This window comes from Mesorhizobium sp. INR15, from assembly GCF_015500075.1.
In the GTDB taxonomy this organism is placed as follows: Bacteria; Pseudomonadota; Alphaproteobacteria; order Rhizobiales; family Rhizobiaceae; genus Mesorhizobium.
In genome coordinates this window covers 173015-229586 of sequence record NZ_CP045497.1, presented here as the reverse complement: position 1 = coordinate 229586, position 56572 = coordinate 173015, and the positions used below count along the sequence as shown (strand labels likewise).

Annotated in this window: 52 protein-coding genes and 12 pseudogenes (2 of these 64 cut by a window edge); 32 read left to right on the top strand and 32 right to left on the bottom strand. The window is 59.4% G+C overall.

Annotated elements, in window-relative coordinates; all coding sequences use genetic code 11:
- From GA829_RS33445 to GA829_RS33435, 4 genes and pseudogenes are all read right to left on the bottom strand, one after another.
- Positions 1 to 263: the beginning of a helix-turn-helix domain-containing protein gene (locus GA829_RS33445; RefSeq protein WP_195180086.1), read on the bottom strand. Its footprint begins 622 nt before the window's first position; the window shows 263 of its 885 coding nt (coding positions 1-263); it begins with the start codon at positions 261 to 263; the stop codon falls past the left edge of the window.
- 317 nt (positions 264 to 580) lie between these two features.
- Positions 581 to 700, bottom strand: a pseudogene (locus GA829_RS33440) (IS5-like element ISNeu3 family transposase); the annotation flags it as partial.
- A pseudogene (locus GA829_RS37030) lies at positions 685 to 1003 on the bottom strand (hypothetical protein); the annotation flags it as partial. The pseudogenes GA829_RS37030 and GA829_RS33440, both read right to left, overlap by 16 nt.
- A gap of 76 nt (positions 1004 to 1079) precedes the next feature.
- Positions 1080 to 2114, bottom strand: coding sequence for a LacI family DNA-binding transcriptional regulator (locus tag GA829_RS33435; protein WP_195180085.1), 1035 nt, complete (start codon positions 2112 to 2114; stop codon positions 1080 to 1082).
- Between the two features lie 171 nt (positions 2115 to 2285).
- On the opposite strand from GA829_RS33435, the gene GA829_RS33430 reads away from it, so the two are divergent.
- The 5 genes and pseudogenes from GA829_RS33430 to GA829_RS33410 all read left to right on the top strand — a co-directional run.
- Positions 2286 to 3227 (top strand): sugar ABC transporter substrate-binding protein, encoded by a 942-nt coding sequence (locus tag GA829_RS33430; protein WP_195180084.1) that lies wholly within the window; start codon positions 2286 to 2288, stop codon positions 3225 to 3227.
- Between the two features lie 49 nt (positions 3228 to 3276).
- Complete coding sequence (locus tag GA829_RS33425) at positions 3277 to 4821, top strand: sugar ABC transporter ATP-binding protein (protein ID WP_195180083.1); 1545 nt, start codon at positions 3277 to 3279, stop codon at positions 4819 to 4821.
- Positions 4818 to 5813: an ABC transporter permease gene (locus GA829_RS33420; protein WP_195180082.1), complete on the top strand. Its 996-nt coding sequence runs from the start codon at positions 4818 to 4820 to the stop codon at positions 5811 to 5813. The genes GA829_RS33425 and GA829_RS33420 overlap by 4 nt, the downstream gene beginning before the upstream one ends.
- Positions 5814 to 5823: 10 nt before the next feature.
- Positions 5824 to 6660, top strand: coding sequence for an N-acyl homoserine lactonase family protein (locus tag GA829_RS33415; RefSeq protein ID WP_195180081.1), 837 nt, complete (start codon positions 5824 to 5826; stop codon positions 6658 to 6660).
- Positions 6661 to 6871: 211 nt separating this feature from the next.
- Positions 6872 to 7446, top strand: a pseudogene (locus tag GA829_RS33410) (transposase); the annotation flags it as partial.
- Positions 7447 to 7473: 27 nt separating this feature from the next.
- Here GA829_RS33410 and GA829_RS33405 read toward each other — a convergent pair.
- Both GA829_RS33405 and GA829_RS33400 read right to left on the bottom strand, forming a co-directional pair.
- Positions 7474 to 7773 carry a hypothetical protein gene (locus GA829_RS33405; protein ID WP_195180080.1) on the bottom strand — a complete coding sequence of 100 codons (300 nt, stop codon included), beginning with the start codon at positions 7771 to 7773 and terminating at the stop codon, positions 7474 to 7476.
- A 130-nt stretch (positions 7774 to 7903) separates the two neighbouring features.
- Positions 7904 to 8065 (bottom strand): hypothetical protein, encoded by a 162-nt coding sequence (locus GA829_RS33400; RefSeq protein ID WP_195180079.1) that lies wholly within the window; start codon positions 8063 to 8065, stop codon positions 7904 to 7906.
- Between the two features lie 114 nt (positions 8066 to 8179).
- Here GA829_RS33400 and GA829_RS33395 point away from each other — a divergent pair, with 114 nt between their 5' ends.
- Positions 8180 to 9175, top strand: a complete 996-nt coding sequence (locus GA829_RS33395; RefSeq protein WP_195180078.1) for an IS5 family transposase — start codon at positions 8180 to 8182, stop codon at positions 9173 to 9175.
- 175 nt (positions 9176 to 9350) lie between these two features.
- On the opposite strand, the gene GA829_RS33390 is transcribed toward GA829_RS33395, so the two are convergent.
- Positions 9351 to 10319, bottom strand: coding sequence for a hydroxyacid dehydrogenase (locus tag GA829_RS33390; protein ID WP_195180077.1), 969 nt, complete (start codon positions 10317 to 10319; stop codon positions 9351 to 9353).
- 99 nt (positions 10320 to 10418) lie between these two features.
- Here GA829_RS33390 and GA829_RS37690 point away from each other — a divergent pair.
- Positions 10419 to 10562, top strand: a pseudogene (locus tag GA829_RS37690) (M24 family metallopeptidase); the annotation flags it as partial.
- A 68-nt stretch (positions 10563 to 10630) separates the two neighbouring features.
- Here GA829_RS37690 and GA829_RS33380 read toward each other — a convergent pair.
- The 4 genes from GA829_RS33380 to GA829_RS33365 form a co-directional block, all read right to left on the bottom strand.
- Positions 10631 to 11665, bottom strand: a complete 1035-nt coding sequence (locus GA829_RS33380) for a substrate-binding domain-containing protein (protein WP_195180076.1) — start codon at positions 11663 to 11665, stop codon at positions 10631 to 10633.
- 85 nt (positions 11666 to 11750) lie between these two features.
- Positions 11751 to 12740 (bottom strand): ABC transporter permease, encoded by a 990-nt coding sequence (locus GA829_RS33375; protein WP_195180075.1) that lies wholly within the window; start codon positions 12738 to 12740, stop codon positions 11751 to 11753.
- Complete coding sequence (locus GA829_RS33370) at positions 12737 to 13693, bottom strand: ABC transporter permease (RefSeq protein WP_195180074.1); 957 nt, start codon at positions 13691 to 13693, stop codon at positions 12737 to 12739. The genes GA829_RS33375 and GA829_RS33370 overlap by 4 nt, the downstream gene beginning before the upstream one ends.
- The gene (locus GA829_RS33365) at positions 13690 to 15279 is read right to left on the bottom strand and encodes a sugar ABC transporter ATP-binding protein (protein ID WP_195180073.1); all 1590 of its coding nucleotides are present in this window, start codon (positions 15277 to 15279) and stop codon (positions 13690 to 13692) included. Before GA829_RS33365 ends, GA829_RS33370 begins: the two co-directional genes overlap by 4 nt.
- 133 nt (positions 15280 to 15412) lie before the next feature.
- On the opposite strand from GA829_RS33365, the gene GA829_RS33360 reads away from it, so the two are divergent.
- The 5 genes from GA829_RS33360 (at position 15413) to otnC (ending at position 20585) form a co-directional block, all read left to right on the top strand.
- Positions 15413 to 16174: an HpcH/HpaI aldolase family protein gene (locus tag GA829_RS33360; RefSeq protein WP_195180072.1), complete on the top strand. Its 762-nt coding sequence runs from the start codon at positions 15413 to 15415 to the stop codon at positions 16172 to 16174.
- Entirely contained in the window at positions 16171 to 16866 is a 696-nt protein-coding gene (locus tag GA829_RS33355; protein WP_195180071.1) for a GntR family transcriptional regulator, read from the top strand. The genes GA829_RS33360 and GA829_RS33355 overlap by 4 nt, the downstream gene beginning before the upstream one ends.
- Before the next feature lie 48 nt (positions 16867 to 16914).
- On the top strand, positions 16915 to 18150 hold the full coding sequence (locus GA829_RS33350; protein WP_195180070.1) for an LVIVD repeat-containing protein: 1236 nt from the start codon (positions 16915 to 16917) through the stop codon (positions 18148 to 18150).
- 507 nt (positions 18151 to 18657) lie between these two features.
- Complete coding sequence (gene otnK, locus GA829_RS33345; protein ID WP_195180069.1) at positions 18658 to 19929, top strand: 3-oxo-tetronate kinase; 1272 nt, start codon at positions 18658 to 18660, stop codon at positions 19927 to 19929.
- Complete coding sequence (gene otnC / locus GA829_RS33340; RefSeq protein WP_195180068.1) at positions 19926 to 20585, top strand: 3-oxo-tetronate 4-phosphate decarboxylase; 660 nt, start codon at positions 19926 to 19928, stop codon at positions 20583 to 20585. The genes otnK and otnC overlap by 4 nt, the downstream gene beginning before the upstream one ends.
- 17 nt (positions 20586 to 20602) lie before the next feature.
- On the opposite strand, the pseudogene GA829_RS33335 reads toward otnC, so the two are convergent.
- Both GA829_RS33335 and GA829_RS33330 read right to left on the bottom strand, forming a co-directional pair.
- A pseudogene (locus tag GA829_RS33335) lies at positions 20603 to 21205 on the bottom strand (IS630 family transposase); the annotation flags it as partial.
- A gap of 16 nt (positions 21206 to 21221) precedes the next feature.
- Entirely contained in the window at positions 21222 to 22301 is a 1080-nt protein-coding gene (locus GA829_RS33330; protein ID WP_195180066.1) for an IS630 family transposase, read from the bottom strand.
- Positions 22302 to 22876: 575 nt separating this feature from the next.
- Here GA829_RS33330 and ltrA point away from each other — a divergent pair.
- The 3 genes and pseudogenes from ltrA to GA829_RS33320 all read left to right on the top strand — a co-directional run.
- Positions 22877 to 24034, top strand: coding sequence for a group II intron reverse transcriptase/maturase (gene ltrA, locus GA829_RS33325; RefSeq protein WP_258052429.1), 1158 nt, complete (start codon positions 22877 to 22879; stop codon positions 24032 to 24034).
- Positions 23997 to 24179 (top strand): hypothetical protein, encoded by a 183-nt coding sequence (locus GA829_RS37025; RefSeq protein WP_258052411.1) that lies wholly within the window; start codon positions 23997 to 23999, stop codon positions 24177 to 24179. Before ltrA ends, GA829_RS37025 begins: the two co-directional genes overlap by 38 nt.
- A 207-nt stretch (positions 24180 to 24386) precedes the next feature.
- Positions 24387 to 25007, top strand: a pseudogene (locus GA829_RS33320) (transposase); the annotation flags it as partial.
- A 25-nt stretch (positions 25008 to 25032) separates the two neighbouring features.
- On the opposite strand, the pseudogene GA829_RS33315 reads toward GA829_RS33320, so the two are convergent.
- From GA829_RS33315 to GA829_RS33305, 3 pseudogenes are all read right to left on the bottom strand, one after another.
- Positions 25033 to 25503: pseudogene (locus tag GA829_RS33315) on the bottom strand (IS5 family transposase); the annotation flags it as partial.
- A 288-nt stretch (positions 25504 to 25791) separates the two neighbouring features.
- Positions 25792 to 26831 (bottom strand): annotated as a pseudogene (locus GA829_RS33310) (IS110 family RNA-guided transposase).
- Positions 26832 to 26945: 114 nt separating this feature from the next.
- Positions 26946 to 27236 (bottom strand): annotated as a pseudogene (locus tag GA829_RS33305) (transposase); the annotation flags it as partial.
- 285 nt (positions 27237 to 27521) lie between these two features.
- Here GA829_RS33305 and GA829_RS37685 point away from each other — a divergent pair.
- The 5 genes and pseudogenes from GA829_RS37685 to GA829_RS33290 all read left to right on the top strand — a co-directional run.
- Positions 27522 to 27722 (top strand): annotated as a pseudogene (locus tag GA829_RS37685) (helix-turn-helix domain-containing protein); the annotation flags it as partial.
- On the top strand, positions 27723 to 27863 hold the full coding sequence (locus tag GA829_RS37680; RefSeq protein ID WP_374940445.1) for a hypothetical protein: 141 nt from the start codon (positions 27723 to 27725) through the stop codon (positions 27861 to 27863).
- Positions 27864 to 28209: 346 nt separating this feature from the next.
- Positions 28210 to 28341: a hypothetical protein gene (locus tag GA829_RS37020; protein ID WP_258052410.1), complete on the top strand. Its 132-nt coding sequence runs from the start codon at positions 28210 to 28212 to the stop codon at positions 28339 to 28341.
- A 338-nt stretch (positions 28342 to 28679) separates the two neighbouring features.
- Entirely contained in the window at positions 28680 to 29123 is a 444-nt protein-coding gene (locus tag GA829_RS33295; RefSeq protein ID WP_195180065.1) for a Ros/MucR family transcriptional regulator, read from the top strand.
- 605 nt (positions 29124 to 29728) lie between these two features.
- Positions 29729 to 30865: a flavin-containing monooxygenase gene (locus GA829_RS33290; protein ID WP_195180064.1), complete on the top strand. Its 1137-nt coding sequence runs from the start codon at positions 29729 to 29731 to the stop codon at positions 30863 to 30865.
- Between the two features lie 520 nt (positions 30866 to 31385).
- On the opposite strand, the gene GA829_RS33285 is transcribed toward GA829_RS33290, so the two are convergent.
- The 12 genes from GA829_RS33285 to GA829_RS33235 form a co-directional block, all read right to left on the bottom strand.
- Positions 31386 to 31811, bottom strand: coding sequence for an RraA family protein (locus tag GA829_RS33285; protein ID WP_195180063.1), 426 nt, complete (start codon positions 31809 to 31811; stop codon positions 31386 to 31388).
- On the bottom strand, positions 31811 to 32503 hold the full coding sequence (locus GA829_RS33280) for an alpha/beta fold hydrolase (protein ID WP_195180062.1): 693 nt from the start codon (positions 32501 to 32503) through the stop codon (positions 31811 to 31813). The genes GA829_RS33285 and GA829_RS33280 overlap by 1 nt, the downstream gene beginning before the upstream one ends.
- Before the next feature lie 121 nt (positions 32504 to 32624).
- Positions 32625 to 33590 carry a cupin domain-containing protein gene (locus GA829_RS33275; protein WP_195180061.1) on the bottom strand — a complete coding sequence of 322 codons (966 nt, stop codon included), beginning with the start codon at positions 33588 to 33590 and terminating at the stop codon, positions 32625 to 32627.
- Positions 33590 to 33724 (bottom strand): hypothetical protein, encoded by a 135-nt coding sequence (locus GA829_RS37015; RefSeq protein WP_258052409.1) that lies wholly within the window; start codon positions 33722 to 33724, stop codon positions 33590 to 33592. The genes GA829_RS33275 and GA829_RS37015 overlap by 1 nt, the downstream gene beginning before the upstream one ends.
- Positions 33725 to 33965: 241 nt before the next feature.
- Complete coding sequence (locus GA829_RS33270; protein ID WP_195180178.1) at positions 33966 to 34988, bottom strand: LacI family DNA-binding transcriptional regulator; 1023 nt, start codon at positions 34986 to 34988, stop codon at positions 33966 to 33968.
- Entirely contained in the window at positions 34988 to 35755 is a 768-nt protein-coding gene (locus GA829_RS33265) for an SDR family NAD(P)-dependent oxidoreductase (protein WP_195180060.1), read from the bottom strand. The genes GA829_RS33270 and GA829_RS33265 overlap by 1 nt, the downstream gene beginning before the upstream one ends.
- The gene (locus GA829_RS33260) at positions 35752 to 35982 is read right to left on the bottom strand and encodes a hypothetical protein (RefSeq protein ID WP_195180183.1); all 231 of its coding nucleotides are present in this window, start codon (positions 35980 to 35982) and stop codon (positions 35752 to 35754) included. Before GA829_RS33260 ends, GA829_RS33265 begins: the two co-directional genes overlap by 4 nt.
- Before the next feature lie 19 nt (positions 35983 to 36001).
- Positions 36002 to 37312 (bottom strand): histidinol dehydrogenase, encoded by a 1311-nt coding sequence (hisD, locus tag GA829_RS33255; RefSeq protein WP_195180177.1) that lies wholly within the window; start codon positions 37310 to 37312, stop codon positions 36002 to 36004.
- 1 nt (position 37313) lies between these two features.
- Positions 37314 to 37853, bottom strand: coding sequence for an ester cyclase (locus GA829_RS33250; protein ID WP_195180059.1), 540 nt, complete (start codon positions 37851 to 37853; stop codon positions 37314 to 37316).
- 259 nt (positions 37854 to 38112) lie between these two features.
- Positions 38113 to 39162: an ABC transporter ATP-binding protein gene (locus GA829_RS33245; RefSeq protein ID WP_195180176.1), complete on the bottom strand. Its 1050-nt coding sequence runs from the start codon at positions 39160 to 39162 to the stop codon at positions 38113 to 38115.
- A 512-nt stretch (positions 39163 to 39674) separates the two neighbouring features.
- The gene (locus GA829_RS33240) at positions 39675 to 41192 is read right to left on the bottom strand and encodes a GMC family oxidoreductase (protein ID WP_195180058.1); all 1518 of its coding nucleotides are present in this window, start codon (positions 41190 to 41192) and stop codon (positions 39675 to 39677) included.
- Between the two features lie 53 nt (positions 41193 to 41245).
- Positions 41246 to 42271, bottom strand: a complete 1026-nt coding sequence (locus GA829_RS33235; protein WP_195180057.1) for a nuclear transport factor 2 family protein — start codon at positions 42269 to 42271, stop codon at positions 41246 to 41248.
- Between the two features lie 176 nt (positions 42272 to 42447).
- Between GA829_RS33235 and GA829_RS33230 the strand changes: the two genes are divergently transcribed.
- From GA829_RS33230 to GA829_RS33210, 5 genes are all read left to right on the top strand, one after another.
- The gene (locus tag GA829_RS33230) at positions 42448 to 43683 is read left to right on the top strand and encodes an ABC transporter substrate-binding protein (RefSeq protein WP_195180056.1); all 1236 of its coding nucleotides are present in this window, start codon (positions 42448 to 42450) and stop codon (positions 43681 to 43683) included.
- 64 nt (positions 43684 to 43747) lie between these two features.
- On the top strand, positions 43748 to 44779 hold the full coding sequence (locus GA829_RS33225) for a carbohydrate ABC transporter permease (protein ID WP_195180055.1): 1032 nt from the start codon (positions 43748 to 43750) through the stop codon (positions 44777 to 44779).
- A 3-nt stretch (positions 44780 to 44782) separates the two neighbouring features.
- Entirely contained in the window at positions 44783 to 45664 is an 882-nt protein-coding gene (locus GA829_RS33220) for a carbohydrate ABC transporter permease (RefSeq protein ID WP_195180054.1), read from the top strand.
- Positions 45665 to 45699: 35 nt separating this feature from the next.
- Positions 45700 to 46197 (top strand): ester cyclase, encoded by a 498-nt coding sequence (locus GA829_RS33215; protein WP_195180053.1) that lies wholly within the window; start codon positions 45700 to 45702, stop codon positions 46195 to 46197.
- A gap of 8 nt (positions 46198 to 46205) precedes the next feature.
- Positions 46206 to 47180 (top strand): nuclear transport factor 2 family protein, encoded by a 975-nt coding sequence (locus tag GA829_RS33210; protein ID WP_195180052.1) that lies wholly within the window; start codon positions 46206 to 46208, stop codon positions 47178 to 47180.
- 506 nt (positions 47181 to 47686) lie between these two features.
- Here GA829_RS33210 and GA829_RS33205 read toward each other — a convergent pair.
- From GA829_RS33205 to GA829_RS33195, 3 genes are all read right to left on the bottom strand, one after another.
- Positions 47687 to 48361: an amino acid ABC transporter permease gene (locus GA829_RS33205; RefSeq protein WP_195180051.1), complete on the bottom strand. Its 675-nt coding sequence runs from the start codon at positions 48359 to 48361 to the stop codon at positions 47687 to 47689.
- A 62-nt stretch (positions 48362 to 48423) separates the two neighbouring features.
- Entirely contained in the window at positions 48424 to 49206 is a 783-nt protein-coding gene (locus GA829_RS33200) for an ABC transporter substrate-binding protein (RefSeq protein WP_258052408.1), read from the bottom strand.
- A gap of 30 nt (positions 49207 to 49236) precedes the next feature.
- Entirely contained in the window at positions 49237 to 49998 is a 762-nt protein-coding gene (locus GA829_RS33195) for a GntR family transcriptional regulator (protein WP_258052428.1), read from the bottom strand.
- A gap of 122 nt (positions 49999 to 50120) precedes the next feature.
- Here GA829_RS33195 and kynU point away from each other — a divergent pair, with 122 nt between their 5' ends.
- Together kynU and GA829_RS33185 are read left to right on the top strand one after the other, a co-directional pair.
- A complete protein-coding gene (gene kynU / locus GA829_RS33190; protein WP_258052427.1) occupies positions 50121 to 51329 on the top strand; it encodes a kynureninase in 1209 nt (402 codons plus the stop codon).
- Positions 51326 to 52087: an SDR family NAD(P)-dependent oxidoreductase gene (locus GA829_RS33185; protein WP_258052407.1), complete on the top strand. Its 762-nt coding sequence runs from the start codon at positions 51326 to 51328 to the stop codon at positions 52085 to 52087. Before kynU ends, GA829_RS33185 begins: the two co-directional genes overlap by 4 nt.
- A 13-nt stretch (positions 52088 to 52100) precedes the next feature.
- On the opposite strand, the gene GA829_RS33180 is transcribed toward GA829_RS33185, so the two are convergent.
- Complete coding sequence (locus tag GA829_RS33180; protein ID WP_258052406.1) at positions 52101 to 52859, bottom strand: N-acyl homoserine lactonase family protein; 759 nt, start codon at positions 52857 to 52859, stop codon at positions 52101 to 52103.
- Positions 52860 to 52904: 45 nt separating this feature from the next.
- On the opposite strand from GA829_RS33180, the gene GA829_RS33175 reads away from it, so the two are divergent.
- The 5 genes and pseudogenes from GA829_RS33175 to tnpC all read left to right on the top strand — a co-directional run.
- Positions 52905 to 54044, top strand: coding sequence for a pyridoxal phosphate-dependent aminotransferase (locus GA829_RS33175; protein WP_195180048.1), 1140 nt, complete (start codon positions 52905 to 52907; stop codon positions 54042 to 54044).
- Positions 54045 to 54210: 166 nt separating this feature from the next.
- Positions 54211 to 54518, top strand: a pseudogene (locus tag GA829_RS37675) (IS5/IS1182 family transposase); the annotation flags it as partial.
- A gap of 97 nt (positions 54519 to 54615) precedes the next feature.
- Complete coding sequence (gene tnpA / locus GA829_RS33165) at positions 54616 to 55035, top strand: IS66-like element accessory protein TnpA (RefSeq protein ID WP_195180047.1); 420 nt, start codon at positions 54616 to 54618, stop codon at positions 55033 to 55035.
- Complete coding sequence (gene tnpB / locus GA829_RS33160; protein ID WP_195180046.1) at positions 55032 to 55376, top strand: IS66 family insertion sequence element accessory protein TnpB; 345 nt, start codon at positions 55032 to 55034, stop codon at positions 55374 to 55376. The genes tnpA and tnpB overlap by 4 nt, the downstream gene beginning before the upstream one ends.
- A 70-nt stretch (positions 55377 to 55446) precedes the next feature.
- Positions 55447 to 56572: pseudogene (gene tnpC / locus GA829_RS33155) on the top strand (IS66 family transposase) (it continues 472 nt past the right edge of the window).

Sequence of the window (56572 nt, the reverse complement as noted above, 5' to 3'; positions counted from 1 at the left end):
CGGCCGCGCAGCGGCACGCAAACGCCGGCCGGCACGTCGCTCACCCAATTGTGCGGCAAATTGGGGCCGGTGAGCACGAGGTTGCCCGGCTCGAATTCGCCGATGAAGTCGCCGACGAAATAGCGGCCCGTGGTGGCAACGACGTGGTGGATTTCGTACTCGGGATGGAAGTGCCAGCGCACGGTGTGGAAGGGGTAGCCGTGGGCCCAGGCCTTGAACGACTCCCCGCGTCTGATCTGGACGACTTCCAAGTCCGGATTCATCTTCGTTCCTCCCGGCGCCGGTCCGGTCTTGCGACCAGTTGCAGTGCCTTGTCCCGCAGGCCGCGTATTCCCGCTTGCCTGCTGTTATTGAAGCTTAGGCGGGAATTGAGGCAGCCGCTACCACAGCTTGTCCATCTGATTGATACTTTTTTAACATTTTAGCGCGCGCGGCACGCCGTCTCATCGGTCAGGACAGCTTCCTCGGCGATCTACACCCGATATCCGCATCCCGAGCGCCGCCGATGACAGCTTACAGCGTGACAGTTTGAACATCGAAGTCAGTTTTTCGAACCCAGGTGTCTAGGACGAATCCACATTCATCGTAACCACAAGCAGATTGCGGCTATGTGGACGAAGGCGAGGAAGTAGTCTGCGCGTCGATCGTAACGGGTTGCGAAGCGGCGGAAGTGCTTGAGTTTGTTGAAGCAGCGTTCGATGCGGTGACCATCGATCCGCTGCGCGGACGCCAGGGTGAGCGGGTGTGCCGCTCGTGTTGCTCGGCGGCTTGGTCGCGCATCAGCTCGAAGGCGTTGCGTCGTTCGATCATTGTCTGGCCATCACCCGTCAGCCGTTCTAGCTCGTTCGCCTTTACCCTCGGAGCCATCCTGTTCGCGTTGCCCACGGCGCTGTGCCTGCTCGTTGTCGTCCAGCTCGCGTTCGATCCGATCGGTGGGCTCTCGGTGGAAGACGTTGACGGTCGACCAGAGAAGATCATCAAGGTCGGCCTCGAGGCGGGTGTCTTCCTTGAGGAAAGTCGGGCGTTTACGCCAAAACCGCAAACCCCCAGGCAATCTGTTCCAATCTGCATTCTTTGCATCAGCGCGGTTCGCTACCTTCGAGCGAATATGATCTGAGTGGCGAACAACTTTCTCCAACCACGAGCGCGGGCTGGAAAACCACGTTGCGGGCAGGCAGGGTGACCTTGCCTTCGATCCGGTCGACCAGCATGCGCAATGCCTCATTTGTCATGTCGGTAACCGGATGCTCGGTACGGGTGAGGCGGGGCTTTAAGCCGCCTGCTCCAGCGACCGTGTCGGTCGATGCGATCGATATGTCCTCGGGGCAGCGCAGTCCAAGATCAGCAACGGCGCGCATGACGCCGATGGCCATGACGCCATTGGCCACGTAGAGGGCGGTTGGTCGATCCGGCTGTCCCAGGAGGTCGCGCGCGACCGAATAGGCGGTGTCTTCGCGGAACTCTCCGGAACGGACATGCCCGGCCTTCGGGGTTAGCCCGCGCGCTGCCATCGCATCGAGCATGCCTTGCAGGCGCCCACTGCCTGTCGTCAATTGCATGGGCCCGGTGATGGAGCCGATATGACGGTGGCCAAGATCCAGGAGGTAGTTGGTCGCCTGCCTGCCGGCCGACAGATTGTCGATGGTCACTGTGTCCACGCCGGCGTCGCCGATCGAACGGCCGAGCAGAACCACCGGCATTCCACCCTCGAAGTCCCGGCGTTGATAATGGCTCTCCGGACCCACCGGAACGACCACCGAACCGTCGCATCCGAGCGTTCGAATGCGTGAGAGGATGCGCTTTTCAATGTCGGGCTTTTCGTCACTGTTGAACAGCACAAGCGAGTAGCCCCAGGCGGCGACCGCCGACTCGGCCGCCGTGACGATGCGTGCATAAAACGGGTTTGCCAGATCGGCCACCGCAAGCGCGATCAACTGGCTGCGGCCGCTGCGCAGGTTGCGTGCCACCAGGGACGGCGCATAGCGAAGGTCGCGCACGGCGGCGAGCACGCGACTACGCAAGTCAGGACTTACATAAGAAGTATCGTTGACAACCGCAGACACCGTCGCCGTCGACACACCGGCGGCCTTTGCGACGTCTTTTATGGTGGCCATATGCTCTCTTAGCTAATCGTTTAGCTGAACCTATCGCGATTTTGTGGCCCATTTTTTGCCATTTTGCACGAATTTTCTTGCGGAGCTGCCTCAGATGGGAAAATCTGCCGAAACGGTTAGCCGCTCACAGGGTTGGAATTGCGCGTCTAACCTCACAAGGGAGAGAGAACCATGAAAAATCTGACGTTCGGCGTTGTCGCCGCAGCCCTGGCGTTCTCGGGCGCGCAGGCAAGCGCCGCCGACAAGCCGCTGCTCGGCATCGTGTCGATCAGCGCCACGGAAGCCAACAATGTCCGCTACATCCAGGGCGCGACCAAAGCCGCCGATGAACTCGGCTGGAAAGTAACTGTCGTCGACGCGGCGGGCAATGCAGACCAGGCCAACGCGGCCATCCAGAATTTCGCCCAGCTGGGCGCGCACGCCATTGTCGATATGGTATTCCCGTTCTCGTCGATCGGCGCCGGGCTCGATGCTGCAGGCTCCGCCGGGATCCCTGTCGTCACATGGGGCGGCGGGCTGGGCGGCACCGTTGCTGCCACCAATGGCTCGGGTGGCCCGATGGCCATCCCGGTGGTGGAGCTGATGCTCAAGAACATGAACGGCAAGGGGTCCATCCTCGCCCTCACCTATCACACGGGCGAAGTTTGCCGGAACCGCGAGCAGGTCATGGATGAAATGGCGGCCAAATATCCGGACATCAAGGTGACCAAAAATGAAGTGCGCATTCCCGGCTACTTTGAGGATGGCGCCCAATACGCCAATGCCTGGCTTGCTTCGCACCCGGCTGGCGGCGAGAACCTGGCGATCTGGGGCTGCTGGGATGATCCGGCGATCGGCGCCATCGGGTCGCTGCGTGCCCAGAACCGCACCGATGTGATGGTGTACGGCATTAACGGGAATGCCCAGGCCCTCGAAAACATCAAAAACGGCTTCATGACCGCGACGGCTTGGCAAGACAGCTTCACCGAAGGCTATAACATGGCAAAGATCATTGAGGAGATCACCGCGGCCGGGAAGAGCTGGGCACCCAAGGCCGCCGAAGTTCCGGCAGTCATGGTGACCAAGGATACGGTGGCTGATTTCCTGACCAAACATCCCGAGGTGATCAAGTAGGCGCAGTCAGCTTTTGACCGACAGAATAGCAGGAGATGCGACAATCGAGATGGAGACGTCAGCGGCTCCTCCATTTCTCGCCGCGCGCAACATCAGCAAGGCCTTCGGTGGCGCTCAGGCGCTAAAAAATGCCTCCTTGGATATCGTAGCAGGGGAGGTTCACGGTCTGGTCGGCGCCAATGGCGCCGGCAAGTCGACGATGATCAGGATTCTTGCTGGCCTCAACCATCCGGATGGGGGCTCGATCGAGGTCGATGGGCAGACCGTCGGCATCGAGTCAGCGCATCGTGCGACGGAATTCGGGATGAGCTTCATTCACCAGGAACTGGCTTTCATTCCCGGGATGAACGTCCTCCAGAACATCATGCTGGGCGTGCCCAAGCGATCGCGCTTCGGCTTGACCGACTGGGCGGGCATCGCCCGCGACGTCGAGCCCATTGCAAGACGTGTCGGCATCACCGCGTCCCTCAACGCCAATGTGAAAGGACTGTCGACCGCAGAAAATTGGTTGATCAATATTTGCCGTGCGCTGGTCCGCAAGTCGCGACTTATCGTGATGGACGAGCCGACCGCCTCGCTCTCCGCCATCGAGAGCGAGAAGCTGTTCGCCATCATCAGGGATCTCTCTGCGTCCGGTGTCGCGGTGCTTTATGTTTCGCATCGCCTAGATGAGATCCTGAACCTTTGCGACCGGGTATCGGTGTTGCGTGACGGCAATTCCGTCGCCGAATTCACCCGCGCCGGACTGACGAAAAAGACGCTGGTGGAAGCGATCGTCGGCGCTGCCCAGGTCGGAAGCGACAGCCGACCCGAGTTTGCGCCGCAGAACCATGAGATCGTTCTCAGCGTTCAGAACCTTACGCGCCTGCCCAAGGTGCGTGGCATAAGTTTCGAACTCCGCCACGGCGAGGTCCTGGGCATCGGTGGGCTGGTCGGTGCCGGACGCAGCGAACTGGCGCGGCTGATCTATGGTGCCGATCGCGCCGATGGGGGCAGGATGACGCTCCGAGGCAAGCCTTACGCGCCGAAATCGCCTGCGGGCGCAGTTGCCGCCGGGCTTGGCCTGGTGCCCGAGGAACGGCGTACCGAAGGGCTTTTCCTGTCGAAGAGCGTCGCCTTTAATCTCGGTCTTGCCAATTTGAGCAAGCTTGTGCTCAGTCGCAGGCTACCGTTGCTCAGCCGAAAATCGCAGTCGTCGCTCGCCCGCGAGACAATGGCCCTGCTATCGATCAAGGCGGGAAGCATCGACACTCCTGTTGGTCGGCTGAGCGGCGGCAACCAGCAGAAGGTGGTCATCGGCCGCTGGTTGCAGCGCGCGCCGCATATCCTCATTCTCGATGAGCCGACCCGCGGGGTCGATGTCGGCGCTCGCGCGGAGATCCACCGCCAGATCCGTGGCCTGGCAAGCGCTGGCATGGGGGTTCTCGTCATCTCGTCCGAACCCGATGAACTACCAGACCTTTGCGATCGCGTGCTGGTGATGGCGGAAGGCCATGTCGTTCGCGAATTAAGCGGCCCATCCATGTCGCGCTCCGCTATCGTCGAGGCAAGCTATGGTGAGCAGCAGCCATTGACCAAGGGAATGACCACATGAGCAATGTTTCGATGGCCAACAGGCGCCTCACCCCGCGCGCCAAGGCCGCGCTTGGGATTTTCGCGCGCTACGCGACCATCCTTGGATTGCTGGCAATGATCGTGGCCTTTTCTATCCTGTCGCCAAAGGCGTTCTCGACGCTCGGCAATTTTACCAACGTTCTCAACCAGGCGTCGCTTGCCATGATAATTGCCGGTGGCCTGACACTGGCAGTCGTTGTCGGCGAGCTCGACCTGTCGATTGGTTTTGCCGCCAGCCTGCACGGCATTCTGGTCACCGGCTTCATCGTGCATGACAAGCTGCCGATTCCCTTGGCCATTGTCATCGTGATCGCCCTTGGCGCGCTGATCGGTCTCGTCAACGGGTTCATCGTAACAAAGATGAAGGTCAATTCGGTGATCGCGACACTCGGCGTCGGGACCATCATCACGGGCCTTGCCTTCGCCTACTCCGCCGGTGTGCCCATAGTTGCCGGCGTACCCGAGACCTTTCTGCAGCTTTCGCTTGGCCGCTGGCTCTTCGGTATCCCCAACAACATCGTCGTCATGGTCTTTGTGCTGGGCATCCTGTGGGTGCTGGTCGAGCGCACTTCCATCGGCCAGGAGATACAGGCGGTCGGCGGCAATCCCGCGGCGGCGCGCTTGGCCGGTATCAACGTCGATCGCATCAAGACGCTTGGCTTCGTGATTTCCGGCATGTGCGCCGCCCTCACCGGCATTCTCCTTGCGTCGCGCCTGGGTAGCGGCACGACAAGTGCTGCCGATTCCTATCTTCTGACGGCGTTCGCGGCTGTATTCCTCGGCTCGGCAACGTTACGTGATGGCGAATTCCATGTCGTAGGCACATTGGTCGGCGCCCTGATCATCGCCTTCGGTTTCAACGGCCTCAATATTTTCGGCGCCCCGACCTTTTCCCAATATGTATTTCAGGGCGCCATCCTGATTATCGCGGTAGGCCTTTCGAGCCTTGGCCGCTCGCTGGCAGAAAGCTGAGGAGGATCACATGGCACAGACTGAGAACTGGGAAATCTATGTCATCGAGTTCGCACGATCGAAGAACCAGCCATGGGTCGATCTTGTCAACGGGATGTACGATGACGGCCCTACGGACCTGCCTTTTTCATTCATTCTGGCGCGGCGCGGCAACCGGAACGTCCTCGTGGACACCGGCTTCATGAAGGACGAAACCGGCCCGAACTTCTCTGACAAGTTCGGCATACCGTGGTGGATTTCGCCCGTTCGCATGCTCGGCGAACTGGGGCTTGCGCCAGACGACATCACCGACATCATCATCAGTCACGCGCATTTCGACCACATGGGCTCGATCGATCAGTTTCCGAAAGCCCGCCTCTATCTTCAAAAGCAGGAGCTGTTGTCCTGGCACGAGGCGATGGCGCTGCCGCCGCAATACGGCTTCCTCACCGCAATCATCGATCCCGACGATCTGCGCGCCGCCTTCGACGCCTCGGTCGAACACCGGCTGACCCTGGTCGATGGTGACCGCGACGATCTTCTGCCGGGCATCCATGTGAGGCTGGGGCAGGGTCACACCATGGGCCAGCAATTCGTCATCGTAGAGACGTCGCGCGGCCGCATCGTGCTTTCGGGTGATTGCGTCTACTCGTCGCGCCAGCTCACCGGCCATAATCATGACGGCGTCTACCAGCCGCTCAACAATGCCGTCGGCAGCGTATGGGACCAGCTAAAGACCATCGACCGCATCAATACCGAGATCGCAGGCAACCTCGACCAACTGATTATCCTGCACGACTCTGAACGTTGGAAGGGCCTCCCGGTGCTCAAGGAGGTCGAGGGATTCCGCATCGTCAAGGCAGCATGACGATCGTCTGTTCGAAGCTCAGAGACCTAACCGGAAGCGCGTCCAACTGTGCCATAGATGCAGCTAGACTAGTTTCCGTTCACAAACGTCAAGCTGTTGATTTTATTTGCCTAAATCGTGACTTTGCACAGGCAAGGCCCGGCGGGTTCAGGTACACTTTGGTTTCATGCCACTGATTCCAATGCACAATCTGCAACCGCCGGAGCCGACAATGCGCCAAGAACGCACCGTCCAAGCCAGCTTATTCGATCTTTTCGCCACACACGAGATCGGCCACGAACGGAAGGCGATGTCGCAGTGGCTGGACGAGCACCGCGATCTGCTTGGTTTGGTGGCGCGAGATTTGGTTCGGTGCAGCGTCAGGGCCACCGGACGGCAAGGCCTACCTGCCGAGGCGGTGTTGCGCTGCGCGCTTCTCAAGCAATACCGGCAGTTGACCTATCAGGAGCTGGCCTTCCATCTCGAGGATTCAGCCTCGTTTCGCGCCTTTGCCCGGCTGCCGTGGTCCAGAAGTCGGTGGTGCAAAAGACGATCAGCGCGAACCGGCCCGAGACTTGGGAGCAGATCAATCGGGTGCTGCTGTCGAATGCCCGACAGGCAAAACTGGAAGATGGCGGTGTCGTGCGGCTGGACAGCACTGTGACCTCAGCACTCATGCACGAGCCGAGCGACAGCAGTCTGGTGTGGGAGGCTGTGCGGGTAATGGTACGCCTGTTGAAGCAGGCTGATGCCTTGGCCAGCGGCGCCGGCTTGGAATGGCACGATCACTGCCGCGCGGCCACAAGATACAGTTGACGCCGGACGAGGCCTACTTCAATGCGCTGTCATCAATCCCGATGGCAGCCTAACCAAGGCAGAAATCCACTCAACGACAGCCCTGAAACTGTTCAGACAAACCAAGCCACCTCTAACCACGCGCAACAGGCCTTGGTGCCCCCTGATCTTGCGCGCTCGCTTTTCCAGACCAAGCTCGACCCGACTTGCCGCCAGCCTGGCAACAGTGAAGAGTGCCAGGATGATCACGAGTTGATACAGCGACCAAAGTTGCGCGAGTTCGGCAAGCTGAACCTGGAGCCAAGCCAGAATTTCGAAAACCAAACCTTTGATGTCCATGCGTTCAGTTTAGACGGGATCGCACGGCCGGCAAGCATTTGGGAATCATCTTGAGTGGAAGGGCTCGACCTCGATCGCACGAAACTCTTTTCGCTAGGTCGAGAACATTTTGTCCGCTGCGAGAAGCCCATCATGGGCCGCTTCTAGTGACAATGCCTCCACCATCGGCCGGAATCGCCGCATGATCCTGCACAAAGAGACGGTGCGCGGCGAAGAATCTTAGCTGAACCGCCAATCCCAGCCACGCCAGCTCCGGTTTTTCGTTCACAAAATCAATGTCGGAAAAGCTCATCGCCCAATCAGATCTCCACCCGAAAGACCAAGACCCATAGCGTTGGTGCACGAATAAGATTTCAACGATTTTTGCTTATTCGGCTGAGATCCCCACCAGCGTGAATGAATCAGCATGCCACACAAACATAACGCCGACCGCCGTCATCGCATCGGTAAAATGAAGTTCAAAGTGACGAACTGCGCGGAATATGAGGCCGGCCTTTGCCGCCGTGGCAGTTTGACCGTTTGGCTCACGCCGGAAGCTCTTATCGGTTGGGCCGCCCCGCGTCGCAAGACGCGTGGTGGCCAGCCGCGCTACTCTGATCTGGCTATCGAAACTACTTTGATGCTGGGCATGGTGTTTGGGCTGCGGCTGCGCCAAAGCGAAGGACTTTTGCGTTCGGTGCTTGATATGATGGGATTGGATCTGTCTGTGCCCGATCACACCACGTTGAGCCGGAGGGCCAGAACCTGGAAGCCATCTGGCAGAAGCAACCACCGACAGCATGTGGCGGGCAGCTCCATTCATGTTCTGGTAGACAGCACCGGGCTGAAGATCTATGGCGCCGGCCAATGGCTGGAAGAACAGCATGGGGCAAAGTCCCGGCGTGGCTGGCGAAAACTGCACTTGGCGGTTGATGCCGACAGTGGCGAGGTCATTGCACATAGTCTGACTGATCAGGAGACAGGCGATGCCTCGCAGTTGGAACCGTTGCTGGACCAGATCAACGAAGAGATCGGCCAGTTCACTGCGGATGGAGCCTATGATGGCTATCCAAACTACGACGCTGTGCTGCGTCATAGTGCGGGTGCTCAGGTCGTCATTCCACCATCGAACTCGGTTGAGCGGCCCAGCGCCCAGTCGTGCTGCCAGAGAGACGACCACATTGCATCCATGCAGATAGATGGCCGGCTGAAATGGCAGACATCTACCGGCTATGGCAAACGAGCTTTGGCTGAAACCGCGATGGGCCGATACAAGGGCTTCATTGGGCCGCGTTTGCGTGCCCGCTCATTCCTTTCTCAACAGACAGAGGCTGCGATCGGCGTCAGCATTTTGAACCGAATGCTTGCCTGTGGACGCCCGAAATCCGTGCGTTGCGAGGTATCGGCGGAGGGAACGAAATAGGCGACATCTCAAAGAGCGAATGCTGACCTTCTGCTGATCCGCGCACCAACGCCCAGCAAGAACTTTCGACGCACTTTGCGAGGCTCTCGGCGACATCTGTTATCTGTCCGAGCCAACCGAATGCAGAAACTCCTTTAAAGCGGCCGGCTATAAGGCCAGTCAATCGCGACACGCTTTAGACTAGCGAAGAACGGTTGACTACCAAAGCTGTGTCGAGCGATCCGTCGAACGCGGCCAGCACGTTGCGAACCGTCGCCTTGCCCATTTCGACCAGACACTCCGATGTAAGCGCAGCGCAGTGCGGGCTAAACACGATGTCCTCACGGGCCAGTAACGGATCGCCGGCGGGCAGCGGTTCGCGCGCGAACACATCCAGTCCGGCCCCGTGCAGATGGCCGGCGTCCAGTGCGGCGATCAACGAAGGCTCGTGAACGATACCACCCCGCGCAGCATTGAGGAGAATCGAACCTGGCTTCATTTGGGTCAGCGCATCCGCATCGATTAGGTTGCGGGTCTTTTCGCCTAACGGCACATGCAGCGAGACTACGTCTGCCTTTGAAAGCGCCTCCTGCAGACTATCGAAGAAGAGTACGTCGGGGAAGCGGTCCCTTTCCACGAAAGGATCGTAAGCCGTGATCGACATACCGAACGGGCGAGCACGCGTTGCGAATTCCTGACCGATGCGGCCATATCCAACGAGAAGAAGCGCCTTGCCCCGAAGTTCGACCGTCGCGAGTCGAGTGCGGATACCGAAGTCGCCTGCCCGGACGGCACGGTCGAAGCGGGCTCCATTCTTGGCGACAGCCAGCATCAGGAACAACGTATGCTCGGCGACCGAAACGGCGTTGACGTCGCCGATGATCGTCACGGGGATCCCGCGCTCCGAACAGAAGGCGACCGGGATATTGTCATAACCGACGCCGTGGCGCGAGATTACCTTAAGGTTGCGGGCCCCCGCGAGGGCTGTGGCGGGCAGCGGCGCATCCCGGATGGTGATGGCATCTACGTCGCCGACCCGCGCCGCGATGGCGTCCGCGCTGGTGTCGGTAAGCACCTCAAATGTGACGTCATCACGTGCCGAGAAGAGGTCTAAGGCCGGCTGGGCGATTTGCTGGATGACGAGAACTTTTTTGGGATTTTTCATTGGGTTTATCCGGGTTTGAAAGGGTATCAACTTGCCCTCAGCCAGTGCCGTCGAGTATCGGGGCGACATCGATCCCTCTAGTTGACGGCACGCTCGGCGGTTCCATACGAGGCTTACCATGCCGATCGACCGCTTGAGGCAGGAATGGTCCTTTCGATTGAGGCCACTTTGCTGCATCGAGTCCGCAGCTTCATCAAGCTGGAGGATACGGTGGCCGTTACCGACGAAGGCCACGGCGGCTAAGCCCCAACGGCCGCCCGGTGAACGGGCGGCCCCCGAAGGCCACTTGCAAAGGGCCGTTTGTCGAGCCATCAGAAATTGTAGTTTCCGATGTTGTCTTTATTGAAGACCAGCGGCGACCCGAGCAGGATCTCATCGTTGGCGGTGAACTTGAGGTCGCCGAGGCGCCCGGCCTTGACGATGCCTTTGCTCGGATCCAGCGTTCCGTCCAGCTGCGCTTTCGTGATGTAGATGGCCGCATAGCCAATATCGACCGGGCTCCATAGCACCGCGTCCTTGATCGTGCCGTCCTTGATATAGGGGCGGATCGCATTGGGCACGCCAATTCCGGAGATCGTGATCTTCCCAGCCATGCCAAGCTGCTGCACCGCCTCGGCGACGCTGATCTCGGCGATGCCGTCCACTGTAAACACACCCTTGGTATCGGGATTGGCTCGCAGGTAATTGAGGGTGATGTTCTTGCCCTTCTCGATGTCCTGCTCGCCGAGCAGCGTCGTCTTGATGTGCATGTCGGGGTATTTCTTGGCAACGGTGTCATTGATGGCCTTCATCCACGCCAGCATATTCGAAGCCGTCAGCGATCCCGTCACCATCAAGAAGTCGCCGGACGTTCCGGCACCCTTCGCCATGATGTCAGCGATGGTCTCGCCGATCGCTGCATAGGATGCCTGGTTGAGGAACACCTGACGGGACTCGGGTTTCACGTCCGCATCCCATGTGTTGACCTTGATGCCCTTTTGCTGTGCGCGCATGAGAGACGGAGCGAGGGCCGTCGGATCGAGCGCGCAGATCGAGATTGCGTCGACACGGCTGCGCACCAGGCGGTCAACAATGTCCACCTGGCCAGCCACGTTGGCATCCACAGGCCCGTTATATTCCACGATCAGACCAAGCTCTTTGCCGGCTTCCTGAGCGCCCTGATTGGCCGAAACGAAGTAGGGATCGCTCGTAAACTTCGGTACGAAGGCGACCTTCTGGCCAGCTGCAAATGCAGGGGCGGCAAGCAGACCGGACGCGCCGGCCAATAGGCCTGCCCCCAAGCCAAGCAATGCCTGTCGACGTGTGGCGTAGACCGGTCTGGACTGGTGTTTTTTGTCGTGTGTCATGGCATTTCCTCCAAAGCATTGTTGTCCGGTCCACCTGCCGGAACAGGACCCGCCATCCGGCGGGATCTCATGACGACGCGCTGTCTCAGCGAGGCGCGCGGCGGAAAAACTCGTTCGCCAACACTCCGACAATCAGGAAGCTGCCGACGATTACGAGCCCCCAGTCGTTACGGACGCCCGCCGAGGCGAGGCCGTCCTGCAGATAGGCGAGCACAAGGACACCCAGCATCGTCCCGCCAATGGTGCCAGCACCGCCCGTGATCTTGGTGCCTCCCAGTACCACCATTGCGATGACCGGCAGTTCCAGCCCGATCGAGGCGTTAGCCCGGGCAGTCGAGACCCGGGCGGTTTGAACGATGGCTGCAACCGAGACGAGACCACCCATCAGTCCGTAGATGGCGAGCTTCACGCGCTCCACGGGAACGCCGGAGAAACGGGTCGCGAGCTCGTTCGCGCCAATGCCGTAGACACGGCGCCCGAAGCTCGTTCGATCAAGCAGCAACCAGCAACTCAAAGCGGCAATGATCAGGACTGGCAATTGGATCGGAACGTATCCACCCCCGAAATAGGACTGGCCAATGTTCGTGAACCAGGGCGGAAAATCCGAGACGGCCGCCGCGTTGGAAATGGCATAGGCTGCACCGCGGTAGATGGCCATTGTGGCGAGCGTTACAACGAACGGATGCAGACCGAGATAGGCGATGGCGGCACCGTTGATGAGGCCTCCACCTACCCCCGTCGCCACCCCGAGCAGCATGGAGACCGGAAGCGGCAGCCCGGCCTGATAGGATAGGCCGAGCACGACCGAGACAAGTGCCAGAAGGGAGGCCACGGATAGATCGATGCCCCCCGAGACAATCACGAAGGTCATGCCGAGTGCCAGAATTCCGGTCTCGATGAAGGTTCGGGACGTGTCGAGCAGGCTGCCTGGATCGAGGTATCCAGGGACCAGCACACCCAGCCCGGCGAGTTCGACAAACAGCAGAAGTAACAGGCCATGTGTCCGCGTGAAAGCGAAGCTGCGTCGTGGCGGCACCCCTGCGGGAGACGTCGGCCGCGAGGATGACTGGCTCATGAAAGCCTCCTGGATGCACGGAAACGCAGGGCGTCGACCGAGATCGCCAGAAGGATCAGCAGGCCGAGGACCAGTTGCTCGAACGTCCCGGGGACGTTGTTGAGTGTGAGGGCGTTTAAGATCACGCCGACAAGCAGCGCCCCAATCACGGGGGCAAAGGTAGAGCCTCGCCCGCCCGTGATGCTGGTGCCACCCAGAACGACAGCGGCAATGCATTGTAGCTCGAATCCGGTCGCTGCGGTCGCCTGGATTTCGCCGCTCTGGCCCGCGAAGATTGCACTCGCGAGGCCGCAGCCCAGACCGGTCGCGAGAAAGCACCTAAACTTCACGAAGCCCGCGCGCAGCCCGACCACGTCCGCCGCCCTGCCATTGCTGCCGACAGCGAGTATGTCGCGCCCCCATTCGGTGTTGCGATTGATGAAATCGAACAGAATGAATGCTAGAATCAGGATCAAGATGGGCACGCGCAGGCCTGCGATGCTGCCGAGCCCGAAAATGCGCGCCCCGCCCGGTACCAACAGAACGCCATTGGCGCCTATCAGCAGAACCACTCCGCGCAGTGCCAGAAGCATCCCGAGAGTGGCGATGATCGACGGAACGCGACCGACCGTGACGATCACGCCATTGAGCGCACCGATCGCAAGACCCACCACAAGTGCTGCGAGCAGTGGCAGGAGCGGACTTGAGGTAAGATGAGCGACGTTTGCATAGGAAAAAGCACACGCCGCCAGCAGAGATCCGATGGAGACGTCGATTTCGCCGGAAAGGATCACCTGATTGAGCGCAAGCGACACGATACCGACGACCGCAACCTGACTAACAATGCTGAGGAGGTTTGCGCTTGACCAAAACCCCGGAGTCGTGAGGCCCAAGAGAAGCGAAATGATCGCAAGGAATGCCAATGGGGCGGCCTCGGGCTTCTTGATCGCGCGATCGAACCAGGGCGCGCTCATTGCACGGATCCCGGATGGAGAGCGGGGTCTTCTGTTGCTTCGGCCACCACTCCCGCCGCAGCGGCGCCGATCGCGTCTGCCGAGAAGTCCGGCCCTTGAAAGTTCCCGTTCAGCCGGCCCTGATGCATCACGAGGATACGATCCGCCATGGACAGTAACTCGTTCATTTCCGACGACACAATCAGCACGGCTTTTCCAGCAGCCGCGAGATCGTCGATGATCCGGTAGATCTCGGCTTTGGCGCCGACATCGACCCCGCGGGTCGGTTCGTCGAGCAGGATGATCTCGGGTTCAACGGCCAGGGCCTTAGCAAGCAATACCTTCTGCTGATTGCCACCGGACAGTGACAGGACCGGAGCCTTCAGGCTGCTGCTTCGTATGGTGAAGAGTGAGCGGAAACGCTCCGCGATTTCCCGTTCCCGTCGAAGCGAGACGAACCCGGAACGAGAGATGCGATCAAGGCCGCTGAACGATATGTTCCAGTCGATCGGGTAGTCCAGAACGAGGCCCTGCGAGCGCCTCTCTTCGGGGACATAGATGATGCCGTGACCGATGGCAGCACTTGCATTGGAAATGATGATCGGCCGCCCCGCGATGAGGATGCTGCCCTCGGTTGCAGGCGCGATGCCGAAGATGGCTTGCGCCACTTCCGACCGTCCCGCGCCGATCAGCCCCGACATGCCGACGATTTCCCCCCGCCTCAGCGTGAACGAGATGTCTTTGAAAACGCCGGTGCGTCCCAGACCCTGCACTTCCAGCAGCGCCTCACCGGTCGGATGCGGCGTGCGGTGGAAGAGTTTGCTGAGAGGACGGCCGACCATCATCTGGATCAGTTGTGCCATATCGAGTTCACTGGTCCGGCCCGTGTGGATCCGCTCACCGTCCCGCATCACCGTGATCCGGTCGGTGATCTGAAACACCTCATCGAGCCGGTGAGAGATGTAGATTATGGCGACCCCGCGGCGGGTCAACTCGCCTACGATACCGAACAGGCGCTGCGCTTCGCGTTCTGTGAGGGCCGACGTGGGCTCGTCGAGGATGACGATCTTGGCCTCATGCATCAGAGCCCGCGCAATCTCCACCATCTGAGCGTTGGCACCCGACAGCGATCGCACAGTCGCGTCGATGTCGAACGTCGCATTAAGCCGCTGGAATGCCGCCGCCGCCTGTCGGCGCATTGCATCCCAGTCGAACGTGCCGAAGCGCGTGCGTGGACGGACCCGCCCGACGAAAAGGTTCTCCACAACGGATAGGTCGGGAAAGAGATCGAGCTCCTGTGGCACCATGGCGATGCCTGCAGCTTCAGCAGCCCGCGGAGATGTCAGGGAGACGACGCGGCCGGCGACTTCGACCTGCCCCTCGTCCGGGACATAGACACCGTGCAACATCTTCATGAGGGTGCTTTTGCCAGCGCCATTTTCACCCATAACGGCATGAACCTCGCCTGGTCGGATCGCCAAATCGACACTCCGGCAGGCCCAGATTCCACCGAACCGCTTGCCTACACCAACAAGGCGGCACACCGGCGCGAGGCTCTCTGCTGGCGGAGGCGCGGCTCCAAGGTTCTGATGGGCTTCCGGCGACATAGTGATTTCCTAGGCGGGATTATCGATCTGGGGCCACAGGGTCACTAGAGAGAATGTCGAGCATATTGTCAAACAATATTATTTGACAATATTGCGGCACAATCCTATTGCTGTCGGATGAGAGGAAATGCCGATGCATACCGATACACTTAAAACGCTGAGCGGCCCGAGCAGCCGGGGAATCCGGACAACGTGGCTGCACAGCGCGTCGACCCTGTCGGGCGAGATGATTGCTCGTGTCGGATGGGACTGCCTCGTCGCCGACATGCAGCATTCCATGACCGGCTTCGACGAAATGGTTCGGTTGCTCCAGGTGACGACCAACCTTGGCACCACTGTCCTGGTGCGTCCGCCTGCGCTGGATCCCGCACTCATTGGGCGCTTGCTCGACGCCGGGGCCAGCGGCATCATCTGCCCGATGGTGAGTTCGGTAGCTGAGGCCGAGCTGCTCGTATCGGCGTGCCGTTATCCTCCGCTTGGCAATCGGAGCATCGGTCCGATCCGGGCGCGTCTGGTGTTTGGCGACGATTACGTAGCGAAGGCCAATGATGGAGTGCTCGCCATTGCCATGATCGAGACGCTGGGCGGGCTGGAGCAGCTCGGCGCCATCGCCCAGGTGCCGGGGATCGACGGACTGTTTGCAGGGCCGAGCGACATTGCCTCGAGTCTCGGCTGCGCACCACGTATGGACACGGACGACCCAGTCGTGGTCGAGGCTCTGGGTCGCATCGCCAAAAGCGCAGTCGAATCTGGTATTATGGCCGGTGTTGCCTGCGAAGGCGCTCCCTATGCACAGCGGATGCACGAGGTAGGCTTCCGCCTGTTTGTCACCGGTTCTGACGTGCGGCTCATGACAGCGGCGTCCAAAGCCTTGCTAGCAGGATTTAATCCGTGAAACCAAATTCGGGTCTTTCCTTGTCAGGTTCTGGTCAGGAAATCTTCGACGCCCTCCGCAATGACATCGTGTTCGGACGGCTCAACCCGCGCGAGCGGCTCATCGAAACTGAACTGGTGCAACGGTTCCACTTGCACCGGGCTGCCGTGCGTGAGGCTTTGGTTGCGCTGGAACAGGCCGGGCTGGTAGATCGGCAGCGCAACAAAGGCGCTTCGGTTCTCGACCTGAAGCCCGAGCATGTCGAGCAACTTTACGCGGTGCGCCTGCTTCTGGAGACCACTGCGGTAGGATCCATTCCATTGCCCCTCAATACGGCTGCGATGGAGACGCTTGTCGCCATTCAAGAGGACCACCAGCAAGCCGTGACCGACAACGACCTGCAGCGCGTATTCGAGCATAACAACCGGTTTCACAGACATCTTTATATGCAATCGGGTAACGCTGTGTTGGTTGAGCTGATCGACCAATGCGCCACTCGTGCCTTGACCGTGCGATTCCACCCCTACATGGACCGCTCATTTCTAGAACGGGTCTGCGAGGACCATTGGGCTATGATCGACGCCTGCCGGACCAGCGACCGGACCAAGCTCATAGCATTGGTCCGGGAACATCTGCCGTTGGCCAAAAGCCGCTACCTCGACACCTACGGAGAATTCAAGGAAAAGGGCGGCGTTCTCGCCCCGCAATCCTGACCGCGCCTTGAACTCTCGAACAGATAGCACATGAGCAGGAAATCCCCCATGAGCAAGCTCTATGACGCCGCCAAGAATATCGAATTCGTCGGTCGAACCAACCAGGCGGGCCGCGCCGACGGGATTCAATGCATGATCCACAAGGGTCACGCTTTTGTCAGCCACGTATTCAGCGGTGGCGTCAGCGTCATCGACGTGCGCGACCCCCGCAATCCAGTACCTGTCAACTTCCTGCCAACGCACAAACGGTCATGGTCGGTCCACATCCAGTCGGCGAATGACATCCTGCTCGTCGTCGAGGAGTTTAATTTCTATTCAGTCTACGTAAAGGAAACCGAATATTACGGACATTCTATCGAAGGCGTCCATTCGAGCAAGTTCGGCACGCGTGGCGACGACTACACGGCCGGAATGCGCGTATACGACATTTCCGATCCGGCCCATCCCCGTGCAATCGGCTTCATGGAAGTTGAGGGCCTTGGCCTGCATCGCATCTGGTGGGTGGGCGATCGCTACGCCTATGCATCCGCCCTACTCGACGGCTACACCGACCATGTGTTCATCGTTATCGACATGCAGAATCCGACTAAGCCGCGCGAAGTCGGACGCTGGGCACTGCCAGGCATGTGGGCTGCCGGCGGCGAAACACTGGACATGCCGGGAAGAGTCGCGCTGCACCACGCCGTGATCGCGGGCGATATCGCCTATGCTTCGTGGCGGGACGGCGGCCTTACCCTGCTCGATATCAAGGACAAGTCGGCACCAAAGCTGATTTCACATACGAATTGGTCACCTCCATTCGGTGGCGGCACCCACAGCGCACTGCCACTCATCGACCGAGGTCTTTGTATCGTCGCTGATGAGGCCGTGCTCGACATCGATCAGGAGCCAATGAAGTATACCTGGGTGGTTGACATAAGAGCGCCGGAGAACCCGGTTACCATCGCGACCTTACCGACACCGTCGGATCAGGACTATGTGGCAAAGGGAGGACATTTCGGGCCACATAATCTGCACGAAAACCGCCCGGGGATGTTCCAAAGCTCTGACATCGTTTTCGCGACTTACCAGAACGCCGGAGTCCGCGTGTTCGACATTCGCAACCAGTTTCAGCCGAAAGAAGTCGGCTACTTCGTCCCCAGCGAGCCGGAGCAGTGGCTCGACACACGGCCCGATCGTCATCGCGTCATCCATACCTGCGACGTAAACGTCCAGACGGATGGCCTAATGTATATTACGGACTACAACGCGGGGCTCTACATTCTGCAATGGACCGGAGCCTGAGACGGGATGCTGCTGGGTGGTGCTGCCGACGATTTCACGGGTGCGAACGACCTTTTCGCGGACGGGATGCCATAAATGTTGCTACTAGATTTCCCGCAAGACGGCACGGCGACAGATTGCGCCGGAGGTGTCGTGCGGTCGAGATCACATCCCTCCCCGCGAAGGAAAGGGTTTGGCAGTTTCCTGACGCGCACCTCCGGCTTCAGGCGCAGGGCTACGACCAAAAACATCTTCAAATATTTCTCGACTTTCAATTCGAGACCAGCGCGAACAGGTTCGAAGGGGGTGTTGAGCGAGCCGTTTGGCAGCAACGCTCAACTTGGAGCGATGATTGCCGTGGACCCGCTAGATTCCTACTCTTTTTCATCGATCCGCTGTCAACCCTGCCACACGACGTAGATGTGAGATCGTTCTAGGACTGGACATTCTGTACAATACTCCTCTCGCAGTGAACATCGCAATTGCCGACGCGATCCTGAGGAAATTAGCAAAGGGACTAAATGCGAGATGACTGTGCTGGGAGCAATCGCCGACGATTTTACAGGTGCGACCGATCTGGCGGGGCTTTTGGCGCGGTCAGGTGTGCGTGTAAGGCTGCATACCGGCGTGCCACAGGGACCTCCGGACGACGATGGCGCCGCCTTCGAGGTGATAGCCCTGAAGATCCGCACGGCATCGTTGGATGAAGCGCTGGCAGAGGCGCTCGCGGCGCTGAAGTGGTTGCGTCACGCCGGGGCGATGCGGTTTTTTTGGAAATATTGTTCCACTTTCGACAGCACGCCAGCGGGAAACATTGGCCCCGTAGCCGAGATGTTGATGCGTGAACTGGGCGTGACGCAAACGATCTATTGCGCCTCCTTCCCAGAAAACGGCCGGCGTGTTTTCATGGGCAACCTATTCGTCCACGAGGCGCCCCTAAATGAAAGCCCGATGAAGGATCACCCACTGACCCCTATGCGCGACAGCAACCTGCTGCGGCTTTTGGCGCCGCAGGTGACGGGGCGCGTAGGGCTGGCCGACCGCACGATTGTGGCGCTCGGGCCGGTGGCCTTGCGGAAACGGCTGGACATGCTGGCGGCAGAAGGGATCGCTCATGTGGTGGTTGACGCGATCGACAATAGCGATCTGGACTCGGTTGCAACCGCCTGCCGCAGCATGGTGTTGATGACCGGCGGGTCGGCCGTAGCGATGCCATTGCCCAGGTTGTACTTGCAAGATGGAACCTTGTCCCGCATCGCCGATAAGCCCGTCATTCCGGCGCTTGGGCCGGGTGCCGTGGTACTTTCGGGCAGCGCTTCTGACATGTCCAACCGGCAGGTCGCGGATTATCTGAGTCGAGGCGCACCTTCGTTTCGCCTGGACCCGGTGATCCTTGCGAAAGCTGGCACAAGCGCCGTGCTCGACTGGCTCGCCGCGCAAGATCTTCTCCGCGCCCCTTTGATCTATGCTACCGCCAACCCCGAGACGGTGCGTGCTTCCCAAAACCAGCTTGGCGTCGCCTGCGCGGGCGAGATCGTCGAGGCCGCCCTTGCCGCGTGCGCCATCCGTGCCCGCGATCTGGGTGCCGCGCGCATTGTCGTTGCGGGGGGTGAGACCTCTGGCGCTGTCACCCGGGCCCTGGGCGTGCGGCAGATGGAAATTGGGCCCGAAGTAGCCCCCGGCGTCCCATGGTGCTTTTGCACATCCGGGAGCACCAAGATTGCGCTCATCCTGAAATCCGGTAATTTCGGAGCTGAGACGTTCTTTTCCGATGCGTTATCCTTGCTGGACGCCCCATGAGCGAAGATAGCAATCTGCGTGAAAAAATTTGCGTGCTTGCGAAATCCCTTTTTGATCGGGGTCTCACCGGGGGTTCCACCGGCAATATCTCGGCCCGCACCTCGGACGGCGGCCTTCTTGTCAGCCCGACGGGCACTAGCTTTGGCCGCCTGGATCCAGGGCGGCTGAGCCACTTGGATGCCAGCTACTTCCTGATCGCTGGTGATGCTCCCACCAAGGAGATGCCGCTGCATCAAGCGTTCTATGATACACGCAGCAGAACCGGGGCCGTGGTTCACCTGCACTCCTGCCACTCCGTTGCATTGTCGATGCTGCCAGACACCGATCCCGACAACTTCCTTCCACCACTGACGCCCTACGCGATCATGCGATTGGGCAAGGTGCAACTCCTGCCATATTTTATGCCGGGCGATCCCGCTATGGGCGAGGCTGTTCGAGGCTTGGCCGGCCGGCGTACTGCTGTCATGCTGGCCAATCATGGGCCGGTTGTGGCAGGCACTGACGTCGAGGCCGCATGTAACGCAATCGAGGAACTGGAGGACACCGCCCGCCTTGCGATCCTGACCCGTGGGTTGTTGCCGCGCATGCTGACCCAAGACCAGATCGAAACAATAGTGAACCATTCCCCACCTGATGGGACGAGCTCGACCAGATAACCTAGAGCATTTCGCATTTAGGTTGACTTGTAGCCTGCGCTTTCGATGTAGTTGTTGCATTCGTTTGGGGTGACGTCGTCAAGGGTGCTGGCGATAGCGTTGTGTACGGCCTCGATGCTTCGTTTGGCTGCACGTCGCATGCAGTGCTTTAGCTTGGCGAACAGCTTCTCGATTGGATTGAGGTCTGGGCTGTAGGGCGGCAGGAAGAAGAGCCTTGCGCCGGCGGCCCTGACGATATCGCGGACTGCTTGGCCCTTGTGAGAACCGAGATTGTCGAGAATGACGATGTCACCCGGCTTCAGTGTTTTGATGAGTTCGGTTTCGACATAGACGCGGAAGGTCTGCGCATTGATGGGTCCGTCAATGACCCAAGGCGCCTCCACCCGATCATGCCGCAGCGCGGCAATGAAGGTCATCGTCTTCCAATGGCCATATAACGCGTGAGCCATCAGCCGCTTGCCGCGCGCACCCCAGCCGCGCAACGGCGCCATGTTGGTCTTGACCCATGTTTCATCCAGAAAGACCAGGCGCGTAAGATCAATGCGGGCCTGGTAGCGCATCCATTGCGCACGCCGGCGCGTCAGCTTTGGCTTGAGCTGCTCGGCCGGCAGAATGGTTTTTCAGTGCCGCGGCTACCTAGTGGATTGATTCCAACGTTTGGTGCCCGCGCCTGACGGCAGCGATGATCTCGTCGGGATCGGCTCTCCAGACGAAGGGTCGGGGCTGCTGATTGTGCTCCTTGATAAAGCGGTTGATGGCAGCCTGGAGATCGACGACGGAGTAGAAGACACCGTACTTCAGGCGACGGCGAGTGAGCTTGGCGAAGAAGCCCTCGACGGCATTGAGCCAGGAGCAGGACGTCGGCACAAAATGGAAGGTCCAGCGCGGATGCCTGGCCAGCCAAGCGCGCACTTTGGGTTGCTTGTGAGTGGCATAGTTGTCGAGGATCACGTGGATGGCCTTGTCGGGCGGAAGTTCGGCCTCGACGGCGTTGAGGAAGCGGATGAACTCCTGATGGCGGTGGCGCTGCATATTGCGGCCGATCACCGAACCATCGAGGACATTGAGCGCGGCAAACAGCGTGGTCGTGCCGTTGCGTTTGTAGTCGTGGGTCATGGTAGCCCCGCGGCCCCGCTTCAGCGGCAACCCCGGCTGGCTGCGATCGAGCGCCTGGATCTGACTCTTTTCGTCGACCGACAGCACGATAGCGTGGGCGGGCGGCGATACGTAGAGCCCGACCACGTCGTGCAGCTTCTCGGCAAACGCCTTGTCGTTGGACAGCTTGAAGCTGCGCCAGCGGTGAGGAGCGAGGCCGTGGTCGTGCCAGATCTTCACGACCGAGGACGCCGCGATACCGACCGCCTTCGCCATCGCGCGAACCGTCCAGTGCGTCGCCTCGTGGTCAGGCGGCTCGAGCGTCAGCGCCACCACCTTGTCGACCAGCCCAGACTGCAGCGGCGCGATGCCCGGAGGTCGGGTCTTGTCGCGCAGCAGCCCGTCGACGCCCTCGTCCATGAAGCGCTCCTGCCAGCGCCACACGCAGGTCTTCGACTTGGCTGTCGCCGCCATAATCCCGGCGGTCCCCAGACCCTCATCGGTCAGCAGAATGATCTGCGCTCGCCAGACATGCTTCTGGGGCGAACTGCGCGCAGCGACGATCGCTTCAAGCCGAGCCCTGTCCGAAGCCGTAATGTCGATGCTGATACCAGTACGCATCCCGCAATGTCGCATGCCGCAGCGGCGCGGGGAATCCCAAACAGGACTCTTCCGTCCCGATCAATCCACTAGCCTGAAAAATTCAGTGCGCCCCGATGGCGCGTATCACCAGTGGAGGAAGGTTCCACCCAGATAGTAGTCGATTGGTCTGGTAGCTGACGAGCGGTTCGGTCGGGTAACTGGCCGGGTCGAAGCCTCGTGACAAAGGCCGCCTTGGGCGGTTGAGCAATCCGATGGGCCGTAACGTGAGTGAAGCCTGAGCAGGCCTCGAAAGTGATGATGTGGATGCCGACCCGCCTGAATTTCGGGGAAGGCCGCGTGAACGGGGAAGCAATCGACATGTGCACCCGTTCGATCCGCCGGGGTAATGGGCACGGCACGTCGGAAGGGTGATGCGGGTAACGGGGGAGACCCGCTCGGCATGGGGGTAGCGGCCTCAACGCAGCCGTCAGGGCGGCGGTGCCGGTGGGAGTCGGACAGGGTCATAATACCGCTGAAGCCGGGTAATGCTGGTGGAGGGAAGGGCCCTGACTTCTGGTGTGCTTTCGAAGTTGGTGAGGAGGGGGTGATTGGCGATGAGCCTCGAAACACCCGAAAAGATCAGGAACCTGCAGAGGAAGCTGTATCGTAAGGCGAAGGCGGAGCCCGTTTTCCGCTTCTACGTGCTCTACGACAAGATCTGCCGTGAGGACATGCTGCGCCATGCCTATGCGCTGGCCCGCGCCAATGCGGGTTCGCCGGGCGTGGACGGCGTGACATTCGCGAAGATCGAGGCGGAAGGCGCGGAGAGGTGGCTGGCGGGCCTGCGCGAGGAACTTGTCTCGAAGACCTACCGGCCGCAGCCGGTGCGACGGGTGATGATCCCGAAGCCGGGGGGCGGCGAACGTCCGCTCGGCATCCCGACCATTCGGGACCGGGTTGTTCAGACCGCCGCCAAGCTGGTGCTGGAACCGATATTCGAGGCGGACTTCGAGGATGGTGCCTATGGCTATCGGCCCAGACGCAGTGGGACCGACGCAATCAAGGAAGTGCACCGGCTTGTCTGCCGGGGCTACACGGACGTGGTAGACGCCGATTTGTCGAAATACTTCGACACGATTCCGCATTCGAACCTCCTCAAATCGGTGGCCCGGCGCATTGTCGACCGGCACGTGCTGCGGCTGATCAAGCTGTGGCTGAAAGCGCCGATCGAAGAGCGGGACGGTGACGGGAAACGGCACGTGAGCGGTGGTAAGAGCAGCACGCGCGGCACGCCGCAAGGTGGGGTCGCAAGCCCGCTGCTCTCGGTCATCTACATGAACCGGTTCCTGAAACATTGGCGGCTCACCGGACGCGGCGAGGCGTTCCGTGCGCATGTCATCTCCTATGCCGATGACTTCGTCATCCTCAGCCGCGGGCACGCGGACGAGGCGCTGGCGTGGACACGTTCGGTGATGATGAAACTCGGGCTGACGCTGAACGAGGCGAAGACCTCGCTGAAGGATGCCCGCACGGAGCCTTTCGACTTCCTTGGCTATACGTTCGGACCTCACCGCTACCGGAAAGACGGCCATTGGTACTTGGGTGCGAGCCCATCCAAGAAGAGCGTGCAACGGATCAAAACGAAGATTGGCGATCACTTGGTAAACGGCAACAAAGAGCCGTGGCCCGTGGTCTGCACCCGGCTGGTCAGGCTACTTTGGCTATGGAACACGCTTGCCGGCCTATCGAGCGGTCGACAACCACGTCTATGACCGTGTTCGCGCCTTCCTGCGCAAACGGCACAAGGTGCAGGGACGCGGCACACAGCGTTTCTCCGACGACATTGTCTTCGGAAAACTTGGTGTCCTGCGTCTTCGACGCGTGCACATTGGACCGCCGCCGCGTGCCTCACGATGAAACCAGTCGGAAAGCCGGATGCGGGAAATCCGCACGTCCGGTTTGATGAGCGGGGAAGGGAAACGGAGCGATGCCAACACGGCCCAAGCCACCGCGCCCTTCCTCGACTCTACTGGCAGGTTGGCGGATGTGGAGCAAACCGTTGAAATGACGTAGGATTTGGTTGCTTAGGCCGATCCGCGCCATGTTCCGGAGACCACACCCGCCATGAATGATCCTACGCTGCCGCTGACGGGTTTGTCATCTGTTCGCAGCAAGTCTGTCGTCGCCCGTTTCGACGGGGGGATGCTATCCTCGAACAGTGGTGTTCTGGCTCTGGCCGAGGTGGAAAAGCGGCTGCGTGTCGCCGAGCGTCTGGCGCGTTGCATCGACGATCCGCGCTGCCCGGACCGGGTCATCCACAGCTTTGCAGATATGATCGGCTTCCGCGTCAAGATGATTGCCGCCGGCTACGAGGATGGCAATGACGCCAACCGGCTGCGCTGCGATCCGATCTTCAAGATGGCCCAGGATGCGCTGCCTTCGGGTCGGGATCTGGCCTCGCAATCGACGATGTGCCGGCTGGAGAACCTGCCCGGCGTGCGCGAACTGGTCGTTATGGGCCGTGCGATGGTCGACCTTTATTGCGCTTCCTTCCGCCAGGTTCCGAAGCGGATCGTGCTCGACATTGACGACACTTTTGACGCGGTGCATGGCGGCCAGCAGCTCCGCCTGTTCAATGCCCATCACGACGAATACGGCTTCCAGCCGATTGTTGTGTTCGATGGCGACGGCCGGTTCGTCGGTGCGGTCCTGCGACCGGCGAAGCGGCCGAGCGGGGCTGAGAGCCTGACTCAAAAAGAATGGCTTGATATCAAGCTCTTGCGATCCTGCGGGTGAGCAGGCGGATGTTGGCGACGAAGACCCATGCCTCGGCGGAAGCGATGGTGCGCTCGAAGTCCTTGGCGAGCCTTCTGCAGCGGCCGAGCCATGCGAAGGTGCGCTCCACCACCCAGCGACGTGGCAGGACCTGAAAGCCGTTGGCCTTGTCGGTTCTCTTGACGATTTCCAGCGTGAACTTGCCGATCTTTTGCAGTGCGCCTTTCAGCTTCGGTCCTGCATAGCCGCCATCGGCGAAGACATGGCGCAGCCACGGCCAGCGTTTGAGGATCGATTTCAGAACGGCCGGCGCGCCGTCGCGATCCTGGATGTCGGCGGCATGAATGACGAGACCGACCAGCAGGCCGAGCGTGTCGACGACGATATGGCGCTTGCGGCCCATGATCTTTTTGCCGGCGTCGAAGCCCCGTATCCCGCCGCTTTCGGTGGTCTTGACCGACTGGCTTCTCTATTCGGCGGTTTGAAGTCAAGCGCCTCTCTTTTTCGCTTTGCCGGCATTGGACGTCTTTCGCGGGGCCTTGCTTCTCTCCGGGATCGGCGCTCTGGCCCTGCCCTCTATGGGGATTCAGAAGAATGGGTGGAACAATCTGTCGAGCGCCTTGATTGCCGATGATGGGCAATCGAGCCAAGCCAGTCGACGAACTCACCTCATCCTCGTCCCGCGAAGGACAGCTTTCCACCGGCGGGTGGAACTGGTGTCGTCCCCCGTCGGGGGGCGATGTTTATCAATTGTTCAGCCGGCGACCGGCGTCATTTCCGTCCTGGTCCAGCGGAACTGTGTGCCGTCGCTCCAGATGCGATGCATGATCACCGCCAGCCGGTGGGCGAGCGCAACGATGGCTTTCCCCTGGCCGCGCCGCTTGGCGACGCCCATCGCCCAGGCCTTCAGCCAGGACCATTTCGTCACCCGCGTGAGCAGGGTCTGCGCGGCCTCGTAGAGCAACGTTCGCATCATGCCGTCGCCACATAACGAGATCCCGCCCACCCGGCGGCTTTCGCCCGATTCATGGAGCGCCGGCGTCAAGCCCAAAATCGGACCGACGCCTTGGAGTTGCGGAAGCGGGCGGGGATATCGATCGTCGCGGTGTAGGCCAGCGACACGACGGGGCCGACACCGGGGATCGACATCAGCCGGCGGCAAACCTCATCATCCCGTACGATCGCCAGAAGCTTGCGGTGCAGGGCGGCATAATTCTGGCGCAGCTTGCGGCTCGCGTCGAGCAACTGTTCGACGATCTCGGCCAGATCGGGCATGCCTTCGGTGAGCTCGCGGATCCGCTCCTCAAACTTGACCGCACCGACCTTGCCAACTTTGAGCCCGAAGTTGCGCAACAGCCCGCGGATGTCGTTCTCGATGGCAATCGCCTTGTCCTTTAAGAGCTTGCGCGCCGTCAGTAGCGCCCGGCGCTTCTGACTCGTCAGGGTCTTTACATGCACCGGGCGGAACAGATTGACCCGCATCATCTGCGCGATCCCGCGCGCATCATTGCGGTCGGTCTTGTTCGGCTGCGCCTTCAGGAATGCGTTGACGTGACGCGTCTCAATGCAAACCACTGGCAAGCCGGCCTTGGCAAGACCTTCGAACAGCCATTGCGACAAAGGTCCGGCTTCAAGCTCGACGCGTTCCAACCGCCAGGCGGGATCCTTGAGCACCCGCGCAAGATCCTCGGGATGGGTCGGCACCTTCACCTCGCGGCACACCGTGCCTGTTTCGTCGACGATGCAAATTGCGGAATCTTTCACCGAGACGTCCAATCCTACATAATGTTTCATGCTGCGCTTGTCCTTCCTGATGGCTTGTGGCGTTTCCAGGGAACCGACCACGTTTTATCATCAGCTCGAAGCGCAGCACCTTGATGGCATCCCCGCCAAAAGATGAGGCTCAAGCCGAATACCCCATCTGTCGATGACGCCGGCCGTCGGGCTGGCCTCCCGGCCTTCCCGCTCGCGCGCCGCCATCGCGAGTTCATTGCTGATGGTCCGCAACAGGCCGTCCTCGCGCCAGCGATAGAAATATTTCTGCACCGTCGAGAAGGGCGGAAAGTCCTTCGGCAGGAGCCGCCACGCGCCGCCCGAGGAGGCGATATACAAAAGCGCGTTCACGACCTCTCGCAGGTTCGTCTTGCGAGGTCGGCCGACGCGGCTCGGCGCCGGCATCATCGGCTCAATCAGCGCCCATGTCAGAGCAGTTTCTATTGCAGGTATTGCCATCGTCGTGGGTCTCTTCGCCGCCGGCCTGGCCGATGCGAGAGGCGGTCATAGCACGCACGCCGCTTCGCCGTGTGCATCCGACTTCAAGCGGCTCTGCGCGTAGACACCTGTTAACCAAGCGGTGTCTTGCCTCAGGAAGCACATAAGCGAGTTGAGTCCTGCCTGTCAGGCAAAATACAAGAAATGAGAATTAGAAGAGCCCGCCACCGTGAGGCATCGAGCTACGCACTGTGATCAGCCTACGACGAGAACATGCGCCAGGCAGCGAGTACGTTGGCGAGGAACATCAGTTCAAGGGAGCAAATGACGATCACAACAGGTCAGTTGAGGGCTGCGCGGGGCCTGATCGGTTGGACGCAGCAGGATCTAGCGGACAAGTCAGAAGCCGGTCGCGCAATTATCGCAGACTTTGAATCCGGTAAGCGGACGCCTTACGCCACAACGCTCACGCGAATGCAGGAGACGTTGATCGCGGCCGGCGTCGAGTTCATCCCCGAGAACAGCCGTGGCGCCGGTGTGAGGCTGAAGAAGTCGACGCTTGCCGTCGAGATGCGCGATGGCGAGGCCGGGATCATCGACAACAACGAGATGTAGCTGGAGTTGGGAGTGCGCCGATCGCTGATAATCTGAGGCGTGTGCGGTCGTAGCGCGGAACTAGGCTTTAGGAGCGGATGAATGCGCGTCAGGACGTTCTTGTTGCTAGCAATAGCGGCGCTGGCTATCGGAGTTGGCGTGGCTGAATTTCAGCTTCAACATACGGCGACGCCGGGTGCAGCAGCCCCACCGGCAGCAAAACTGCCGACGCTGTGAGCCGATCTGATCGTTACGCGATAGCCTGGGAGGAATTCGGTGACTCCTGATCGCCTCAGCAAATGCCTATCCATCATCCGGTGGGCGCCCAGTACGCTGGTCGCGCTGCCTCGGCTGTGAAGTGTCGCTGGTGAACGCCTGGCTGAACGATCTCGAGGAAATCCCAGTGAAAGCTGGCGCCTGGATCGAGACGCTGGCGACCATCCATGAGAAGGCGGAAGCGTTGAAGCCGGTCGGTCTCAAGGGGAAGCGGTTTTCTTGACCGCGCGGATTGAAATCACTTGCTCGCGCTGCGGCATGCCAGCTTACGGCACCGACAATCACGGACGGCGGGAGGTAGACGTCGAGCCCGAAGCCATTCGGTGTTCCATGCTCTTCGAGGGCAAGTGCATCTTTTGGGATAAGGCTGTGTCCCGTGCTTGGCTGACCTACGAAGGGCTCATCGACAGATCGGCAGAGTAGCAAGAGAGAAGGCATTCGAAAGAATTCGCAGGGAAATCGGTCGTTATCGGTCCGCGACTAAGCCTGGCCAACTTTAATGGTTTTGCTCACCAGAAAAACATATTAGACAGTTTGCATGACCGAACTGGAGTTGAGGCTTTGAGCATTAGCGATAATGGGGAACTTATCGAACTGACTGCCGAAATTGTTGCGGCGTACGTGCAAAACAATCCGGTTCCGGCGGCGGGCTTGCCCGATCTAATCGCCTCAGTGCATATGTCAATGTCGCGCCTTGGTGGGCCAACTGAGCCGCCAGCTGAAGCCCTAATTCCTGCGGTCAACCCGAAGAAGTCCGTGTTCCCCGACTATATCATCTGTCTGGACGACGGCAAAAAGTTCAAGTCGCTGAAGCGCCATCTCAGAGCGCTAGGAATGACGGCTGACGAATACCGCGCTAAATGGGGCCTGCCCGCCGACTATCCGATGGTCGCGGCAAGCTATGCTGCAACTCGGTCGGCGCTGGCAAAGGCTAGCGGTTTGGGCCGCAAGGCGACTCCCGAAGCTAAGAATGCGCCTGCGAAGCGCAAGGCAGCTAAGCCGTAGTCACCTCGTCGGTTGGTGGGCCTCAAGTCGGACTGGCACTCCTTTTGCGCTGATCCATTGATGCAGAAATATTTCGAGCCGCTTTCCGAAAAATTGCGACGGAACCCGCTGAAACTCTGGTCGCCTTGGTCGCCGTAAAGAAGGATATGGACTGCCGTGAGGAGCCGTAGCTCATCACAGCAGACCACCTTGTTCAAATGCCGCGCTGGCGGCACCTCCCGCAAGCAACTGGTCGAGAAGATCATTCGGTATCGCAGGTTCTTTGCGTCGCGACATAGTGGGACTCCTTCTTACCCATTATGCCCGCCCGCACACGGAATTCCCGACAGTCCCGTTGCCTGGTATCCGTCGTGCCGCTAACCATGCTCGGCGGCGCAGGCATCAGCGGCACTCACAACGTTGATTGGCTCAAGCCGATGCCCATGCGCCGGCATGGGGGTCGGCGGCGTCCGGTAACAGTAAAGTGTACGGGACTGCCGGCCGCCACGCTGGCCGTCGCCACAAACCAGGCATATCAGCGACTTGACCGGTGTTTGCCAGCGGTTTGCGCTTGATGAGGATGGGAGGTCGAGCGCCCGCTTTGTTGTTGCCGAGGCTACTCAGCCATGCACGGAACCAGGATATCCGACGGAGTGATCGTGATAGGCGCGGGTGTGGCCGGTCTGGCCGCCACCCATGCCCTCATGCAGGCCGGCATATCCGTTCGGCTGCTGGAAAAGGAGCGGCGCGTCGGCGAGCCATGGCGGCGCCGGCACAATGACCTGCACCTCAACACGCACCGCTCGCTGTCGTCGCTGCCCGGTGTGAACTATCCGAGGGGAACACCGGCCTTTCCGGACAAGTCGTTGGTAGTCGACCATCTCGATCTGTTTAGTCGGCGCCACGGACTGCCGATCGAATATGGCGTCCGCATCGAGGAGATCGCCTTCGCCGGTGGCCACTGGACGATTACCACCACCATGGGAACGCTGACCGCAGCCCATGTCGTCATCGCCACCGGTCGCGACAGCACACCCCACATTCCGCAATGGAAAGACATGGCGGATTTTGGCGGCCGGATCATCCATTCGGCCGACTTCGGCGATGCTGGCGACTATGCGCACAAGAAGGTCATGGTGGTTGGCGCCGGCAATTCGGGTTTCGACGTGCTCAACCATCTGGCCGGCATCGAGACATCAGCCCTGTGGCTGTCGGCGCGGCACGGGCCGACGCTGCTGCCCAAGCGCATCTTCAACATCCCGGTTCACCTGATGTCACCCATCGTGGCGCGCCTGCCGGTCGGGGTCGCGGACGCCCTGCTGCGGACGACCCAGCGTATCGCCTTCGGTGACTTGACGAAGTTCAACCTGCCGCCCGCCTGCACGGGAGGCGCCAGCCGTTTGGCCCGCGACTATATCGCCATTGCGTCCGATGACGGCGCCGCCGACGCCATCAAGGCTGGAAGGATCCAGGTGGTGCCGCGGATCGGCCAATTCACCGGCGATGGCGTGATCCTCACCAATGGCGAACGGATCCGCCCCGACATCGTCATCGCCGCGACCGGCTACCGCACAGGGCTCGAACGGATGGTCGGCAAGCTTGGCGTCCTCGACGCAAGAGGGTTTCCGCTCTTCAACGGCGCTGGTCACTCCCCCAGCCTGCCCGGCCTGTGGTTCACCGGCATGCGGCCAAGCATTCGCGGCTGCTTCGCCAACGCGCGGCTGCAGGCCCGCGCCATCGCGGCGGCGATCAAGGCCGGCTGACACGCGCCGGCCGGCACTGCGCTGATATGCCATTATCGTCAGCGTGTCGGTTGGACGCCTATCGCCTCATTGGTTTCGGCATGCATCCAACCAGTGCCGGTCAGGCGCTCTCAACGAGCCCAAAAATAGTGGTCCCGTACATCACCGACGCAGTCTTGAAGCCCGACTCGGATACGAAGAAGGCCCCGGCTGGCTTGGTCAAGACTGACCAGGATAAGATGACGAAGGAATGCTGCGACGCAGCGGTGCGCGAGCCGCGCGCCCAGTTATCTGCTAAAGCTCAAATCGATCGGCGGCAAACAAGGCGCGTCAAATCATTAAATGCCAGCAGGGCAGATATTGGAAGGCACCTTGAAAGATGTCGTATAAGAAATCTGTGAAGCTCGATTTTGTGCGGGATGCATCGATAGGCGGCGTTGCTATGTTGATCTGGCAACGGGCGGTGAGCCCGGTGCAATTCAAGCTTCTTACCAATTTGCAACCCTTTGGGCACAATGCTGAAAACTCCGCGGCCTAAAGCTTAGGCACAGGACCAAAACGGAGCGTTCCCTTCGGGAAGGTCACCCAAGTCTCGCATGACACCGTTGGTCAGCACGCCTGAGATGCCGAACCCTTTGTGAACATTCGCATTTATCTCGCCCCAGTACGCGCCGACACAATCGGGAAAATAGACATCTTCCATCATCGTAACGGCAGGGCGAGGCGCTTCGGCCATGTAGCGGTAATAGGCCATCCGTCGCGCCTTGCGGAGCTCAGTGGGAGGGTGCATAGCTGCAATCTTGGCGGTGCGTGCATAGCCGACAACAGCAGGTTCGTCAGGTGCGCTGCACAGCATGGTGCCTCTGGTAAAATCACCAAACCCACGTTTGCCTTGCACGACTTCTATGGCGTTGCAGACGGTAGGCGTGCCGACGCTGCGCAATAGATCAAGGAGTTCGCTGTCCATCATGCCTCCAACCACCGGCTCAACGCCGCTGTGGTTTGTTCCGGTTTTTCGAGGGTCGGCAGATGGCCGGCATGTTCGATGACCTCAAGCCGCGCGCCAGCAATCAGATCACGCATAAAGATGTGCCGCTCGACCGGACACAGCGCATCCTCCTCGCCACAAAGTATCAAGCTAGGCACCGTCACCGTGCGCAGAACATCTTCCTGACCCGCCCGCGTCTGAAGGGCGCGTGACTGGCGGATGAAGACATCCGACCCCAGACCGACGGCCATGTCCATACAGAGATCCGCTATTGCTTGCTTTTCATGTCCGTTGGTAAGGTAGTTCGGGATCATCTCGTCCCGCATCACGACATGAAGCCCCCCTGCCCTGACCTTTTCAATTTGCGGTTCACGGCGCTGTCTGACCGCTTCCAGTTCCGGCAAGGGATTAGTGTCCAGCAAGGCCAGTCGCTCGACCCGCCCCGGCGCCTGCCGGATGATCTCCATGGCGACAATCCCTCCCATCGACAGGCCCACGAGGGCAAAGCGGGGCGGCGAATGGGCAAGGATTTCGGCAGCCAGTTTCGCGATCGTGTCATGACTCGCGATCGAGGCAAGGATCAGATTTCGTTGAGCCGACAGGCCAGCGATTTGCGGGCCAAACAGACGCGCATCGCACATCATCCCGGGAATCAACAGCAATGGGATCATCCCCGACCTCGACCAGTTCAAGTGAACTCGGCGGCGAATTCATGCGGCAACGGCAGCCCACGCACACCAGGAGCCGCCGGCCTGGCTCGATTCGCCAGGCCGTATCTCACACAATCATCGCTCAAGCTCTCCAGGTTGCACCGGGCTTGTCGTCGGTGTTGCGCACCCGGTAGAGGCTTGCTTCTCCTGTCATTGATGGGGCCAGACCGTGTGACAATCCAGGCGGCACCGCACAGACATCGCCCGGCGCCAGAGTCTTTTCGCCACCTTCCCATGTCAGTCGCCAATGGCCATGCATGACCATGAGCACCTCATGTCGATCGAGGACATAGGGCGTATCGGCGATCGAGCCGCGCGTCAGCAATTCGACTTCGAAACCTGGGCGGTCGCGCAGCAGAGACTTAGGACCGATCACCTTGGCCGGTTCGTGCGCGGCCAGCGCCATCAGATCCCAGTAGCGGGCAACGTAATCCCGCACCACCGCCGCGGGCGCCAATTCCGGAAAGGCTTTCAGTTCCTCATCGGTCAGCAACGGCATGGGCTTGACCCCATCAGGCAATGGCTGGCCTTTCTTTGTATCGTAAAGCTTGCCATTGGCGCCCAGCACCAGTCCGTGAGACTTCGCATCCTCGATCACTTGAGGCGCCCAGATGACCCCACCGCCGGCATCGTCACCGCCAAGGATCGCCATGATCATCCCATAGTCGACGCCGATATTTTCAAAGCCACGGAAGATGCCCGTGGGAATGTTGATGATGTCGCCCTCCTCGAGAACGACCTCTCCCGCCTTGCCCCACCGGCCCCAGAAGAACTTCCAACGGCCTTTCAGCACGAAGAACACTTCCGCTGTACTGTGCGAATGCAGCGAGTTGCGACATTTCGGAGGCTGGCCCGCCGCGCCAATGTTGAACCCAGGGGTTTCAGTGATGTGGACATGCTGGTCGGCGCTTTCCGAGACTCCGCCCCCAATGATTGTGAAGTTTTCCTTCTGGTCGCTTCCTGGTGTGTGCGCATCTATAAATGCTGTCTTGCAGGGCCGTAGATCGCCATATCGGACAATGCGGGCTTCCATCTCTTGCGGGGTCATCACAGGTCTCCAGGGTGCAGCAGGATCTGTTTCCAGATCGCCGTTTCGTCAAAAAAAGCGTCACGTCGCACGGTTGCTATATCTCGTCTGAAGAGGCCGAACTCAGCATCGCTCCTGCCCAGAACAACAACCATCGCAACCCTCCGCGCGCGACCTTCAGTGGGTCATCGCGGCCAACATGTGGTGGAATTCGGATCGAGCGTCGGCGAGACGCACGCAACCCATCCAGCGATCGATATCTCTGAATGAGTGCCCTGTGTCCCGCCTCGGACGTCGCAGCTGACAGGATGCGATGTAGCGATCTTCCCAGATTTCCAGAGTGATACCGATGATAAAGTCAAGGGAAATCATCCCTCAACGTCAGGTCGAAATCTTTCACGACTTATATCCTACAGGTTTTCGGGCCGACCCCCGAACAATCAACGGACCGGCGATCCGATGTTTACGGGGCGCGATATCGCCTTTCTCAATTCGCGACAGAAGCGCCTCGACGGTCGCTTCGACCATGCGATTGACGGGCTGGCGCAGCGTCGTCAGATCATAGGCTGGCCATGCCGCCAGCGGGACGTCATCATAGCCTACGACCGAGACGTCGTCGGATACGCGCACGCCCAACTCGAAACGCAGAGTATCCATGACGGCAAAGGCCATGTGATCGTTGCCGACGAAAATCGCGTCTGGTGGACACTCTGACTCAAACAGACGTCGCGTGGCTTGCGCAGCGGCATCGCGGTCATACATTCCATCGATCACTGAATGCGCCTCGACCCCTGCCGCAGCCAGACCGGCGAGAAAGCCCGCCGCGCGATCGACGCCAGTGGATGACCCTTGCCAGCCGGCGATATGCGCGATCCGCTTGTGCCCACCAGCCAGCAGAAAGTCTGCCACTTTGCGCCCTCCGGCAATGTTGTCGGATGTGACCTCGGACAGCCTGGCATCCTTTTGGCCGCGGTTGAACATCACGACCGGGATGCCGGCGGCATCGCAGCGGGTCGTCAGTTCATTTGTCATCGCGACCGAAGCCGTAACGATGCCGTCCACCTGGTAGTCCAACAGTTCCTCGATCACGGGCTCGACACCATCGGTCGAGTTGGGCGCCATGAAGACGAGGATGTGGTAGCCCCTCGCCTGCAGTGCGCGCGACAGGAGTTCCAAGGCGATCGGGTAGAACTGGTTTTCCAGATAGGCAACCACGAGCCCGATGATCCTGCTTTTCCCCGTGATTAGCGACCGGGCCAGAACGTTAGGACGATAGCCCAGTTCCTCCGCAGCTTTCTTCACCTTGGCAGCCGTCTTCGATGAAACCGACGCTCCCGGCGTAAAAACCCGGCTAACGGCCGATTGGCTGACGCCGGCAACCCGCGCCACTTGCTGGGACGTCACTTTTGGTTTGAGCATCATTCCGCCGTCCAGCCCCCATCGATCATCATCGACGTACCCGTCACCAGCGCCGAGGCGTCAGAAGCCAGGTAGACGACAGCACCAATCACGTCTTCGACCTCGCCTGGGCGACCCAACTTGATCTTGTCGAGAATCCAGCGCGCCCTTTCAGGGTTTTCAAAAGTAGCCCTGGTTAAGGCTGTTCGGATAAAAGTCGGACAGATCGTATTGACCCTTATCCTATGAGAACCCCATTCGATCGCCATTGCCTTTGTGAAGCCCTCGACCGCATGCTTAGTCGCGCAATAGACCGCGCGGTCGACGCCGCCGACATGACCCATCTGGCTGGAAATATTGATCAACGACCCAGGCTTTGCGGCTGCAATCAACCCCTTGGCCACAGCCTGCGTCAAAAAATAGGCGCCTCGAATGTTGACTGCAGCGACCGCGTCGAATTCATCGGGCGTCGTGTCGGCAGCGGCGGAGTGGCGCGCAATACCTGCAGAATTGACCAACACGTCAAAAGGTCCACTATCAGCCACCGCCTGCGCGGTTGACGCCACATCCGCCACATCCAAAGCCAACGAGCGAGCCCTGCCCCCAGCACGCGCAATCGCGGCCACGACAGCATCGAGTTTCTCAACGTTTCGCGCTGCCAAAACAACCTCCGCACCCGCGTCCGTCAGCGCTGCGGCGCAGGCCAGCCCAATGCCCGAGGAGGCGCCGGCGACCAGCGCACGGCGGCCGTCGAGGCGGAACGATGGCGTGCGGGGAAGATCGATCATGCGAGCGCCACTACGGTCTCGGGGTCGAAACCCATGCGCGCCTTGTTAAACTCGCGCATCCTCCCAAAAACGTCCTCGCCGAGTTGGCCGAAGGGACTTGCCAAACGGATCGTCGCTTCCGTCGACATGACCGCGTCCAGCGCGCGACGCACCGACGATTCCGAACAATCGTACATCGTTGCGCGCGGGGGCGAGATCAACGCCTTATGCTTCGTTGGGGTGTCCATCAGCGCTGCTCTGGTCTTCCTACGATGCGCCTTTTCCATAGGGCACGTTGATGCCGCCAAACCTGCGTAGGCGAATATTGGCCTGCTCGGCGTGCCCGACGAAGCCCTCGAGCAGGCAAAGACGCGAACAGTAGGCGCCGATTTCCACTGCGGCCGCATCGGTCGTGATCTTCTGGTAACTGTGGGTTTTGAGGAATTTGCCTACCCACAATCCGCCTGTGTAACGCCCTGCCTTTTTTGTGGGCAGGGTATGGTTGGTGCCGATCACCTTGTCGCCGTTGGCAACATTGGTGCGCGCGCCGAGAAACAGCGCGCCATAGCTGGTCATCTTCTCCAGGAACCAGTCATCGCGATCGGTCATCACCTGCACGTGCTCGGAAGCGATGTCGTCGGCGACAGCTAGCATCTCGCCATAGCTGTCGCAGAGGATCACCTCGCCGTAGTCTTCCCAGCTTTTCGCAGCGGTATTGGCGGTCGGAAGGATCGTAAGCAGCCGCTCGATCTCGCACAGCGTGTTCAGCGCCAGCTTGCGGGAATTGGTCACCAAGATGGCGGGCGAGTTATAGCCGTGCTCTGCCTGACCAAGCAGATCGGTCGCGCAGATTTCACCATCGACCGTATCGTCCGCAATGACCATTGTTTCGGTCGGCCCGGCCAACAGGTCTATGCCGACGCGGCCGAAGAGCTGGCGCTTTGCCTCGGCCACGAAAGCATTGCCGGGACCGACAAGCATGTGTACCGGATCTATGGTTTCGGTGCCGATGGCCATTGCGCCGATAGCCTGAATGCCGCCCATGACATAGATTTCGTGAGCGCCACCAAGATGCATTGCGGCGATGACCGCCGGGTTAGGCTCGCCCTTGAAGGGCGGCGTCGACGCAATAATGCGCGGTACCTTGGCCACGCTGGCCGTCGCCACCGACATATGCGCCGATGCCACCATGGGAAATTTTCCGCCAGGCACATAGCAGCCGACCGACTGTATCGGGATGGTCTTGTGACCGAGAATTACGCCCGGCAGAGTTTCCACCTCAATGTCAACTATCGAATCGCGCTGGGCCTGTGCGAAATTGCGAACCTGGGTTTGCGCGAAACGGATGTCATCGAGGTCGCGACCGGGAACCTTGGCGATCAGTCCTGCAATGTCATCGTCCGACAGGCGGAAGGATGGCGGGGAATAGCTGTCGAACTTCTCCGACAGTTCTCGCACAGCGGCGTCGCCACGCGCCTCGATATCCTTGAGCGTCGTCTCGACCACGGCGCGGACCTTGGCGTCATCCTCAGATCGCTCGGACGCCGGCTTTCCACGCTTGAGATACTCCGTTGTCATTTCAATTTCCTTGGGTTTCGGGGCGGGGCGGCGTTTTTTCCCCTCTGTCAAACGCTTCCCAGCCATGGCCGCCAAACGCATCCACGCCGAGTTGTGCCATCACATGCGGGAAATCCACCATCACCCAGTTGTCGGTGATCTTGCCTTCGACCACTTTCCAGAAATCCATATAGCGTATCTCGACCCGACGGCCTGTCGGCGCGATTCCCATAAACTCGCCTGAATGGGTCGCCTCCTGCCGCCCAAAGGCCGCCGCCCATTCGCCCATGAACAAACGAGCTTCGTCAATGCAGGTCTTATCGGAGAATGCCGCCTGGAACGGGCGTTGCCAATTGTTTTGGAATTCCTCGAGGCCAATCTTGGTGCCGCAGCCGGCATTGCCCATCCAGCGGAAGTTCTCGGCGAAGAAGGCGCCGATGCTGTCGATGAGATGGTCGTTGAGGCCATCGACCATCGTTTCCACGACGCGCCTGGTTTCTGCCGTCTTCGACTGATCGTTGTTCTTGGTGAGCATCGACTGCTCGGGACGCGAGCCTCTCATGCGCTATCTCTTTTTCCGAAATCTGGCTTGAAATCACCGAATTTCACCATGGAGCCTGCACCGAGATTCCAGACCTTGAAACCCACACTTGGTGTGTCAGTGCCACCGAATTCAGAAGGCCATCCGCAGCGGCTCTGGAACCTGAAGAAACCAACGGCATTTTCATAAAGATTGCGATGCCTCGGTTCATGCCGGTTCTCTCATGGAAGTTCCGAAATATTTGGCATGGTTCCAGTGTCTGGCTAAAGTATAATGCTGGTCACATGCGCAGGCCGGTTGTCCGATCAAACAGATGGCAATTCTCCGGCTGGATAACGAAAGCCGCTGGATCGCCGATTTCGGCTCTAAAGTCCTTGGATGTCTTCACGGCGACGAAAGCGGCTGCAGCCCGTACCGTCACCATTGTAGCGTCGCCAAGCAATTCAACGCTGTAGATCGGCGCTTTCACCTGAGCGCTGTCAGGTGCGCCAAGGGTCGCGTCTTCCGCCCGAAAGCCGAGCGTCACCGGTCCGCGGAATTCGGTGGGCAGCGCCCCGATGCGAATGTGTTCAGCAGTGAACACGCCGTCTGACAGGTCGCCGTCGACCAGGTTCATGGCCGGTGAGCCGATAAAGCCGGCCACGAAAGTGTTCGCGGGTCTGTCATAGATTTCCGTTGGCGTGCCGATCTGTTGAAAAGTTCCTTTGTTCATCACCACGACACGGTCCGCGAGCGTCATTGCCTCAATCTGATCGTGTGTGACGTAGACGGTAGTCACCTTGAGCTCATGCTGCAGATTCTTGATCTGCGCGCGGGTCGAGACGCGCAGCTTGGCGTCGAGGTTGGAAAGTGGCTCGTCCATAAGGAACACGGTCGGCTGCCGGACGATGGCGCGCGCCAAAGCCACACGCTGGCGCTGTCCTCCCGATAGGTCGCGAGGCAGGCGGTCGAGTAGAGGGCCGAGTTCCACCATCTCGGCTGCGCGCCGTACGCGGGCGTCATGCGTCGAGCGATCGACCTTACGGACCTTGAGCGGAAAGCGGATGTTCTCGTAAACGCTGAGGTTGGGATAAAGTCCGTAGCTCTGAAACACCATCGCTACGTCGCGATCCTTTGGCTCGAGATTGTTCACGTTGCGCTCGCCGATGTGGATCTCGCCAGCGCTGGGTTCCTCAAGTCCGGCGATCATCCGCATCGTGGTGGTCTTGCCGCAGCCGGAAGGTCCAAGAAAGACGATGAATTCACGGTCGGCGATGTCAAGCATCACATTATTGACGCCCACGAATGCGCCCCAACGCTTAGTGATGTTCTTGAGCGAAACCGATGCCATTAGACTGCGACCTATCGTGAGGACTGCGGATTCAAGATCCATCCGCTGCTTGTACAAGTTACACTTTACACAGTTTGACTACGTATGCAATGCGCTCCGATTTATAATATCTCATTGGGTAGGAATCACGTTTGTGGTCGGCGCTGAACCTACGGCGTGCGCTGCAGTTTTTATGGCGGGACGCTTGGCGATGCCGACATCCGTGAAGGTTTCGCCTATTTTCGGATCTGCCGACGGCCGGCAAAGCCGAAGGATTGGCTGTTTCTCGGTCGCGACGGAGCCGCATCAATCTATATGCAGGTTCTCTGTCAGGCTTGACGCTCGACACTCACGGCAGCCGGCATCGACAAGCGCGTGATGGTCCGTACTGTGCGACACTCTCCAACGCCTCTGCTGAAGAATGTCGTCGATCTCCGCAACATCCAAGTTGTACTCGTCAATAACCTTTCGATCACGGCGCGCAAATCGGCAAGTCCGCTTGAATGTCTAATTCTCCGTGAGCTTGTATCCGTCTAGCCCGCATCCTCGGCAATCATTCCGGCAGCCCTGTGGCCAATCATAATCGACGGCGCGTTGGTGTTGGCGGACGTGAGTTGCGGCATCACTGATGCGTCGGCCACCCACAAACCAGAGACGCCCTTCATTGCTAGCCTAGGCGTCACTGGTGCTGGCCCTTCGCCCATTCTCAACGTTCCGACCGGATGATACGCGGTGCCCGCTGTGTCGAGAACATGTTGCCGAATTTCTTCGTCTGAGCGCACTTTATCGACGCCCGGGAAGGCTTCGAGGCCGCGATACGAACCGAACGGCGCCTCCTCCATCAATTGGCGCAGCCGCCTGAATCCAGCAACCAGAAGATCAAGATCGGCAGGATCGGTGAACAGGCCGAGATCGATCTCAAGCCCACGGTTGGTAAGCCGGACGGAGCCGCGGGAGCGCGGGCGGCAGACGCACACATCGCTAAAATAGCCCGAACCCGGGACGATTAGCCTGTTGCGCCACCCCATCATAAAGGGAAGGAAGTGAACTTGAATGTCCGGCGGCCCACCATCATTGCGTGCATTGAAGAAGGCGCCGGCCTCAACGGTGGGGGAACCGATCGGCCCGGTGCCTGACGTAAGATATCGAAAAGGTGCGGCAACCCAAAGCGGAACCTGACGCACGGTAGGCCCATAGCCCGAGCGCGCGCCGACATAGTGAATGCCGACGGCTGGGTGATCTTGAAGGTTCCTGCCGACTCCGTCGGCGTCCGCCACGACCCTGATGCAAGCGCTCTCCAGATCGTCTGCCGGACCGACGCCTGATCGCAGCAGAATTTCAGGCGATCCGATCGAACCGGCAGATAGCACAATCCCCTTTCTGGCACGAATGGTCGAACCATCGGAAAGAACGATGGCGCTTGCCTTGCGGTCCACGAACTCAATATGATCAACCTGCCGATCCGTCAAAACCTCCAGACCCCCTGCCCGAGCAGGCCTCAAAAACGCATCGGCGGCCGACCAGCGCCGCCCTCGGCGCATGTTGAAATGGAAGATCCCGGCGCTCTCATATTCCGGAGTTGGGGGGGCGGTTCCATTGTTTCCAAGGACTGACTGAAGCGCTTCGCTGAGCGGATGCGGATCAGCTAAACGGCTAGGTCGCATTCGCTCTTCGATCGCCTGGAACGCCGGCTCGACGTCCGACCAGCGCCAACCATCCACGTCCCAGTTGTCAAAATCGTCACGCCGCCCGCGGAACCAAACCATTGAGTTTATCGAAGAAGAGCCGCCCAGCATCCGGCCGCGCGGGATCTTGAGCCGCCGTCCCCCAAGAGCCGACTGGGGAGCGGAGCGATACTTCCAGTCCCGCTTCCCGCCCATGAGCCAGACGAGGCCCAGTGGCGCCGTTACAAGCATCCCGCTATCTGGGGGACCCGCCTCAACGATCAGAACCGATCCGGCTTTGCGATCGATCAATCCGCTCGCGACGGCGCAACCGGCGGCCCCTGCTCCGACGATAACGAAATCAAAGGTCGATGACGCAACCATCATTCACCACCTTCCGATCTTTTCCCGAAGACCCCAGCCTACCGACACACGCCCGCTCATCCTTCAAATGACGGATTTGCGAGTTCTCCCATTCTTGCGAGAACATCGAGGCCCTGCATATTTAGGTAGTGAAGAATGTCGATGAATATCCAGTTCTCTGACAACTTGCCGTTCTCTTCGCGGTAGAGATCGACGACGCGCATGTCGGCCGGATTGGGACTGGCGGTCATTCCCATGTAGCCTCCAGCGTTGGAAAGCGTCAAATTCGCCCAACCGAAGAAGCCGCCGAAATGTCCTTCCGCCATGCGGCAAAGATGGCCGTTGAATCGATAGCCTTTTGAAAGCGCGATCCTGAATGGTCCGGAATGTTGGCGGATGTAGCGGCGGATGGTGTAAGTCGCGCCAATGCCGGCCGGCCCCCACCAGATCATGTCGTCGTTCCAGGTTCGCGCGAGTTCCTCCGCATAACCCTCTATGCCGCGGCTACGGTCGGTGGAGCCCATGTCCTGCAGCATCGCATTGATCGCCCGTAAGGTCGCTTGGCCTGTATCGGGTTCCTGCGAGCCGTACATCAAGCCCTCATGCGTTGCCGGCCCAGGTTGCACCAGATGCGCACCCGTTTCAGGCGGGAACGGATTCTGGCCCGCCTGGATCATCACCTGGGGGATGTCGAAGAACATCGCGGTTTCGAGGATGCGTCCATCTTCCACGCGGTTAAACTCGACATAGCGCATCATCGATATCTTGCCAGATGGGCGGATTCCCAGCCACGGCTTGTCGAACAGTCCCATCAGGTGTCCCATGGACACGACCCAGACCGACTTGAAATCATCTATCTGGTTCAGTCCTGCCATGAAAATGTCAGGGCGACGCTGCAAGCGAGTCATCGCTGTCAGGTACGGCGACCAGAAGGCCTTCGCGACGGCAGCTGCGCCGCGCTGCTCATGGAACGGATGCATCCCCCGCCAATGCCAGTCATCGGCGGTATGGCGCTCCAAAGCTTGGGCGATAGTCTCCGCTGAGGCATCGGCAATTGCCCTGTGGTGTTCCCTTACGAGGTTCTTCGCCGCCTGAAAATCCATCACTTGTCCGCTCCTTTATCTCTGCGGGTGAGATCGTATAGTCAAATTTGCAAACGTATGCAATTAGGGTTTGCAAACGTATGCGAATAATGTTTTGTTGCCTTCAGCGGCCTTGACATGAAACCGTTGATCACGATCGGAACGCCGGCCGCAGGGAACAAATAGGAGATTTCCCCATGAAGCGTCTGTTAGCCGTTTCGGCTGTATATGCGGCTCTGCTGACATCGAATGCCTTTGCCGACTGTGGTATCTCGGCGGGCTCGGTGAATATTCTCGCGAACGACTTCAAATCTATTCGCACGGTGGTTTCCACCGCCGAGGAATGCGCCAGCGCCGACGTCAAGATCACCAAGAACCACAACAAGCAGTTTGCTGATCTCATGGTAGCGGCCCTGACCGCAAGTCCCGCGAAATACTCCGTCGTGGTCGTGGCGAACGGATCGATCAGCCCGCTGCTGTCTGCCGATCTCGTCCGCCCCCTTGACGATCTCGTTGCCAAGTACGGGCAGCAATTAAAGCCGAACCAGCTCATCAAGATCGGCGGCAAAACGATGGCGATCGCCTTCATGGCCAACGCGCAACATTTCTTCTATCGAGAGAGCGTGTTGAAGGAGGCTGGCGTCGAGGTTCCGAAAACGTACGAAGAAGTTTTGGCCGCTGCGAAGACGATCCACGACAAGGGCATCATGAAGCAGCCCTTGGCGATGTCCTTCCTCCCCGACTGGGATATCGCTGAAGAATTCCTCGATCTTTACTATGGCGGCTTGGGTGGTACCCTTTTCGAAGAGGGTAGCGCGCGGCCTGCAATCGACATGGCGAAGGCAACCCAGACCCTGAATTTGATGAAGGAGATGGTCCCCTATATCGGGCCGGATTACCTGACCTATGATTCGGACGTCTTCCGTCCGAAATGGAATGCGGGACAAGTCGCGATGATGAATATGTGGGGATCGAGCGCCGCCCAGGTATTGCCCGGCCAAAGCCCCACACCCGAGATCGCCAAGGATACGCGGCTGGCAGCGGCTCCCACATTTGGCGGCGGCGCCACGCCGGCGACCATGGTCTGGTGGGACGGTTTCACCATCGCAAAGAATATTTCCGACGCTGATGCGGAGGCATCTTTCCGAGCAATGCTGCACGGTATCTCGCCCGAAATGGTCAAGAAGCATCCCACCGATTCCGTCTGGCTGATCGAAGGATACAAGCCAACGGACAACGCCGAAGGAATTGTGGCATCGATAAAGGGCGGCGCGCCAGGCTATCCGGCAGTCCCCTATATGGATCTTCTGCACAACGCGCTGGGCGTTGAAATTGGCAAGTTCATCCAAGGCAAGGAGAGCGCCGAGCAGGCAATCTCGGATGCGCAGAAGGCATATACGACCGCCGCGAGTTCGGCGGGCTTCATAAACTAAAGTCGACGTAGCTCAAATGGTGTGCCGCCCAGAAGGGCGGCATACCGGGTCGAAGAGGATCAGGATGCCTCACAGGACGTTTTTCACTTTCATGCTTCCCTCCATGGCGGCGATGCTTCTGTTTATTGCAATACCGATATTCTCGTCGGCATTTCAATCGTTCTATGTGGAAAATCCGCGTGTTCTCGTTCAGACTGAAGCCTGCGACCCATTCGGGGGATGCAAGACCGAAACGAGAGTGGACGCGCAGGCGACGCTAAAACTGAACCAAGCCAATCCGATGGGGCGGTTCAACGGCCTAGCCACTTACACGAATTCCGCCCATCTCGCTTTCGCTGATATTGCGGAGATTTGGCATTCGTCGAGCGGTTGGGGCAACGCAATCGCAAGAATCGCCGACCTCCACTTCTACAGAGCCCTCACTTTCACGCTCGCATACACATTCGTCGTCACGCCGCTTTCCCTTTGGCTGGGGCTTCTGATCGCGCTGGCGCTGAACGCACTGCCCCAGCAGCTGCGTGGGGTGATCACCTACTTCACTTTGCTACCAATGCTTGTTCCAGCTTTTCTCGGTGCGCTGGTGCTGTTTTGGATGATCGACGCCCGTGGGCTGATTGGCGCGGCGCTGATCTACATGACGGGAAATCCGGATCTGTCCCTGAAGGCCTCGACGACGCTGAGCTGGCTTGTCCTATTCTTCCACGGCGCTTGGAATTCGGCCCCTTTCGTCTTCATCGTATTCTATGCCGCCTTGCAGACGGTTCCTCAGGATACGTTGGAATCTGCAATCGTCGACGGTGCCTCACGCTGGCAACGCCTGCGTTTCGTAGTCTTTCCACATCTCAGGCCTATCGCTATCTTCCTTACCCTGGTCCTGATCATGGACAATGTTCGCGTTTTCGAATCAATCGTCGCCTTCTCGGCTACGGCCCAGGCGTCGTCGCTTTCCACCCTCATATTCAAGGATCTCGTCAACGGCAGCACACCACTCTACGGATCGGCCGCTGCCACTTCCATGCTGACCATTGTTTGCATCGCCATACTGATGACCCCTTCCATGATCCGCTCCTGGTTCACCTTCAGGGCGAAGGGATAAAAGATGTCCTCTCGCGCCCTCAGACCCTCCCGCCCGCTGGTGATTTTGGCCAGTGCCTTCATACTCGTTTGGATCCTCTGCGCGGCCTTCCCTTTCATCTGGACGATCTGGGGTAGTTTCAAGCTCGAAGCGGATTTCTTCTCGTATGGCGGCTGGAAGGACGCTTTGTTGGGGCCGCATACGCTGGCTTTTAGCGGGCACTCCTATACATTCCAGAATTATCGTGACCTATGGATCGATCAACAGTTCTGGCGACCTGCCATCAATTCGGTCATCGTTACGGTCACTGTGACGGTAATCTCTCTGACCTTCGGCACGCTGGGCGGCTACGCGCTTGCCCGTTCAACCAGCCGCTACGCTTTCTGGATCCTGATCGCGGCTCTCATCTTCCGGGCAATGCCCGGGCTCTCGCTGATCTCAGGCTATTTGTTTCCGTTCTTCAAATTGAATCTTTGGGGGCGGTTGCCCACCGCCGCAATTGTTCTCGTGGCTCTGAACCAGCCGTTTACGCTCTGGCTGTTGCATTCATTCTTTCTCACGGTTCCGCGCGATCTGGACGAGGCCGCGCTTGTCGACGGATGCTCCCGGTTCCAAGCGTTCCGTCTAGCCATCATGCCGGTCATGTGGCCAGGCGTGGTCACGACCGGCATCTTCAGCTTCCTGGTCGGCTACAGTGACTATGTCGTGTGCACCCTGCTCCTGCCCGAAAGCAACCAGACCATGGTTCCGGCAACCGCTGCCTTTCTTGGCAGTGAGCAACACGCAGGCAAGCTGATGTTCGCTGTCGCGGCGACAGTTTCCATGATCGTTCCGCTCCTGATCCTTATTCTTGCGTTCCAGCGTCGCATCGTCGACGGGCTGACAGCCGGGGCCGTCAAAGGTTAATACACCTCATCTCATCGCAGCGCAGGAGTTAACACATGGCAACAACAGAAGAACATGCCGCCCGGTCCACCGAGACGTTGCGCATTGTGCGCGATATGGAAGATGGACTTGGACGTGCCTACAACGAAACTCAGCTTCACTTCCACGAGGACTTCACCTGGCGCGGCAATGTCGGGTGCGGCATCAAACACGGACTTCAGGAGTTCCGAAAGAACTGGCAGCTCCCGATCCGCGCAGCGTTCAAGGACCGGGTTTACAAAACCGAGAAGTTCATCGCCGACGGCGATTGGGCGGCATGTTTTGGCATCCTGGAGGCAACACACCATGGCAGGTTCATGGGTATCCCGGCGACTGGAAAACGGGTCCGTATTCCCTATATGGATTTTTGGCACGTCAAGGACGGCCGCATCAAGGACAATCCAGTCTTCGTGGACTTCGCGTCCGTTCTGCTGCAACTCGGTCGGGACGTCTTTGATGGCGAGGGATGGGAAGCCTACGACTCCGGTGAACGACCGGCACCTGAACCAATTTGAGAATCGCAATGAAGAACTTTGATCCCAAGTTTCGAGACTTCCCAGACTACATACTGAAAATCACGGAGGAGATATGGGAGGGGCGGAAACTAACCACGCTCTACGACTATTATGCGCCAGACGTCATCATGCGCATGCCTTCCGGAATCGTTCGCGGCAACGAGGCTGTGATTGATGGCACCCTCGCTACCATCGCGGAATTCCCCGACCGCGAACTCCTTGGTGAAGACGTCATATGGAGTGGTGATGATGAAGCCGGATACCTATCATCGCACCGGATCGTCAGCTCTGGAACTCACACCGGGTACGGCATCTACGGGCCGCCGACTGGCAAGCGCATGACGATCCGTGCGATCGCGGACTGCGCAGCCAAGTCGAACGCGATCTACGACGAATGGCTCGTTCGTGACGGATCCGGACTGCTTCTTCAGCTTGGATTAGACCCGGTCGATTTCGTGCGGCGGCAGATCGCATCCGAAGGTGGCTCGGAAAGAGCCAACCGGCCCTTCTCTCCGGACAACGACATCAAGGGACGATATGCTGCCAGAGGCAACGACAATGAATGGGGTAACAAGCTAGCGGATTTACTCACCACCATAATGAACAAAGACCTTAGTGTGATTGCCAAGACGTACGATCGCGCCGTTCGCTCGGAACACCCTGGGCTTCGCGGTGGCTGGGGTCGCAGTTTTGCCGAGACGGAATGGATGAGGTTGCGTTGCGCTTTCCCTTCTTCGCACTTCGAGGTCCATCATGTCATCGGCCGCGAAGACCCCAATCAGCCTCCGCGCGCTGCGGTCCGGTGGAGTATGACCGGACGCCATGAAGGGACCGGCGCCTTCGGGCCACCTACCGGCGCCATGGTCCATGTGATGGGAATCACCCACGCGGAGTGGGGACCTTGGGGGCTGCGGCGTGAATTCACCCTTTTCGACGAGACGGCTATATGGAAGCAGATTCTGATCGATGCGGGTGACGCCTAACCCGCCATTCGGCGGGAGGGTCGTTTATTAAGCGGCAGCTAAAATCGTCTGTTTTCAAAGCGGAACTCGTTCCGCATCGGTCGAGTGGTATTTCAAAACAAAATCGCGGTGACGAGGTTGAGAGCGCTCGCCCGGCGACCGACTCGCTGGAGGATCTGAGGAAGGCGCTTTCGGAGCGGATACTGGACTCCGAACCTCCGAACTGAAAGATCATATCGACAAAGAGTCGGCGACGCTCGCAGTGTTTTTTTCAGCCGCATCAAACCCTTCCACTACACGGTGATGCACCGTCAGGCAGTCATTATCCGTGCCCCAGCCAAAAACCGGGCTTGCCGGTGAGGCCGGGACGCCGCGGCACGATGAAGAACGACCACAAGCCTATTGGCACCACCGCCCTGTTCGTTCAACATCCTCGGCGGCTCGGCGATCAGCAGCATCATGCCGACGAAGCCACGAACGCAAGCGCGAATGGCCCCTCACCGCGCTCGTGTGTGTGTGATAATATTTTAGCGACCAGCGGATCGGTAGCGCCACTCAAGAAATGAGACGAGCCGTACCAGCGGCCATAGTACGATCAAGTACATTAGGGCAGCAGCGATGAGCGGTGTCGGGTTCGCGGTAAGTGCCTGAGCGTCCGTGGCCTGCTTCAGCAAGTCAGGCATTGCCACGACGGATGCCAGGGAAGTGTCCTTGGCGATGGCGACCGCATTACTGGTGAGGGGTGGTATTGCGATACGGAACGCTTGTGGCAGGATAATTTTATAGATCGTAACCCAAAACGGCATGCCAAGGGCCAGTGAAGCTTCGAACTGCCCACTGTGGATCGATTGGATGGCTGCTCGCAGCACCTCACAGGTGAACGATGAGAATACGAGGCCAAGGGCTATTGTCGCTGCTAAGAATGCGTTCAGGCGTAGTCCTAAAAACGGCAACGCATAGTAGATCAGGATCAGCACGACAAGAATCGGCAGCGATCGAAAAATGTCCACGTAGAGGATCGCGAGTATTCGCAGCCAACGCGGGCCATATAGACGCGCGAGGCAAAGAGCAACGCCGACAATGCTACCACCAACGATCGTAGAAACCGCGAGCATTACGGTGTTGGTGACGCCTTTCAAGAGCATAGGAAGAACGCGGACAAAAACCTCCGGGTTCAGGAATGTTTCTAGGAAACCCGGCATTCGAAGTCCTGTCTGCTAAAAAAGGGCGGAGGCGGAGTTAGGGCTACGCCTCCGGTCCAAATCTATTTCACATGCGGCAAATCGAGTACCTTTACCGTCGACGTTTCTGGATCAGCGGGTACCCCAAGCCATTTCACGTGAAGTTTCGCAAGGGTGCCGTCCTCCTTGAGGGCAGTGACAGCGTCGTTCACACGCTCCAAGTTCTTTGAATTCTTTGGGAGCATGATCGCAAAGCGGTCGCCGGTCGCGATGCGCTCAAGCACATGCAGGCTTGGAATTTTCTGGAAGGCATACTGGAAGCCCGCGATATCGCCGACAGCGCCGTCCAGGCGGCCGGTCTGGACATCCAGCAACAGGTTCTGCTGTTCGGGATATCCCCGGATATCGCTAAAGCCGATCTTGTCCTTGTTCTGGTTCGCCCACTTTTCCGCGATCGACGACGAGAGCACGCCAACAGTCTTGCCCTTCATGTCGCCCATCGTTTTGACGGCGCTGTCCTGGGTTGAGATCAGCGCAAGATCGCTGTCATAATAGCCCTGCGTAAACGCCTGGCTCTGAAGCCGTTCATCGGTGATGGTGATCGTAGAAATCGCCATGTCGATACGCCCGGAGCTGGCGGCGGCAAACAGCGCCTGGAAGCCCAGGTCTTGAAATTCAATATCGGCACCGAGGCGTTTGCCGATCTCCTTGACGAGGTCCACCTCGAATCCTTCGAACTGGCTCTGCTCATTCTTGAATTCCCAAGGCGGATTAGACGGATAGGCACCTACTTGAAGGGTGTCGGCTCGTGCGGGAACAGCGACCATCACCAGTACCCCAAGCGCGGCTGTCAAAATTCTATTCACTTCTTTCCTCCCGTTGATTTCCTGGTCTGCTCACGCGGCAGTCGTGAAGGCCTTCCCATTAGGGAGGCGTCTTGCAATCTCGCGATGGAGTTGCAACGCAAGTTGTATGTGCCGACGCAGAAGCGTCACCGCACGCTGCGTATCTCTGTCGAGGGTAGCACTCATGATATCGCTGTGTGGAGCGAGAGCGAGCACATCCCTGAGCATACCTTCTGTTTCAACGTCGTGGTGATGCGGTCGCTCGGGATTGACCGCATCAGGGTGAAACAGCAGGGCCTGATAGTGGCGCTGCAACTGCTCCAGTGTCTGTTCTTGGTAGGACTTTAACCACGAGGAGCCAGCGGCCGCCGTAAGACTGCGGTGAAAGCCGTCGTGCGTCTCGATCCAGCGCAATCGTATCTCAACGTCGTCGCTTCCGATCGGCATCGGACATCGTGACAGCTGGTAGTGTGACGCAACTATCCGCGCTTCCCAGTCAGTGTCGCCGCGCTCGATCGCATCCTTCAGCAGAGCGCATTCGATTGCCTCGCGGGCTTGACCGAGATCCTCGAGTTCGGCGAGCGATACGGGTGCGACGGTATAGCCCCTGTTGGGGGCAAGAACGACCATCCGCTTTTCTTCAAGGCGCGAAAGGGCTTCCCGCAACGGCGTCGCGCCAAATCCATAACGTTCCTGCAGCGCGGCCATTCGCAGAGGGCGTCCTGGGGCCAGGAGCCCGCTGATAATATCTTGCCGCAGCGCCTCAAAAGCACTCTCGGTTTTCAACACAACAGCGGGCGTGCCACTTTCCATAACATTTGCCATATTACATATAATCCTTGAAATCCAGTATAATCTTGATATGACTCGATTACATTTTTCAATCTCGCGAGGGGCACGTCTTGGCATTTCGATCACAGCACACGTGCGATGAACTGGATAGAAACGACGTCTTGGCGGGCTTTCGTGCCCGCTTCAGGCTCCCCGATGACGAAAATGTCGTCTACCTCGACGGCAATTCCCTGGGTCCGCTCCCCGCCTCGGTTCCCATGCGAATGCGGGAAGCCGTTGAGGTGGAATGGGGCCGCTCCCTTGTGCGCGGTTGGAACGATGCGGGGTGGATTGATCTCCCGGCGCGCGCTGCCGGCAAGATTGCGCGTCTCATCGGCGCGCCGGCGGACAGCGTCGCGGTTTGCGATTCGACGTCGGTCAATCTTTTCAAGGTGCTCGCGGCTGCTCTGTCGCTGCGGCCGGAGCGCAAGGTGGTGATCACCGATGTGGCCAATTTCCCGACCGATCTTTATGTGGCGGATGGCCTAGCCCGGCTTCTTGATCGCGGTTATGAAATAAAGCCGGTACAGTTCGACCAGATCGAAGCCGCGATCGACGATACGGTCGCGGCTTTTATGTTGACCGAGGTTGATTATCGGACTGGCCGCATGCATGACATGGGTGCGATGACGGCGCACGCCCACGCCTGCGGGGCTTTGGCGATCTGGGACCTGGCTCACAGCGCGGGAGCATTTCCGGTCGACTTGACCGGCGCAAGGGCGGATTTCGCCATTGGCTGCGGGTACAAATATCTGAATGGCGGGCCCGGTGCCCCGGCCTTTCTTTTCGTGGCCGAGAAGCACCTGCCGGAGATTGCGCCTGCGATTGCAGGATGGATGGGCCATTTGGAACCATTCGCCTTCAGTCCCGGTTTTGTTCCCGCCGATGGCATTGCCCGCATGACATCAGGAACGCCTCCTATCCTCTCGCTAGTAGCGTTTGACGCTGCCCTCGACGCCTTCGACGGAGTTGACCTGGCTAGCCTTCGCGTTAAGTCACAGCAATTGTGCGACTACTTCATCGCTGCGGTCGAGGCAAATTGCGAAGGCCTTGAACTCGCGACGCCCCGCGATGCGGGTGTTCGCGGAAGCCAGGTCTCATTCCGCCATCCCGAGGGCTATGCAATTGTTCAAGCGCTCATAGCGCGCGGCGTCATCGGTGATTTCCGAGCCCCCGACATCATGCGCTTCGGCTTTGCCCCGCTTTATCTCCGTTTTGCCGATATCCACCACGCGGCAGAACAGATCGGAGATGTCATCAAGACAGGAAGTTGGGATGAGCCGCGTTTCAAACAGAAGGCAAAGGTCACATGAAGATGGTGCAACCTTCGGAAGCCGCAACTGCAATTGTTACCGGCGCTGCCGGGGGCATGGGACGGGCGATCGTCGCAGAGCTGGTCGGGAGAGGATATCGTGTTGCTGGTTTCGACATCGATCTGCCGGGCCTTGACCACGTAAAGGAGCAGGTAGAAAGCCGAGGGGGAAATTTCCAGCCTATCGGTTGCGACCTGACGGATCCACAAGCCATCGCTTCGGCTTTCGAACAGGTTGATCGCGAAATGGGAGAGATTGCGGCGCTCGTCAATAATGCCGGAACCTGCTTCATGGGCGAGTTTCCTGACATTACCGGAGACGAACTCGACCGTCAGATGACGATCAACTTCAATGGAGCTTTTCATTGCTGCCAGCAGGCGGTACGGCGCATGCGATCGCAGCCAGGCGTCAAGAAGATCGTGAACATCTCCTCCAACGGCGCCTACAATTTTGATGTTTTCGACCCGCCACACTATCGCGCCAGCAAAGCAGCGCTCGATACGCTGACAAAGGACCTTGCAAGGCGCTATGCGCGCGAACAAATCAGCGTCAATTCGATAGCACCGGCCATGACCGAGACGCCGCTGTTCGGGGTTCTTTCAAAGAGCGTACTGGACAAGGCCATCGCAGCCATGCCGCATGGTCGCGCCATGCGGCCCGAGGAAGTCGCTGCGTGGGTCGGATTCCTGATTTCACCTGCCGGCGACATTGCTAGCGGCAATGTCATCATTCTCAATCAGGGCCGCGACGTCCGATAAGCAGACTGCCCCGTCAGTCGTAGAATTGGGGTGCCTTGCGCAAGGTCGGCCATTGTTCGGGAGAGTGTCCATAGATGACGAAAGCATTGCAAGATTTTGCTATCCTAAGAATTCGCTCGGCACTTTCAATCGCCATTTCCTCGTTCCAGGATCCTGCGAAGCGCCCTTCGATTTCGGCCGGACGCGATATGGCGTCAGCGGTTAGCAGAACCTGTCCCGTGTTCGGTAGACTGACCAGCAATGACAGATGCCCAGGGCTATGGCCAGGCGTCGTGAGCAAGCGTACGCCGGGGAACAAGTCAAGGTCTTTCGACACAACGATCGTTTCGACATCTGGCCACTCAAGAGGTTGCCCCCCTTTCCAGTATAGGGGTCGAGGAAGACTGCGTTCCTCAGCCCCAATAACCAGGGGCGCACGTGGAAAGTCCGCGATGCCGCCAACGTGGTCGATATGCGTATGCGTCATCACGAGGCAATCGATATCGGCTGGCGAGAGACCGATGCACGCCAGCTGGCCAGCAGGAAGGTTAGCCTCGGTCAGCGCTATAACCTCACCGAAATCACCGAGGTTGTCTTCTTCGGAGGCCTTGGCGATGTCATAGGCATATTTGGCCGGGAACCCTGTATCTACCAGAATGCGTCGCCCCGTCCTTGTCTCAATCAGGTATCCACAAATGCCGATAACGCGACCATTGGAATGGACTTTGAACAATCCGAAGTCCAATACGAATAGCTTTACTGGAGAATCATACATGTATTGTGGCAATATCAAGATTTATACCCTCACAGTAAAAGAGACAATATTTGGCATGATAGCATGAAAGTAGAAATACACAAGCTTTTTGAGTATCTTCTGGACACGACCGTTCATAAACCCGAAGCAGTCCTAGGGCTGTCGCTAGCGAGCCCCCCCAAGCTCGGTGCCTTCTTGGATGATCTTGATCCCGAAATGCCGCTGGACTGGAACAACAGATCGTTTCAGGGTCTGCCGGAACTCAGAGCGCACGTTCTGCGAGAAGCAGGGCTGACAGATGCCTGCGCGGTTGATGATGTCTTGATCACTGCGGGTGCCGCAGAGGCGAACTATCTGGTGATGCGTCAATTGCTGCAGCCAGGTGACGAGTTCGTCATCGAAACGCCTGGCTGGCCACAGGCCGCCGTCATGGCCAAGGCGCTGGAAGTCTCCACTCGGACGCTCTCCCGAGCCGAGGCGGATGGCTGGCGCTTCCCGATGGACCAACTCCGCGATGCCGTCTCATCGCGAACGAAGCTTATTTTCCTCACAAATCCCAACAATCCGACCGGACAGTTGCTATCCGCGGCTGAGCTTTGTGAAATTGCTTCGATCGCTTCACACCATGGCGCCTACCTTGTCGTTGACGAGGTCTACGCCGGTCTTGAATGGGAGGGCGAACGCCGCCCATCCATCGCCGGCATCTATGAACGCGGCATCACCACGGGTAGTGTCTCCAAGGCCTTGGGTTTGCAGGGCCTTCGGACAGGTTGGCTGGTCTGCCGCGACCGCGATGTGGTGCTTGACGCTGTTATCCTTCGCGAGAACTCAAGCGAAATCATGAATATCATGGGCGAGGTAATCGCCGAGATCGCCATGCGGCCAGAACGGTACTCCACCGCCATCGCGTCGGCGCGTCGCGAAGGATCGGCAAATCTGGAACGACTAGACCAGTTCATCGAGGCACAACCCTTCCTTTCCTGGATCCGCCCGCAGGGAGGCCTAATCGGCCTCGCAAGATTGCATCTGGCACTCGATGGGGAACAATTTGCTAGGAAATTGCTCGCGGCACCCTACCGGACGTTCCTCATCCCGGGCACTGCCTATGATGAGCCAGCCCACATTCGCCTAGGGGTCGGCGGCGGAGAGCTCGTCAGGTTCGACGTCGGTCTTGAACGTTTATCATCGCTTCTTGAAGCCCTAAGCTCGACTTTGTACGTTTAGGTGGCGAAGCACAGGGCTTGCGATGAAGCGACCCATTTGTCCAGCCGTAGAGTATGGTAAGGCTGGTTTTATCGTTTGATTGTCAAAAGTGAGCGTTGGTGCACGAATAAGATTTCAACGATTTTTGCTTATTCGGCTGAGATCCCACCAGCTTGAATGAACCAGCATGCCACACAAACATAACGCCGACCGCCGTCATCGCATCGGTAAAATGAAGTTCAAAGTGACGAACTGGGCGGAATATGAGGCCGGCCTTTGCCGCCGTGGCAGTTTGACCGTTTGGGTCACGCCGGAAGCTCTTATCGGTTGGGCCGCCCCGCGTCGCAAGACGCGTGGTGGCCAGCCGCGCTACTTTGAACCTGGAAGCCATCTGGCAGAAGCAACCACCGACAGCATGTGGCGGGCAGCTCCATTCATGTTTTGGGCGACAGCACCGAGCTGAAGATCTATGGCGCCGGCAAATGGCTGGTGGAAAATTTGCGACACAACCGTAAGCGCCAATCCGCCCCCGTGTTTCGCTGATCGATGAAGGCGGCGACACTCTCGTGATGATTCTTCACGGGAGGTTTGTTTGCAGTCTGCACCCAAGTCCAGACTTGATACGTTTGCAGTCATCGAGGCGGTAGCGAGCCGGCTTGACGAGAGTCCGCCGTTGCTGCGCCGCCGTTGGTCTGCCGAGGCGAAAGCGCGGATTCTGGAAGCGGCGCTGGCGCCAGGCGCGAATGTCTCGGCGGTGGCGAGGACGCATGACGTGAGCCCGCAGCAGGTGTTCGCCTGGCGACGCAAGGCGATCCGCTCCGGCGAGCTTGTTGTCCTGACGCGCGGGTCGGAGCCAGTGGCGCAGAGCTTCGCACCGGTGGAAGTCACGCGCGAGCATGGCGCTCGCGCGGTCGGTCTGGAAATCGTCATTGGCGATGCGACGATCCGGGTGGGAAGCGATGTTGCTCCAGCCCTTCTGACGGAGGCGATCCGCGCCGTGCGGTCGGCATGATCCCCACGGGAGCCAAGATCTATGTGGCGACGCGTCCGGTCGACTTCAGGAAAGGTCCCGACGGTTTGGCTGCACTGGTGCGCGACACCGGTGCCGATCCGTTCTCCGGCGCGCTTTACGTCTTCCGGGCAAAACGCGCTGACCGCGTGAAGATCGTATGGTGGGACGGGTCTGGCCTTTGCCTGTTCGCCAAGCGGCTGGATGAGGACAAGTTCCGCTGGCCACGGATCGAGAACGGCGTGATCCGGCTCGCCGCGCCGCAGTTGATGGCGCTCATCGAGGGCATGGACTGGACGCGCGTTCGGGCCGAGCTAAAACGGCGCCCGACCTCGGTCGGATAGGCCGTGGCGAAGTGACTCAGGCGGCAGAAACCGGACCCAAAATTGGGTAAAATGTGCTTCTGTCGGCGTCATGACGAGCAGCGCTTTTGCCCTTCCCGATGATGTCGACACGCTGAAGGCAATGCTCGTCGACATCGTGTCGGAAAGGACGGAGCTGCGCGATGAAACGGCGGAACTCAAGGCCGAGATCGCCCGGCTGGCTACGGTCAACGAGCGCGCCGAAGGACGGATCGCCAATCTTCATGCGATCATCAAGCAGTTGGAGCGTGCCCGGTTCGGCCGCAGCTCCGAGAGGCTCGATGCGGATCAGCAGGCATTCGCTTTCGACGAGGTTCAGACCGGGCTCGGCCTGATCGAGGCCGAGCTTGAAGCAGCGAAACCAGCAAGCGAACGGCGACGTGCCGCTCGACCACGCAAGGTATTCCCGGCGCATCTGGAGCGCGTCGAGGTCGTCATCGAGCCGGAGGCCATCGCCTGTGGCTGCGGTAACTGCAAGCCAGTGCAGATCGGCGAAGACGTCTCCGAGCGGCTCGACGTGACGCCGGCGAAGTTCCGCGTGATCGTCACCCGCCGGCCCAAATATGGCTGCTCCCACTGCAAGGAAGGCGTGTCGCAGGCGCCGGCTCCCAGCCATCTCGTCGACAGCGGCGTGCCAAGCGAGGCGCTGCTCGCCCACGTTGCCGTCTCCAAATATGCCGACGGCCTGCCGCTCTATCGCCAGGAAGGAATCTACGCCCGTGACGGCGTCGAGATCAGCCGCAACTCCATGGCCAACTGGATGGTCATGTCGGCTTTCATCTGACGCCGCTGGCCGACCGCGTCCTGGCGCTGATCAAGGAGGGCGAGCGGGTCTATGCCGACGAGACGACGCTGCCGACATTATCGCCGGGCTCCGGCAAGACGAAGACGGCCTGGCTATGGACCTACGCGCGGGACGATCGAACCTTTGGCGGCGCGGCGCCGCCCATGGTCGCTTACCGGTTCGAGAACGGCCGCGGCGGCGACTGCGTGGAGCGCCATCTCTCAGGCTACACCGGATTACTCCAGGTTGACGGATGGGGCGCCTATAACCGGCTCACGGAAGCCAAGCGCGCCGGCGGGCCGCTGCGGCTCGCGGCGTGTTGGGCGCATCTGAGACGCAAGTTCTACGAATTGCACGTGTCCGGCGTCTCGCATGTGGCGGGCGAAACCGTCGA

What these genes read in the sequence shown, in the direction of transcription:
- GA829_RS33435 (WP_195180085.1), bottom strand. Translation starts at nt 2,114, where the DNA reads ATGGCCACCATAAAAGACGTCGCAAAGGCCGCCGGTGTGTCGACGGCG.
- GA829_RS33430 (WP_195180084.1), top strand. Translation starts at nt 2,286, where the DNA reads ATGAAAAATCTGACGTTCGGCGTTGTCGCCGCAGCCCTGGCGTTCTCG.
- GA829_RS33425 (WP_195180083.1), top strand. Translation starts at nt 3,277, where the DNA reads ATGGAGACGTCAGCGGCTCCTCCATTTCTCGCCGCGCGCAACATCAGC.
- GA829_RS33420 (WP_195180082.1), top strand. Translation starts at nt 4,818, where the DNA reads ATGAGCAATGTTTCGATGGCCAACAGGCGCCTCACCCCGCGCGCCAAG.
- GA829_RS33415 (WP_195180081.1), top strand. Translation starts at nt 5,824, where the DNA reads ATGGCACAGACTGAGAACTGGGAAATCTATGTCATCGAGTTCGCACGA.
- GA829_RS33405 (WP_195180080.1), bottom strand. Translation starts at nt 7,773, where the DNA reads ATGGACATCAAAGGTTTGGTTTTCGAAATTCTGGCTTGGCTCCAGGTT.
- GA829_RS33400 (WP_195180079.1), bottom strand. Translation starts at nt 8,065, where the DNA reads ATGAGCTTTTCCGACATTGATTTTGTGAACGAAAAACCGGAGCTGGCG.
- GA829_RS33395 (WP_195180078.1), top strand. Translation starts at nt 8,180, where the DNA reads ATGCCACACAAACATAACGCCGACCGCCGTCATCGCATCGGTAAAATG.
- GA829_RS33390 (WP_195180077.1), bottom strand. Translation starts at nt 10,319, where the DNA reads ATGAAAAATCCCAAAAAAGTTCTCGTCATCCAGCAAATCGCCCAGCCG.
- GA829_RS33380 (WP_195180076.1), bottom strand. Translation starts at nt 11,665, where the DNA reads ATGACACACGACAAAAAACACCAGTCCAGACCGGTCTACGCCACACGT.
- GA829_RS33375 (WP_195180075.1), bottom strand. Translation starts at nt 12,740, where the DNA reads ATGAGCCAGTCATCCTCGCGGCCGACGTCTCCCGCAGGGGTGCCGCCA.
- GA829_RS33370 (WP_195180074.1), bottom strand. Translation starts at nt 13,693, where the DNA reads ATGAGCGCGCCCTGGTTCGATCGCGCGATCAAGAAGCCCGAGGCCGCC.
- GA829_RS33365 (WP_195180073.1), bottom strand. Translation starts at nt 15,279, where the DNA reads ATGTCGCCGGAAGCCCATCAGAACCTTGGAGCCGCGCCTCCGCCAGCA.
- GA829_RS33360 (WP_195180072.1), top strand. Translation starts at nt 15,413, where the DNA reads ATGCATACCGATACACTTAAAACGCTGAGCGGCCCGAGCAGCCGGGGA.
- GA829_RS33350 (WP_195180070.1), top strand. Translation starts at nt 16,915, where the DNA reads ATGAGCAAGCTCTATGACGCCGCCAAGAATATCGAATTCGTCGGTCGA.
- otnK (WP_195180069.1), top strand. Translation starts at nt 18,658, where the DNA reads ATGACTGTGCTGGGAGCAATCGCCGACGATTTTACAGGTGCGACCGAT.
- otnC (WP_195180068.1), top strand. Translation starts at nt 19,926, where the DNA reads ATGAGCGAAGATAGCAATCTGCGTGAAAAAATTTGCGTGCTTGCGAAA.
- GA829_RS33330 (WP_195180066.1), bottom strand. Translation starts at nt 22,301, where the DNA reads ATGCGTACTGGTATCAGCATCGACATTACGGCTTCGGACAGGGCTCGG.
- ltrA (WP_258052429.1), top strand. Translation starts at nt 22,877, where the DNA reads ATGAGCCTCGAAACACCCGAAAAGATCAGGAACCTGCAGAGGAAGCTG.
- GA829_RS37680 (WP_374940445.1), top strand. Translation starts at nt 27,723, where the DNA reads ATGCAGGAGACGTTGATCGCGGCCGGCGTCGAGTTCATCCCCGAGAAC.
- GA829_RS33290 (WP_195180064.1), top strand. Translation starts at nt 29,729, where the DNA reads ATGCACGGAACCAGGATATCCGACGGAGTGATCGTGATAGGCGCGGGT.
- GA829_RS33285 (WP_195180063.1), bottom strand. Translation starts at nt 31,811, where the DNA reads ATGGACAGCGAACTCCTTGATCTATTGCGCAGCGTCGGCACGCCTACC.
- GA829_RS33280 (WP_195180062.1), bottom strand. Translation starts at nt 32,503, where the DNA reads ATGATCCCATTGCTGTTGATTCCCGGGATGATGTGCGATGCGCGTCTG.
- GA829_RS33275 (WP_195180061.1), bottom strand. Translation starts at nt 33,590, where the DNA reads ATGACCCCGCAAGAGATGGAAGCCCGCATTGTCCGATATGGCGATCTA.
- GA829_RS37015 (WP_258052409.1), bottom strand. Translation starts at nt 33,724, where the DNA reads ATGGTTGTTGTTCTGGGCAGGAGCGATGCTGAGTTCGGCCTCTTCAGA.
- GA829_RS33270 (WP_195180178.1), bottom strand. Translation starts at nt 34,988, where the DNA reads ATGCTCAAACCAAAAGTGACGTCCCAGCAAGTGGCGCGGGTTGCCGGC.
- GA829_RS33265 (WP_195180060.1), bottom strand. Translation starts at nt 35,755, where the DNA reads ATGATCGATCTTCCCCGCACGCCATCGTTCCGCCTCGACGGCCGCCGT.
- GA829_RS33260 (WP_195180183.1), bottom strand. Translation starts at nt 35,982, where the DNA reads ATGGACACCCCAACGAAGCATAAGGCGTTGATCTCGCCCCCGCGCGCA.
- hisD (WP_195180177.1), bottom strand. Translation starts at nt 37,312, where the DNA reads ATGACAACGGAGTATCTCAAGCGTGGAAAGCCGGCGTCCGAGCGATCT.
- GA829_RS33250 (WP_195180059.1), bottom strand. Translation starts at nt 37,853, where the DNA reads ATGAGAGGCTCGCGTCCCGAGCAGTCGATGCTCACCAAGAACAACGAT.
- GA829_RS33245 (WP_195180176.1), bottom strand. Translation starts at nt 39,162, where the DNA reads ATGGCATCGGTTTCGCTCAAGAACATCACTAAGCGTTGGGGCGCATTC.
- GA829_RS33240 (WP_195180058.1), bottom strand. Translation starts at nt 41,192, where the DNA reads ATGATGGTTGCGTCATCGACCTTTGATTTCGTTATCGTCGGAGCAGGG.
- GA829_RS33235 (WP_195180057.1), bottom strand. Translation starts at nt 42,271, where the DNA reads ATGGATTTTCAGGCGGCGAAGAACCTCGTAAGGGAACACCACAGGGCA.
- GA829_RS33230 (WP_195180056.1), top strand. Translation starts at nt 42,448, where the DNA reads ATGAAGCGTCTGTTAGCCGTTTCGGCTGTATATGCGGCTCTGCTGACA.
- GA829_RS33225 (WP_195180055.1), top strand. Translation starts at nt 43,748, where the DNA reads ATGCCTCACAGGACGTTTTTCACTTTCATGCTTCCCTCCATGGCGGCG.
- GA829_RS33220 (WP_195180054.1), top strand. Translation starts at nt 44,783, where the DNA reads ATGTCCTCTCGCGCCCTCAGACCCTCCCGCCCGCTGGTGATTTTGGCC.
- GA829_RS33215 (WP_195180053.1), top strand. Translation starts at nt 45,700, where the DNA reads ATGGCAACAACAGAAGAACATGCCGCCCGGTCCACCGAGACGTTGCGC.
- GA829_RS33210 (WP_195180052.1), top strand. Translation starts at nt 46,206, where the DNA reads ATGAAGAACTTTGATCCCAAGTTTCGAGACTTCCCAGACTACATACTG.
- GA829_RS33205 (WP_195180051.1), bottom strand. Translation starts at nt 48,361, where the DNA reads ATGCCGGGTTTCCTAGAAACATTCCTGAACCCGGAGGTTTTTGTCCGC.
- GA829_RS33195 (WP_258052428.1), bottom strand. Translation starts at nt 49,998, where the DNA reads ATGGAAAGTGGCACGCCCGCTGTTGTGTTGAAAACCGAGAGTGCTTTT.
- GA829_RS33185 (WP_258052407.1), top strand. Translation starts at nt 51,326, where the DNA reads ATGAAGATGGTGCAACCTTCGGAAGCCGCAACTGCAATTGTTACCGGC.
- GA829_RS33175 (WP_195180048.1), top strand. Translation starts at nt 52,905, where the DNA reads ATGAAAGTAGAAATACACAAGCTTTTTGAGTATCTTCTGGACACGACC.
- tnpB (WP_195180046.1), top strand. Translation starts at nt 55,032, where the DNA reads ATGATCCCCACGGGAGCCAAGATCTATGTGGCGACGCGTCCGGTCGAC.